This window comes from Phenylobacterium sp. (assembly GCF_030680185.1).
In the GTDB taxonomy this organism is placed as follows: Bacteria; Pseudomonadota; Alphaproteobacteria; order Caulobacterales; family Caulobacteraceae; genus Phenylobacterium.
Map to the genome: position 1 here is coordinate 55,320 of NZ_JAUXVZ010000011.1, position 57,671 is coordinate 112,990.

The following is a 57,671-nucleotide window of genomic DNA, read 5'->3' on the forward strand; positions in this document are numbered from 1 at the left end:
TGTCGCGCATCTTCCAGGACAAGGGCGTTGAGATCGACTGGGACTGCGACGAGGACCTGTACTTCCAGGGCGAGCGCCAGGACCTGCTGGAGATGGCGGGCAACGCCATGGAGAACGCCGCCCAGTGGAGCCGGGGCAAGGTGCGGGTCCGCGCCGTGGCCCTGTCTCCGGAGCGCCTGGGCCTGACCATCGAAGACAACGGGCCTGGCCTACCCGCCGCCCGCCGCCCCGAGGTGCTGCGGCGCGGCGCGAGGCTGGACGAGAGCGCGCCGGGCTCGGGCCTGGGCCTGTCCATCATCGACGAACTGGCCCGGGCCTATGGCGGCGATCTGCGCCTGGACGACGCCCGGCTCGGCGGCCTGTCGGTGGCCATCGACCTGCCCCGAGCGGAAACCTGAAGCGTCAGCTCAGGGTGGCGATCTCGCGCGTCAGATTGGCGCGGGCCTGGTCTTCGTAGCGCGCCCGATAGGCGGGATCTGGATAGAGCGGCTGAGCCTCCAGGATGCGCCGGAGCACGCCGGCTCGCCCGGGCCGGAAGAAGGCGTCGGGAACATGGGCGTATTCCTGGCGGATCGCTGAGGCATAGGCGTCATAGGCCTCGGCCGAGCGCCCCAGCACGGCCAGGTCGATGGAGACCAGCAATGCGCCGTCGGGGTCGTCCTCGCCCACCTGATGGCCGGTGGTGAGTTCGATCAGGCGCGCGACCTCGGCGCAGGTCGAATCGGCTTCGCCCAGGGCGGCGAGGTCGTCTCGGGCCAGGGCGGCGCTGGCGGCTTCGTTGTCGCTGCGGGTCGGGTCGTAGATCACGTCGTGCCACCAGATGGCGTAGGCTAGGCGAAGTCTGCGCTCATCGGCCAGGCCTTCGACCCTGGCCAGTTCGCCCAGGCAATCGGCGATGTGGGTCATGTCGTGATAGCGGCGATGGGGCTCGCCATAGGCGGCGCGCAGGCGAGCCTTGGTCTCGCCGGCCAGCCCGTCGCCGGGGGAGGGCGGGCCTGAGTCCAGCCAGAAGGCGCAGGCCTGGGCGCGATCCATGGAAACCTCCTTTGGCGACGCCAGCAGCGCCAGACTTTCACAGGCCGGCGGCGACGTCACGTCGCAGCTCTTCCTCAGGCTGGCGACCGGTAGGGTTAAGGGAAGCCTTAACCGCGCCTGGGGCAGGGTCGCGCCTGCGCCGTCGGATCGGTCGAGGAATTTACATGGGCGGACTGCCCGAACAGAAACTTGCGATCCTTCGCCAGATGGTCGAGTCCGCGCCTGACCGGGTGGTCGGCGACCTGCGCAGCGCCCTGTCCGGCGCCAGCGGGGATTCCGGCCTGGTGGACGTCCGGCTGCTGGTTGAGACCGAGGCCCGCGACCGTCAGCTGCGCAACGCCGTGCTGCATCCGATCGTCCCGCTCTGCGTCGGGGACGGCCGAACCGAACGCCTGACCTTTCCCGCCCGCGCCCTGGCGCTGGCCTGGCGCGCCCTTCGCGATCAGGCCACCCACGAGGTCGGCCGCGCCGCTGCGCTCTATGAGGAATTCCAGCCAGGCCAGAGTTCGCCGGAGCCGTACGATGTCCTGGCCCGTCGTGCGGCCAAGGGCCTCCGGGAGCGCAATCACCCCAAGTTCGCCGCCGCCGCCGACCTGGCCGAGGCTGCGCGCCCCGACGGCGCCCGCCTTCTGGCCGACTGTCTGGACATGATCCCGATCCTGCGCACCGCCGTGGGGCGGCTGCCGGAATGGATCCAGCGGGTGACCGACGAGGACGCCGCCGTCGCCCGGATCGCCTACAAGGATACGGTCGCCATATCCGAGGACGCCGGCCCCCGGTTCTTCGAGATGCTGGGCGCCCATCTGCCCCAGCCCTGGATGGTGCTGCGGCTCATCTCGGCGATCATGGATCGGCCGCCGGAGACCTATCTGGCGGGTTCGGAACTGGCGGACTTTGGCCTGCGCGTGCTGGATTCGATCGATGACGGCCTGGCCAAGGTCGAAGCCTTCGACACCAGCGGCGGCATGGCGGCGGTGCGCACGGCGGCGGCGGCCATCGACAGCGTCACGGCCCAGATCGCCGAGCTGGAAGGCAATGTGGAGCTGACCCGCCAGGGACCGTGGGGCGGGCGGATCGCGCGCCAGAAGGCGACGCTGGCCCGCGTGGTCGAGGCCCGGCTGCGCGAAATCGACAAGGCCGTCCGTCGGGTTCTGCCCACGACGCAGATGCGGATCGGCCGCACCACCCGCGACGCCGCCCTGCTGACCCAGGCTCCCGACGCCGCCCATGTGCAGACGGCCAAGACCCTGGTGGCCTTCGCCCAGGAAATCCGCGGCGCCGCCAACCACGGGGGCTTTGCGGCCGCCCGGACCAAGGTGATGGAGGCGCTGGAGGCTCACCTCGACGCCTTCGCCGAAGACGCGCTGGATCACCTGAAACAGGGGGATGCGCCCGATCCCGCGATCGCCCGCGCCCTGCTGGCTGAGACGGCCGACCTGCTGGCGATCGCCCGGGACCGGCAGTCGGCCGAGACCCTGCGGCGGCGTCTCGCCGCGGTCTGACGCCGCGGTCGGCCTCTGCCCTCTCGCGCGCGCCAAGCCTTTGGTCTAAAGGGCGCGCATGATCGTTTTCTGGATTGCGGTCGGGGTGATCTCGGCGGCTGTCGCGGGGCTCATCCTCCGTCGCGCCGCCCGGGCGGCCGCAGCGCCGCAGGGGGCCGATTCCACCCTGCCGCTCTATCGTCGGCAACTGGCCGAGATCGACGAACTGGCCGATCGGGGGCTCATCGCCGCCGATGAACGGCGCAGCGCCCACGCCGAAGCGGCGCGTCGCCTGCTGTCGGCCGCCGAGGCCGCGGAGGCCGGCTGGGCGCCAGGGCGGGATCGCCGCCGTGGTCTTGTCCTGCTGGCGGGCGCGGCGCCCCTGGCGGCTCTGGCCCTTTATCTCGTCATCGGCTCACCGGGCTACGGCGACCAGCCCCAGGCGCAGCGTCTGGCCCAGTGGCGCGCCATGCCGCCCACTCAGCTGGACGCGCCCCGGATGGCGGCCGTTCTGCGCGAGGTCACCAAGGAACGTCCTGGCGATCCCGAGCCCTACCGGTTTCTGTCCATCGCCGAGATGGCGTCGGGCGACGCCGCCGCCGCCGCCCGCGCCCTGCGCGAAGCGATCCGCCTGGCGCCGGAGCGGGCCGACCTCTGGGAGTCCCTGGGCGAGGCCCTGATGATGCAGGCCGAGGGCGAGGTCACCCCGCAGGCGGCCGCCGCCTTCCAACGGGCGCTGGAGCAGGACCCTAAGGCTGGCGCTGCGCGCTTCCACCTGGCCCGGGGCCAGATCGAGGCCGGCGAGGTCGAGGCGGGGCTGGCCCAATGGCGCGCCCTGCTGGCCGACCTGCCCGCCGACGATCCGCGACGCCCCGTCCTTCAGGCGGCGATCGCCGATGTGGCGCAGGGGCCCCGACCTCAAACTGCTCCCGAGACCGCCCCCCAGATCGGCGCGCCGGAGATCCAGGCCATGGTGGACGGCCTGGCTGCGCGCCTGGCTGCGGAGCCTGACGATCCCGAGGGCTGGGTGCGGCTGGTGCGATCCTACGCCGTGCTCGGCGACGCCGCCTCGCGGGATTCCGCCCTGGCGGTGGCCCGCGCCCGCTACGCCGGCGATCCCCAGATCCTGTCCCAACTCGCCCAGGCGGCGGCTACGGAGCCCATGCGATGACTGGTTGGCTGCCGAAATCCCGCAAGGCGCGTCGCCGGCTGGTGGTGCTGTCGGCCGTGGCGCCGGTCCTGGCCCTGGCGGTCGGCCTGACACTGTGGGGCCTCTCGGACTCCATCTCCTATTTCTACACCCCGGCCCAGGCGGCGGAGACGCAGCCGGAGCCCGGACGCACCATCCAGCTGGGCGGCCTGGTGGCCGGCGGCAGCGTGGTCAAGCATCCCGATGGGCGACTGGAGTTCGTGGTCGCCGACCAGATCGCCATGACGCCGGTCACCTTCAAGGGCGACCCGCCGGACCTGTTCCGCGAGGGGCAGGGGGTGGTGGCCACCGGCGCCTTCCGCGAGGACGGCGTGTTCGAGGCCCGGCGCCTGCTGGCCAAGCACGACGAGACCTACATGCCCCGCGATCTTCAGAACGCCCTGAAGGAACAGGGCGAATGGCGCGGCGACGGCGCGCCCAGAGTTCCGGACGCCGCTGACCCAGCCGCAGCGCCCTATGGCGGGGCCGGCGGCCAATGATCGTCGAGATTGGCGCCTTCGCCCTCGTCCTGTCCCTGGTGCTGTCGCTGCTGCAGGCCGGCGCGTCCACGGCTGCCCGTCTGCGTCGCGCCCCGGTGCTGGCGGCGATCGGCGAGGGGGCCGCCATCGGCGCCTTCGGGGCCTTGGCGGTATCCTTCGCCACCCTGATCTACGCCTTTGTGGTCTCGGATTTCAGCGTCGCCAACGTGGCGGCCAACTCTCACAGCGCCAAGCCGATGCTGTACAAGGTGGGCGGCGCCTGGGGCAGCCATGAGGGCTCGATGCTCATGTGGTGCCTGGCCCTGACCGGCTTCGGCGCTCTCCTGGCCGGCTATGGGAGAGGCCTGTCGGCAGGGCTCAAGAGCGTCGCGGTGGCGACGCAAGGCGCCATCGGCGCGATCTTCCTGGCCTATACGGTGTTCGCCTCGAACCCGTTCTGGCGGCTGATCGATCCGCCGGTGGAGGGCCGCTCTCTGAACCCGCTGTTGCAGGACCCGGCCCTGATCCTGCATCCGCCCTTCCTCTATGCTGGCTATGTGGGCCTGTCGGTGGTGTTCTCCCTGGCGATCGCCGCCCTGGTCGAAGGCCGTGCCGACGCCGCCTGGGCCCGCTGGGTGCGGCCCTGGACCCTGGCGGCCTGGAGCGCGCTGACGGTCGGCATCACGCTGGGCGCGTTCTGGGCCTATTACGAACTGGGCTGGGGCGGCTGGTGGTTCTGGGACCCGGTGGAGAACGCCAGCTTCATGCCCTGGCTGATCGCCACGGCCCTCTTGCACTCGGCGGTGGTGACCGAGCGCCGCGGCGCCTTGCCGGGCTGGACCATCTTCCTGGCGCTCGGCGGTTTCACCTTCTCGATGCTGGGGGCCTTCCTGGTGCGTTCAGGCGTGCTCACCTCGGTGCACGCCTTCGCCGTCGACCCCACCCGCGGGGTGCTGCTGCTCACCATCCTGGGGGTCACGGCGGGCCTGGGCTTTGCGCTGTTCGCCTGGCGGGCGCCGGCCATGGCCCGGGGCGGCCTTTTCGCGCCGATCAGCCGAGAGAGCGCGCTCGTCCTCAACAACATCCTGCTGGCGGCGGCCACGGCCACCGTCCTGCTGGGCACCCTCTATCCCCTGATCCGCGAGGCCATCGCCGGCGAGGCGATCTCGGTGGGGCCGCCCTATTTCAATCTCACCTTCACGCCGCTGATGTTCATCCTGCTGCTGCTGGTCCCGGCCGGTCCGCTGCTGGCCTGGAAGCGGGCCGACGCCGGGGCGGTGGCCCAACGGCTGTGGCTCGCCGCCATCCTCGCCGTTCTCGTCGGCGCGGTCACACTGGCCTTCGTCGCCCCGCGCAGCCTGTTTGGCGCCGCGGGGCTGGCCCTGGGGGCCTGGCTCATGCTCGGATCCCTGGTCGAGGTGGCTGAGCGCATCCGGCTGTTCCGGGCGCCCGGATCAGAAAGCCTGCGTCGACTGCGCGGCCTGCCGCGGGGCGCCTGGGGCATGACGCTCGCCCATGCGGGCCTGGGCGTCTTCGTCCTGGGCGCGGTCTTCGAGACCACCTGGAAGGACGAGACCGCCGAGGTGTTGTCCCTGGGTCAGCGTCTGGACGTCGGCGGCTATGTCCTGACCCTTGAAGACGTCAGGCCGGTCCAGGGGCCGAACTATGAGGCCGAGCGCGGCGTGCTGCGGGCTGTGGCCCCCAATGGAACCCTGGCCTGCACGGCGACGCCGGAGCGCAGACTCTATCCCGCCGGCGGTCAGACCACGTCGGAGGTCGCCATCTGCACCCGGGGCCTCAGCCATCTCTATGTGGTCCTGGGCGAGCGGCGCCAGGGGGTCGAGGGCCAGGCCGCCTGGCTGGTTTCGGGCTACTGGAATCCCTGGGCCCTGCTGATCTTCCTGGGGCCTGGCCTCATGGCCCTTGGCGGGGTGGTCTCGTTGTCCGATCGCCGCCTTCGCCTGGCGGCCGGCCGGAGCGCCGCGCCCGCCAAGGTCCAGCCGGTCCCTGAACCGGTCTCGGCGGGCGGTGAAGCATGAGGACGCTCGCCCGCCTGCTGGCGGCGGCCTGCGCCGTGCTCTGCATGGCCGCAGCCTCCGACCCCGCCGAACGTTTGCCCGATCCGGCGCAGGAGGCCCGGGCGCGCGCCCTGTTCCAGGAGGTCCGCTGCCTCGTCTGCCAGAACGAATCGATCGACGATTCCGACGCCGAGCTGGCCGCCGACCTGCGGGCCATCGTCCGCCAGGAGGTGGACGCGGGGCGGAGCGACGCCGATGTGCGACGCTTCCTGACCGACCGCTACGGCGAGTATGTGCTGCTCAAGCCGCAGTTCACCTGGGCCAATGCGGCGCTGTGGTTTGCGCCATTTCTGATCGTTCTGGGCGGCGCCGTCCTCTTGGTGGGGCGATGGCGCAACCGACCGGTCGAGGGCGAGTTAAGCCAGGCTGAGTCCGACGCCCTGGCCCGCCTCGCCAGGGATGACGGTCAAGTTTAGGCCGCAAGAGCGCCCTCAAGCGGCGCCAAGCCTGACCTAAAGTTAAGTTGAGGGCGGTTGCGCTCTCGTGCATCGAGCCTAGCTTGAGGACGGCGGGCATGTGCTATGACCCCAAGAGCTCGCAAGGAACTGAATCCCTATGACCTCTAAGAAGACCGGATATCTTCTCGGCGCCGTGGCCGGCGTCGCCGTGGCTGCCGGCGCCCTGGCCGCCACAGACATGCGCCTGCCGACGGCCGAACGGTCGTCGCCGAGCATGCCGCTCATTCGTACCTCGACAGCTCCGGTCTTTGCGCCGCCTCCGGGCGCGCCCCTGTCCTTCGCCGACATCTTCGAACAGGTCTCGCCGGCGGTGGTCTCGGTGAACGTCACCTCGCGCGCCAGCACCAGCGCCCTGCGCCAGATCCCCGGCTTCGAGGGCCTGCCCTTCGGCATCATCCCCCGCGGCCCTGGCGGCCCGGGCCAGGAGGACGGCGAGGAAGAACCGCAGGGTCCGACGCGGATGTCGGCCGGCTCGGGCTTCTTCATCTCGGCCGATGGCTACATCGTCACCAACAACCACGTCGTCGAGAACGCCGAGGAGATCAAGGTCGTCCTGAGGGATGAGCGCGAGCTGGTCGCCGAGATCGTCGGCCGCGACGAGGCCACCGACCTGGCGGTGCTCAAGGTCAAGGGCGCCAACTTCCCCTATGTGAGCTTCGAGAACAACGCCGAGCCGCGGGTGGGCGACTGGGTTATCGCCGTCGGCAATCCCTTCGGCCTGACCGCGACGGCCACATCGGGCATCGTCTCGGCCTTTGGCCGCGACATCGGCGAGACCTTCGTCGACTTCATCCAGATCGACGCGCCGATCAACCAGGGCAATTCCGGCGGCCCGACCTTCGACATCTATGGCCGGGTGATCGGCGTCAACACCGCCATCTTCTCGCCGTCCGGCGGCTCGGTGGGCATCGGCTTCGCTATTCCCGCGGCCACCGCCGACACCATCACCAAGCAACTGATCGCCAGCGGCAGCGTGACCCGTGGCTATATCGGCGCGACCATTCAGAACTACACCCGCGAAATGGCCGAGGCCCAGGGCCTGGGCGACCAGCGCGGGGCCATCGTGTCCGACACCGTGCCTGGCGGCCCGTCGGCCCGCGCCGGGCTTCAGGCCGGCGACGTGGTCATTTCGGTCAACGGCGTGGGGGTGAAGACCTCGTCGGAACTGACCCGCGAAGTGGCCAAGGCCACCGCCGGGGACACCCTGCGGCTGGAAATCATTCGGGGCGGCGACCGCCGCACCATCCAGGTCCGCTCCGGCGTGCGTCCCAATGAGCGCGAGTTGGCGGCCAACGACAACAGCGGCGGCCCCACGGCTCCCCGCGGCCAGACCCCCGCCCAACCGACCTATCCCGAGGTGCTGGGCATGAGCCTGGCGCCCATCGACGAGGCGGCCCGGCGGACCTTCAGCCTTCCCGCCGAGGTTCGCGGTGTGGTCGTCGCAGCCCTGACGCCGAACTCTGACGCGGCCCGCAAGGGCCTGCGCCGGGGCGATGTGATCGTCCGGGCCAACAACCGCGCGGTCACCGCGGCCGGCGATCTCTCGGCCGAGGTCGAGGCCGCCCGCACCGCCGGCCGTCCCAGCGTGCTGATCGGCGTCAACCGCGACGGTCGCACCCTCTTCCTTCCCCTGGATATCGGGCGCTAGTCTCCGATTCGTTCAGAGGGGCGGGCCATGCGGATACTGATCGTCGAGGATGACCTGGAGGCCGCCGCCGTCATGGTGCGCGGCCTGACCGAAAGCGGCCATGACTGCGCCTCGGCGCCCGATGGCGTGGCGGGCCTCGATCAGGCGCGGGCCGGCGAGTTCGACGTGATGATCGTCGATCGCATGATGCCCAGGATGGACGGGGTCACTCTGGTGGAGACCCTCCGGCGGGAGGGGGACCAGACCCCGGTCCTCTTTCTGTCGGCGCTGGGCGAGATCAACGACAGGGTCGACGGTCTGAAGGCCGGCGGCGACGACTATCTGGTCAAGCCCTACGCCTTCGCCGAGCTGAGCGCCCGGGTCGAGGCCCTGGCCCGGCGGCGGGAGACCGGGTCGGTCCAGACCCTGCTGCGCGTCGGCGATCTTGAGATGGACCTGATCGGCCGCACGGTTCATCGGCAGGGCCAGGAGATCGACCTCCAGCCCCGGGAGTTCCAGCTGCTGGAATTCATGATGCGCCATGCCGGCCAGGCCGTGACCCGCACCATGCTGCTGGAAAAGGTCTGGGAGTATCACTTCGACCCGCAGACCAATGTGATCGACGTGCATATCTCCCGCCTGCGGTCGAAGATCGACAAGGGCTTTGACCGGCCCATGCTGCAGACGGTGCGCGGCGCGGGTTACCGGCTCGACGCATAGAGGGCGGTCCACGACATGCGCCTGCCGCGCATCTTCCGCACCACGCCCTTTCGGCTGACCCTGCTGTTCCTGGCCCTGTTCGCGGCCTCCGCCAGCGCGTTCCTGGCCTATATCTATGTGGCGACCGCGGGCGAGGCGACGCGGCGGGTGGATCAGCTGATCACCCGCGAAATGCGCACCCTTCAGAGCGCCTATGGCCGGGCCGGCGCCGACGCGCTCAACCAGGCCCTGATCGAGCGCGCGGCCAGCGAACGGCCCTATCTCTATCTGCTGATGCGCCCCGACGGCACGCGCATCTCCGGCTCCATCGAGGAGTCGCCCCTCGACGAGTTCAATGGCGATCCGGCCTGGACCAGCTTCCGGGTCACCGAGTTCGACGTGCAGGGCCGGGAGATCAACCGCCCGGCCCGCGGCCTGCAGGAGCGCCTGTCAGGCGGCGAGATCCTGTTTGTCGGCGCCGACGTGGCCGAGGACGAGGCCTATGTGGTCAAGATCGTCCGGGCGCTTTGGGGGGCTGGCGCCCTGGTCATCGTCCTGGGCCTAGCCGGCGGCGTGGTGGTCAGCCGCAATGTCAGCCGCTCCATGACCGGCCTGAACACCGTGGTCGACGCCGTGCGCAATGGCGACCTCACCGCCCGGGCGCCGGTGCGCGGGACCCGCGACGAACTGGACGAACTGGCCGTCGGCCTCAACGAGATGCTCGACCGCCTGGAGCGCTCCATGGCCGGCCACAAGCATGCCGGCGACGCCATCGCCCACGACCTGCGCTCGCCGCTGACCCGTCTGCGCGCCAGGCTGGAGGCCTCGTACCTGGACCTGGAAGCCGGCCGCGGCGATCCCGAGGCGGCCTTCGCCCAGGCGATCGAAGACACCGACGGGGTTCTGAAGACCTTCGGCGCGGTGCTGGCCATCGCCCGCCTGCAGGCGGCCGGCACAGCGCCAGACCCGACCCTGTTCGACCCCGCCGACCTGGCCGCCGACATCTGCGAGCTCTACGAGCCGCTGTGCGAGGACAATGGTCTGGACTTCAAGGCCGAGCGGGTGCGCGGCCTCTCCATCCGCGCCAACCGGGAGTTCATGGCCCAGGCCCTGGCCAACCTGATGGACAACGCCATCAAGTACACGCCCCAGGGCGGCGCCATCATGCTGCGGGTCCGCCGCCGGTCGTCCGGCGAGGTTGAGTTCTCGGTCACCGACACCGGACCTGGCGTGCCGGAAGCCGACCGGAGCCGGGTGGTGGAGCGCTTCGTGCGCCTGGAAAACAGCCGCAACCAGCCGGGCGCGGGCCTTGGCCTGTCTCTGGTCGTCGCCGTCGCCGAGGCGCACGGCGGGCGGGTGGAGCTGTCTGAGGGGCCGGGCAAGGTCGGCGAGATCGGGCCCGGCCTTCGCGTCGCCGTGATTGTGCCCCAGGCGGCTTGAAGCCGCCGCGGTTTGCCAGAGGCCCGTCACCCCAGCCACACTGGCCCCATGACCCTGCTCGCTGACTCGCTTCGTCCCTGTGGCCCGGTGGCCGATCCCAAGGCCGCCGAGCGCACCCTTGAGATGCTGATCCAGGCGGCCGACAAGGGCGGTTGGCGCGGGCGTCTGGACGCGGCCTGGCCGGCCTTGGCGCCGGTCTTCGGGGCCTCGCCCTATCTCGCAGGCCTCGCCCGTCGGCGCCCAGGGATGCTGGCCGATCTGCTGGCGGCCGAGCCCGACGCCCGGTTCGCCGACATCCTGGTCCGCACGGCGGCCGCGGGCGTCCTGGAGAGCGTTGAGGCCGGCGCGGAACTGCGGCGGCTGAAGGCCGAGACCCATCTGCTGACGGCCCTGGCCGACCTGGGCGGCGTGTGGGACCTCGACGCCGTCACCGGCGCCCTGACCCGGTTCGCTGACGCCGCCCTGGCTGCGGCGCTGGAAGCGGTCGCCCGGGCCGAGGTGGCCGCCGGCCGGCTGAGCGCCGTCGGGCAGGGCGATGCGGGGCCCGTGCCGGGCTGGTTCTGCCTGGCCATGGGCAAGCAGGGCGCCTTCGAACTCAACTATTCCAGCGATATCGACATCTCGGTCTTCTATGACCCCGACGCCCTGCCGGTCGCTGAAGGCGTAGAGCCGCGGGCCTTCGCCGTCCGCCTGACCCAAGGCCTGGCGTCGCTGATGCAGGATCGCACGGACGAGGGCTACGTCTTCAGGGTCGATCTGCGCCTGCGGCCAGATCCCTCCTCGACGCCGCCGGCCGTGACCCTGGCGGCGGCCTTCGAATATTACGAGACCGTCGGCCAGAACTGGGAGCGGGCGGCCTTCATCCAGGCGCGGCCCTGCGCCGGCGACCTGCCGCGGGCCGAGGCCTTTCTGGAGGAGCTGTCGCCCTTCATCTGGCGCAAGAATCTCGACTTCGCCGCCATCGCCGACATCCATTCGATCAAGCGCCAGATTCACGTCCACAAGGTCGATGACCGGCTGACGGCCAAGGGGGCCGATCTCAAGCTCGGTCGCGGCGGCATTCGCGAGATCGAATTCTACGTCCAGACCCAGCAATTGATCCTAGGGGGCCGCCATCCGGAACTTCGGGGCCGGCGCACCCTGGAGACCCTGGCGGCGCTCACCGCGGCCGGTCATGTGGAGCCCGCGACCGCCGATGAGCTGAACGCGGCCTATGATGTGCTGCGCGCCGTCGAGCATCGCGTCCAGATGATCGCCGACGAACAGACCCACCGCCTTCCCGAGGGCGATGGAGATCGCGCCCGCGTGGCGGCCCTGTTCGGCCACGACAAGGTTCGTGACTTCGACGCCGCCATCACCGAGGTGCTGAAAACGGTGAACCGCCGCTATGGCGAGCTTTTCCCGGACGAGGAGGCGCTCTCTTCGACGTTCGGCAGCCTGATCTTCACCGGGGTCGATGACGACCCGGCCACCCTGAAGACCCTGGCGCGCATGGGGTTCGACAACCCCCTGCAGGTCTCCCAGACCATCCGGGCCTGGCACCACGGGCGGATCCCCGCCACCCGCACCGAGCGGGGTCGCGAGCTGTTCACCCGGCTGGCGCCGCGTCTGCTGGAGGCGGCCCACGCCACCGGCGCGCCCAATGCGGCCTTCAACCGGTTCAGCGACTTCTTCGCCAGCCTGTCGTCGGGCGTGCAGCTCCAGTCCCTGTTCCTGGCCAATCCCAAGCTGTTCGAACTGCTGGTCCAGGTGCTGGCCTTCGCGCCGAAGCTGGCGGCGACGCTCGCTCGCAGGCCTGCAGCCATCGACGCCCTGATCGACGGGGACTTCTTCGCCGAGATCGATCCGGCTGAGGATGAGGCGGTGATGGCCGTCGCCATCTCCCGGGCCGAGGGGTTCGAGGAGGTGATGGACGCGGTGCGCCGGGTGCACCGCGAACAGGCCTTCCGCCTGGGCGTCCAGGTGATGAGCGGGGTGGCCAGCGCCGAGCGGGTGGGCCGGGGCTTCGCCGATCTCGCCTATCTCTGCATCCGCACCCTGGCGCCGGCCGCCCTGGCCGAGGCCGAGCGGATCGGGGGCGCCTTTCCAGGCGAGGTCGCGGTCGTGGCGCTGGGCAAGTGCGGCTCGCGGGAGATGACCGCCTCGTCGGACCTGGACCTGATGACCCTCTACCGGGCCGATGATCCCCGGGCCATGTCCAGCCTGAAGAGCTGGGGCGCCGAGACCTTCTATGGCCGCTTCACCCAGCGGCTGATCGCGGCCCTGTCCCTGCCGACGGCCGAGGGCGGCCTCTACGAGGTCGACATGCAACTGCGGCCCTCGGGCACGCAAGGACCCGTGGCGGTCAGCCAGTCGGCCTTCGAGGCCTACTACGCCAGCGAGGCGGAGACCTGGGAGTTTCTGGCCCTGACCCGCGCCCGTGTCGTCTGGGCCAGCACGCCGGCCTTCGCCGAGACCGCCGAGGGCCTGATCGAGGCCGCCCTGCGGCAGCCGAGGGATCGCGCCAGGCTGGCCAAGGACGTCTGGTCCATGCGGTCCCTGATGGAGGCCGAACGGCCGGCCAAGGACTTCTGGGACATGAAGCTGTCGCGGGGCGGCCTGGTGGATGTGGAGTTCGCCGCCCAGTTCCTGCAACTGGCCCATGCGGCCGACGGCGGGCCCTTGCGCCAGCATACGGCCCGCGCCCTGGAAGCCTTCCGGGAATCTGGCCTGGAAGCCGAAGCGCCCTTGCAGCAGCTGGAGGACGCCTGGCGTCTGCAGCAGAATCTCAGCCAGCTGATCAAGCTCGCCCTGGAAGACGACGCCGATCCCGCCCTTGAGCCGACGGCCTTCCGTCGCCTGCTGGCGCGGGCGGCCGGCGAGGGCGATTTCAAGAAGGTCCGCCCGCGGCTGGAGGCGGCGCGAAAGGCGGCAAGGGCGGCTTTCGAGAAACTGGCGCCGGCATGAGCGACGGAAAGCGGCGCCCGGCGCCGTTAAACTCCTCGAACGACCTGCTGGAGGACGTCGCCCATGTTCTACGCGCCCGATGGACGACCGTGATCGCCGCGCCTGTTTCCGCCTTGATGCGGGCGAGGTGAGGATTGGCCACGGCGCCCGATCCGGACGAGGAGCTGCTGACCCGCGTGGCCCGGGGGGACCCGGCCGCCGTGCGCGCGCTGATGGCGCGCAAGCTCTCAAGGATCAACGGCCTTGCGGTGCGGATGCTGGGCGATGCGACCGAGGCCGAGGATGTGACTCAGGAGGTCTTCGTGCGCGCCTGGCGTCAGGCCGAGCACTGGAAGCCCGGGGTGGCGAAGTTCGACACCTGGCTGCACCGGGTGGCCTTGAACCTCTGCTACGACCGGCTGCGGCGACGGCGGGAAATCCCCACCGAGGCGCCGCCGGAACAGATCGACGAAGGGCCGGCGCCCGATCGCAACCTCGAGGCCGCCGATGTGGGCGACCGGGTGGCTGCGGCCCTGGCGCGTCTCCCCGACCGGCAGAGAGAGGCCATCGTGCTCTGCCACTATCAGGAGTTGGGGAATATCGAGGCCGCCGCCCTGATGGGCGTCAGCGTCGAGGCCCTGGAAAGTCTGCTGTCCCGAGGCCGTCGCGCCCTGCGCGCGGGCCTGTCGGACATGCGTTGAGGCGGCGAGTATGAAGAAGGGACCCATCATGGATCTGGAGCGGTTCGCCGGGCTCGCCGAGGCCTATGGGGGCGACGTCGGCCGTTGGCCCATCGTCGAACGTGAGGCCGCAGCCCTGCTGATGGCCGAGTATCCCGAGGCCACGGCTCCCGTGCTGGCGGCCCAGAGCGATCTGGACTGGGCGTTGGACGCCTGGCGCGCCCCGGCGGCGAGCCCGGCCCTGCAGGCCGCCGTGCTGGCCGCCGCCCCGACCGAACGCCGCGTCGCGCCCTGGCGCGGCTGGATCTGGCGTACGGGGCTGGGCGCTGGACTGATGGCCGCCGGCGCCGCGGGCGTCATGGCTGGCGTGGTGGCCTCGTCCGCCATGGCGCCGGTCTCGGCCGAATTCGATGTGATCACCGCGGCGGTCAGCGCCTCGGACGCCCTGGACGCTGAAGTGGTGGGAGACGTCTGATGTCGCAACGCAATCTGACCATCGCCCTGTTCGTCTCCCTGGCGGTGAACCTGTTCGCCATCGGCGCGGTGGTGGGGGGCCTGGTGATCGGGACCCGCATGGCGGAGGGCCGCGAAAGCGCCATGCGACCCGGACCGCCGCCCTTCTTCCAGGCGGCGGAATCGCTGTCGCCGGAGCGCCAGGACGCTTATCGCCAGACCATCCGCGGCGAGGCCGGCCAGGTGCGTCGAAAGCTGACTGAGGCGGGCCGGGTGCGTCGGGAGGCCTGGAGCAATCTGGGCGACGAACCCTTCGATCCCGCAGCCGTGCGCCGCGATCTGGCCCGGGCCCAGGCCATCGAGGCCGAAGCCCGCAGCGCGGTCGAAGGTCGTGTGGTGGATTTCGCTGGCGAGCTGAGCCTTCAGGAACGCCAGGCCTTCGCCGAGGCCCTGGCCCGCCCGCCGTCCCGCGACGGCCGCCGCAGCCGCGGTCCCCGTGACGAGCGCCGGACTGGCCCGCCCGAAGAGCCGACCCCGGCGCCTTAGGCGGCGGTTCCGGTCCGTCGCGCCGCCGTTTCAACGCTGACCGTCTGGCGCACCGGCAGGGAGAAGCCCACCGTGGTGCCTTCGCCAGGGGCGCTGCGGATGTCCAGCGAGCCGCCGTGCATCTCAACCAACGACTTGGTCAGCGCGAGGCCGAGGCCTGTGCCCTGCTGGGTCTTGGAATGCTGGCTTTCGATCTGTTCGAAGGGCTTGGCCAGCCGCGCCAGATCCTCTGGGGCGATGCCGATGCCGGTGTCCTTGACGCTGATGCGGACCCGCTCGCCGGTGGGGTCGGGGCGGGCGTCGGCGCGGACCGTGATGCGGCCGCCCCGCGGCGTGAACTTGATGGCGTTGGAGAGCAGGTTGAGCAGCACCTGTTTGACGGCCCGGTAGTCGGCTTCGACCTCCGGCAGGTCGCGGGGGAATTCCAGATCCACCGCGAGGCCCGCGCTCTCGGCCCGGTTGCGGACCAGGCGCGCGGCGTCCTCGACCACGTCCTCGAGCGTCAGGGGCTCGAACTTCAGGTTCATCTTGCCGGCCTCGATCTTGGACATGTCGAGGATGTCGTTGATCAGGGCCAGCAGATGCTGGCCCGACGAGAGGATGTCGCCGCAGTATTCCTTGTAGCGCGGGTCGCCCAGGGGCCCGAACATCTCGCCGACCATGATCTCGGAGAAGCCGTTGATGGCGTTGAGCGGGGTCCGAAGCTCGTGACTCATATTGGCCAGGAACTCGCTCTTGGCCTTGTTGGCCCCCTCGGCGCGGACCTTTTCGGCCTCATATTTGCGGGCCAGTTCCGACAGCTGTTCCTGGCTGCGCTCCAGGCTGACGACGACCTTCTGCAGGGCCTCTTCGTTCAGCCGGCGGGCCTCTTCCTGGGTCTTGATGGCGGTGATGTCGGCCGCCGTCATCACCAGGCCGCCCTCGGCCGTGCGACGCTCTGAAATCTGAATCCAGCGGCCGTCGTTCAGCTCGGCTTCGCGCACCCCACGCCGGCCGTCGGCGGCGGGCTGTTCCTGGCGGATCGCCAGCTGGGCGAAGCGGTTGACCTGGTCGCGCGACGCGCCGGGCTTGAGCAGGCGGGCCTCCAGCGAGAAGACGCTGCGATAGTTGCGATTGCACATCAGCAGGCGGCCGTGGCGGTCCCACAGAACGAACGCCTCGGACACGCTCTCGATGGCGTCGCGCAGGCGGTTTTCGGCCGCCTGGGCGCGGGCCTGGGCCATGCGTTCCTCGGTGACGTCCAGGGCGACGCCGATGATCCTGACGAAGCCGCCCTCGTCGGATCGGCCGAAGGCCTGGCCGCGGGCGTCGACCCACAGCGGCCGCTCCCCCGGCGCGCCGGGCACCCGGAACGACACGTCGAACGCGCCATAGAGGGCTGCGGTGGCCAGGGCCTGACGCACCCGCTCGCGATGATCCGGGGAGACGCGCTCCAGCACCTCCTGGCCGCCGACCACGCCGCCGCCGCCCCAGCCCAGCATCCCGCCGGTGACGTCGGAGAGGAACACCTCGTCGGTGACCAGGTCCCATTCCCAGATACCGCAACGGGCGGCCTCGACGGCCATCCGGAAGCGCTGCTCGCTGTCATAGAAGGCCTGCTGGGCGTCCTCGACCTTCCGGCTTTGGACGAACAACAGCAGGCCCAGCATGAAGGCGACGCCCAGGGGGATCAGCACCCAGCCAAGCTGCTCCTGCGCCGACAGCAATTCCATGGGATCGGCGTCTGCGCCGGCGATCGCCAGAAGGGCGCCCCCCAGCGCCGGCTGGCTGGCGATCTGCAGGTTCGAGCCATCCGGCGCCTTGGCCCGCGCCAGACGTCCGGCGCGAAGCGCCCCTGGCGTCATGCCAAAGCCCGACAACAGGCTGTCGGCCTGGGCGACGCCGCCGTCGCCGACCGCGCTCAGCACGAGGCCCTTGTCCGAGACGATCGCAGCTGGCGACTGGCCGGCAAGGTGGTTGGCAAGGCGCGCAGGATCGCCGGCGATCAGAATCCAGCGGCGGCCCAGCGGCGTGGCCGCGGCCGTCGCCCCGATTAGGGTTGGGCGCTCGGCGGCGGCGACCCCAAACCAGACCGCCTGTCGGGCGGCGTCGGCCTGGGCGGCCAGTTCGGGCCAGTCGGCGCCAGAGGCTGATCCCGTGAGGGCGAGCACGCCGGTGGTGTCCACCACCGCAACGGCCGCCCCGGCGCCCGAGGTGACCCGGAGCGCAGTCTCGGCCGCCGCCAGGGGCGCGTCCGGACGGGCTTCGAGGGCGTCGCGGGCCGCCAGCAGGCCGCCCTGCAGCGCGGCGGCCTCGGCGTCCAGTCGCGCAGCAAGCGCCTCGGCGCGGCTGGGCAGCACGACGCCCAGTTGGCTGACGCTGGTGGGTTCGCTCTCAATGCGGGCGACGGCGAAGGCGGTGTAGACGGCCATCAGCAATAGGGTGGTCAGGATCGCCACCCGCGCGAACGCGAACGTCGGCGGCGGCCGGGAGCCTGGGGTCACATCCCCGCCGCGACGCCGGCCCTGTGTCCGAGCCGCGCTCTTGCGTCCGCGTCCGGCCAAGCCCGCCGCTCCTTGCCCTCAAAAAATCGAGTCACCCCGCGAAGCAGAGTCTAGGCGCGCGGACTCATCACGTCACGAGTCATACCGTCGCGCTTGTGGGCGGATCGTCTCTTAACGTCCTGATCGCCGGCCGCGCGCAGAGATCGGCGCCGGCGACCAGGGCGAGGATCAGTCTTCGGCCAGGGCGCGGGAGGCCAGTTCGTAGACGTTCTTGGACAGGCTGGGCTGGGCCACGATCCGCTCCAGTTGCCCGCGCATGAGGGCGCCCAGATCGGGCCTATATCGCCGCCAGCCTCCCAGCGGCTCCAGCAGGCGGGCCGCCGTCATGGGGTTGTACCCATCGACCATCAGGATCTGGTCGGCGAGGAACTGGTAGCCGGCCCCGCTGGGATCGTGGAACCGGGCTGGATTGCCGGCGGCGAAGGTCCCGACCAGGGCCCGCAGGCGGTTGGGGTTCTTGGCGTCGAAGGCGGGATGGGCGGTGAGGCCCAGGACACGGCCCAGCGCGCCCTCGTCCGGCGCGCGGGCCTGCAGGGCGAACCACTTGTCGATGACCAGGGGCTCCCCCTTCCAGCGCTCATAGAAGTCGGCCAGGGCCTTTTCGAACGGCTCGCCGCCGATCTGCATCAGGGCCGAGAGGCCGCCCATGGCGTCGGTCATGTTGCCGGCCGCCTCATAGTGGCCATAGGCGCGCTCGGCGTTCTCGGCATGGGGGTCGGTGGCCAGGATCTCCAGGGCCATGTTGCGCAGGGCGCGACGGCCTGCGCCGGCGGCGTCGGGAGAGAATTCCCCCAGGTCCTGCAGGCCGGTGTGCAGCCGGCCCAGCTCCTCGGCCAGGTGCACGGCCAGCCGGGCGCGCAGGGCGTTGCGAGCCAGATGGATGGCGGCCGGGTCGGCGGGCTGCTGAGCCAGCGCCAGCTCCGTCTCGCTGGGCAGGGACAGCAGCAGGGCCTTGAAGGCCGGGTCAGCGGCCTGGTCCGACAGGGCGCGGCCGACCGCCTCGGCATAGCGTTCCTCGCCCACCTCGTCGGGGGTCCCGGCGCTGCGGGCCAGCATCAGGTCGCGGGCCAGGTCCTGGCCGGCTTCCCAGCGGTTGAACAGGTCCGGATCGGCGGCCAGCTGGACATAGCGGTCCTTGGGCGCAGCGTCCGTGGTCAGCACCACGGGCGCCGAGAAGCCACGCAGGGCGGAGAGCACGGGTTCGCGGTCAACGCCGGTCAGGGTGACGCTGGTCTTGGCGGCGTTCAGCACGACGACGGTCTCGTCGGTGGCCTGGCCATCGCGTTCGAAGGCCAGCGTGCGGCCTTCGCCATCGAGCAGGCCCAGCCGCACCGGAATGGGCAGGGGCTTCTTGCTGGCCTGGCCAGGCGTCGGCGGCGTGGTCTGGCTCAGGTCGAGCCTGAGGGTCTGGGCGTCGGCGTCATAGGTGCGACGAACGTCCAGGCGGGGCGTGCCGGCCTGTTCGTACCAGGCGAAGAAGTCGGTCAGATCCTGGCCAGACGCCTCGGCGAAGCATTCGATGAAGGCCTCGACCGTGGTGGCGTGGCCATCCCAGCGGTCGAAATAGAGATCCATGCCCTTTCGGAAGGCCTCGGCCCCGATCAGGGTCTTGAGCATGCCGATGACCTCGGAGCCCTTCTCGTAGATGGTCGCAGTGTAGAAGTTGTCGATCTTCAGATAGCTCGACGGCCGCACCGGATGGGCCAGCGGCCCCTGATCCTCGGAAAACTGCCGGGCGCGCAGGGCCCTCACGTCCTTGATCCGCTGGACGGCGGCGCCGCGCATGTCGGCCGAGAAGCTCTGGTCGCGGAAGACGGTCAGGCCTTCCTTCAGGCACAGCTGGAACCAGTCGCGGCAGGTGATGCGGTCGCCGGTCCAGTTGTGGAAATATTCGTGGGCGACGACGCTCTCGATCCGCTCATAGTCGAAGTCGGTGGCCGTCGCCTGGTCGGCCAGCAGGAGCGAGGAGTTGAAGATGTTCAGCCCCTTGTTCTCCATGGCGCCGAAGTTGAAGTCCCGCACGGCGACGATCATGAAGAGGTCGAGGTCGTATTCGCGGCCGAACGCCTCTTCGTCCCACTTCATCGAGCGCTTCAGGGCGTCCATGGCGTAGACCGCGCGGTCGGCCATGCCCGGATCGACATAGATGCGCAGGTCCACCTTGCGGCCGCTCATGGTGACGAGGCTGTCCTCCAGCACGTCGAGCTCGCCGGCCACCAGGGCGAACAGATAGCAGGGCTTGGGGAAGGGGTCGTTCCACACGGCGTAGTGACGGCCATCCGGCGTCTGGCCCGACTCCATCAGGTTGCCGTTGGACAACAGGCGCTGGAAGGCCTTGTCGGCGGTCATCCGCACGGTGAATTTCGACAACACGTCGGGGCGGTCGGGATACCAGGTGATCTTGCGGAAGCCCTCGGCCTCGCACTGGGTGCAGAACCGGCCGCCGGACATGTAGAGGCCGTCCAGCGAGGTGTTGGCGGCCGGATCGATCTCGACCTCGGTCTCCAGCACGAAGACATCGGGGACGTCGGCGACGGTCAGATATTCGGCGTCGATGACCCGGTCGGCCTCGGCCAGGACGCGGCCGTCGATGGCCACCGAGATCGGGGTCAGCCGCTCGCCGTTCAGGACCAGGGGATCGGCGTGGTCGCCATTGCGGCGCAGGCTGAGCCTGGCCTTCACCCGGGTGGCGCTGGGCTGCAGGTCGAAGTCCAGATGGATCTCGTCCACCAGGAAGGCCGGCGGGCGATAGTCGGACAGGCGGATCGGCTGGGGCGTTTCGGTGCGCATCCCAACGATGTAAACCTGCAGGGCGGCCCTCGCCAGAGGCGGCGAGGCGCCAGGGCCTCAGGCGGCGTCTTCTGCGGCTTCCGGCGGCGCCTCGGCGGCGGCGGGAATCTGCTGCAGGAACCGGTCCACCTTGCGGGCCTCCTCGGCCAGGCGGCGGATTTCCGGCGGGGCGTCCTCCGGCGCCTCGTCCACCAGGGCCGCCAGGTGCCGCGAGATCGACAGCAGTCGGCGGGTCGAGGCGATCAGCCGGGCCTGGAACTCGATCTTCAGGGGATCGCGGTCGTACTCCGCGCCAGGCACCCGCCAGCCGCCCCAGTCATTGGCGTCGGTGACCACCACCGGATAGGTGCCGGGATAGGGGTGATGGGCGCAATCGTCAGGCTGCTGCCACTTGTTGCGGGCCCGCAGGAGCCGCCAGCTGGGCTCATCGTCGTTGATCAGATCCTGGCTCGATTGCTCGGGGCGAAGCTCATGGGCGTGGAAATCGCGGCCCAGGCCCACGTCATAGGTCACGCGCACGGGCTCATCGAAGCCGCGGGCCCAGACCGGCACGATCTTTTCGATCACCGCCCAGGCGCCGACGCTTTCGACCCAGACCTTTTGATTACGTTGGAAGACAGCCTTGGCCATACGCACCACCACACAGAATTTCGTCCATAAGACCCTGAAATCCTTGACGCGAGGTCAATCTTTCCACGCCGGCTGCGATGCGTATGGTGGGGGTTCAGGGAAACGCAGACGCCGCAAACCGGCGGGATAGACGGGCATGAATTTCGATTTTTCCGACGACCAGAAGTTTCTGAAGGGCGAGGCGCGCAAGTTCCTCGACGCCCAGTGCCCCACCAGCCGGGTGCGAAAGGTCCTCGACGAGGACGGCCGGGCCTATGACGAGGATCTGTGGAAGGCCGTGGTCGGTCAGGGCTGGCTCGGCGCGGCCATTCCCGAGGAGTACAACGGCCTGGGCCTCGGTCGGCTGGAGCTGTGCGTGATCGCCGAGGAGTTGGGCCGCGCGGTGGCCCCGATCCCGTTCGCCTCCACCGTCTACTTCCTGGCCGAGGCGATCATGCTGGCGGGTTCGGACGAGCAGAAGGCTGATCTGCTGCCGCGCATCGCCGCCGGCGAAGTCATCGGCGCCATGGCGGTGTCCGAGGGCCCCGGCGTCACCACCGCTTCGACCCTGCAGTCCACCGTAGAGGGCGGCAAGCTCAATGGCGTCAAGCTGCCGGTCACCGATGGCGACATCGCCACTGTCGCCCTGGTGCTGGCCAAGGAGAATGGCCGGCCTAGCCTGTTCATCGCCGACCTCACTGATGGTTCGGTGACGCGGGACTCGCTCAAGACCCTGGACCCGACCCGGGATGCGGCGCGCCTGACCTTCAAGGACGCGCCCGTCAAACGCCTCGGCGAGGCTGGCCAGGGCCTGGAACTGCTGGAGCAGATCAATGACCGCGCCGCGGTCCTGCTGGCCTTCGAACAGTGCGGCGGCGCCGACCGCTGCCTGGAGATGGCCAAGGGCTACGCCCTGGAACGCTACGCCTTCGGCCGGGTGATCGGCTCCTACCAGGCCATCAAGCACAAGCTGGCCGACATCTATGTGAAGAACGAGCTGGCCCGCTCCAACGCCTATTACGGCGCCTGGGCGCTCAACACCGGGGCGGCCGAACTGCCCGTGGCCGCCAGCGCCGCGCGGATCGCTGGCTCCGAGGCCTATTGGTTCGCATCCAAGGAAAACATCCAGACCCATGGGGGCATCGGCTTCACCTGGGAGATGGACTGCCATCTGCACTACCGGCGTTCGCGCCAGCTTTCCCTCGTGGCCGGGGCGCCGCGGGTCTGGAAGGAACGGCTGGTCAGCCAGCTCGAACGCCGCAACGCCGCCGCCTGATAGGGATCAAGATCATGGACTTCAAAGACACCCCCGAAGAGGCCGCCTACCGCCAGCAGGTGCGCGAGTGGCTGAACGCCAACGCCCCCAAGAAGCGTGAGGGCGAGCCTGATCCGCTGGGCGAATCCAACGACGGCCTGGCCGCCTCCAAGGCCTGGCAGGCTAAGAAGGCCGCCGCGGGCTACGCCTGCATCACCTGGCCCAAGGAGTGGGGCGGGCAGGGCGGCAACCCGATCCAGCAGGTGATCTTCGGCCAGGAAGAATCCGCCTTCCCGACGCCGGGCAATCCGTTCCAGATCGGCCTGGGCATGTGCGTGCCCACCGTCATGACCTTCGCCGACGAAGAGACCAAGAAGCGCTTCGTCGGTCCCGCCATGCGCGGCGAGGAGATCTGGTGCCAGCTGTTCTCCGAGCCATCGGGCGGCTCTGACGTGGCTGGCGCCCGCACCCGGGCCGAGCGCGCCCCGGACGGGTCTGGCGACTGGATCATCAACGGCCAGAAGGTGTGGACCACCGGGGCCCAGTTCTCGGACTTCGGCATCGTCATCTGCCGCACCAATCCGGACGCGCCCAAGCACAAGGGCATGACCATGTTCTGGATCGACATGAAGGATCCGGGCGTCGAGGTGCGGCCGATCCACCAGATGTCGGGCGGCTCGGGCTTCAACGAGGTCTTCTTCACCGACCTGCGGGTCAAGGACAGCCAGCGTCTGGGCGCGGTGGACGACGGCTGGCGGGTCTCCCTGGTCACCCTGATGAACGAACGCCTGGCCGTGGGCGGGTCGTCCGGCGCCGGCTGGAGCGCCTTCATGGAGGCGGCCCGCGAGACGCCGGGCCTCGACGGCGGCGCGGCCATCAAGGACCAGGCCCTGCGGGAAAAGCTGGCCGACTGGTACGTCCAGGCCGAAGGCCTCAAGCACACCCGCAACCGCACCATGACGGCGTTGTCCAAGGGCGAAACCCCTGGCCCGGAAAGCTCCATCGGCAAGATCATCTCGGCCGTGCAGATGCAGGAGCTGGCCAATTCGGCCGTGGAGATGCTCGATCAGTACGGGATCATCAATGACCCGGCCCTGGCGCCGCTGCGCGGGGCCTTCCACGCCTCGCTGATGTCGGCCCCGGGCATGCGGATCGCTGGCGGCACCGACGAGATCCTGCGCAACATCATCGCCGAGCGCGTGCTCGGCCTGCCCGGCGACATCCGGGTGGACAAGGACGTGGCGTTCAAGGACCTGCCGACCGGGCGTTAGACCTAGAGCGCGTTCCGATAAGTGGGAGCCGGTTATCGGAACAAGACGCGCTCAAGACTTAGAGTTTAGAGCCTCATTCAACGATCAGACGGTTCCGTCTGATCGCATCAGGCTCTAGGCGCTCATGGCCAGGGGGCGGGCCGGTTCCGTCCCCTGGACCATCTCGCCATAGAGGCGCATCAGGCCCTGGAAGGTGGCGGCCCAGCCATGCCGCGTCTCGGCCCGGCGCCGTGCGGCGGCGGAGACGGCGTCCAGGTCGCGGGCGAACAGGGCCTCGATCGCTTCGGCCAGCGCGACCGGCGTGACGCCCTCGGCCGGCTGCCCCACCCTCTCGTCAATCAGCTCGCCGACCCCGCCATTGCGAGGCCCGACCACCGGCGTGCCCGAGGCCAGGGCCTCCAGCACGGCCAGGCCGAAGGGCTCGTTCTCGTTGGCGTGCAGGAAGGCGTCGGCGCTGGCCACCAGGCGCGCCAGGGCGGGAGCGTCGGCCTCATAGTCGAGGGAGATCACCCGATCAGAGGCGCGCGCATCCTTGCCGGCGCCCACCAGGAGCAATCGATAGGAACCGCCCAGGCGCTCCACGGCGGTGATCATGGCCTCGATATTCTTTTCCCGCGCCGGCCGGCCGATGAAGGTCAGCAGTCGGGTGTCGGCGGCAAGCCCCAGCTGGCGGAGGAGGCCAGCGCGGTCGCCGCGGTCCGGATGGAAGAGTTCGATATCCACACCCAGGGGCTGAACCGCCACATCGTCGACGCCGGCCGCGGCCAGGCGCCCGGCCATGTGCCGGCTGGGGGCGATCACCCGGTCGAAGCGGGCGAAGGTCTCGGCCCACTGACGTCTGGCCGGCGCCCTGGCCCATTCCCCCAGATGAAGCGCCGCCAGGGCTGCGGCGTCGGTGTGGCAGAAGCCGACCACGGGCCGGCCGGCTCTCTGGCCCGCCTCAAGGGCGGCCAGGCCCGGCACGAAGACATCCCCAGCCTCGATCACATCGGGCTCGAGCAGCGTGATCATGTCGGCCCACCTGGTCACGCTGGCCGGCATCCGATAGCCGTCGCCGAAGGGCAGGCGGGCCGCAGCGATGGTCACGAGCCCTGGGCCGGCCTGACCGGTGCGGCGACCGGGCGCGACGATGGTGTGGCCGACGTCAGGTCTGTGCGAGCGCAGCCAGTCACGCTTGGCCAGCAGGTAGCGCTTCACGCCGCCGGAGCGGGGCGCATACATCATGGTGGCGTCGACCAGATGGAGGCTGTCTGGCCCAGCCGCCGGGCGAGGAGGGCTGGCGTCCTGGCTTAGTCGCGCCAGGACCACCTTCCTCGAGGTCGGGTTTTGCAACACAGCCGCGCCCTTTCCACCCGCCGATTGATCCTTGATCCATCAACGGGGCGCAGGCGATTTTGATCCGCAGACCTAACGACCTGAAGACGCCGCCCGGCCATCTTCGGCGGCCCGCACCAGGGTGATGAATTCGGCCCGGTCGCCGTCGACGTCTTGGCCTCGCGCGCCCTGGGCCAGGGTCTCGATCTCATCCCAGTCGAAGCTGTCGGCCACCCAGGGATCGCCCCGCAGCTTCTGGCCAAAGGCGGCCACGGCGATGGCCCAGCGCGTCGCCTCCGGCGCGCGGGTGAGGCTCGCGGCCCGATCGGCCTTGGTCACCGGCCGGGTCATGAGCTGGGACTCCGATCCGCCGGGCGCCTTGTAGCGGACCTTGAGAAAGGCGAGCTCCTGGCCGCCGCCCGCGCCGCGGGGGCTGGGCTGATAGCGCAGCGGATCGCTGGAGGGCCGGGCGCCGACGGGGGTGATCTCGTAGAGGGCGGTGACCGACGCGCCTGAGCCGACCTCGCCCGCATCGACCTGGTCGTTGTTGAAGTCCTCGCGGTTCAGCAGCCGCGTCTCGTAGCCGATGAGCCGGTACTCGGCGACGGTGGCCGGATTGAACTCCACCTGGATCTTCACGTCGTCGGCGATGGGGAACAGGCTGGCCGGCAGGTCGTCGCGGAACAGCCGGCGGGCCTCGGCCAGGGTGTCGATATAGGCCGCCGTGCCGTTGCCGTTCTGGGCCAGGCTCTGCATCATCACGTCGTTATAGTTGCCGCGGCCAAAGCCGTAGACCGAGAGATAGACCCCGGTCCGACGCTTCTCGGTCACCAGGTCCTTCATGCGTTCCGGATCGGAAATCCCGACATTGAAATCCCCGTCGGTCATCAGGATCACGCGGTTGACGGCCTTCGGATCAAAGTTCTGGGCCGCCAGATCATAGGCCAGCGCCAGGCCCTGGCCGCCGGCGGTGGAGCCGCCGGCCTCCAGCACGCCCAGGGCGCAGCGCATCGTCAGCTTGTGGGTTCCGGCGGTGGGCGCGAGGACCGCGCCGGCCGAGCCGGCATAGGCGACCATCGAGACCCGGTCCTCAGGGCCCAACTGGTCGATCAGCACATTCATCGCCTTCTTGGCCAGGGGCAGGCGATCTTCGCTCCACATGGATCCGGAGGTGTCGATCAGAAAGACCAGGTTGAGCGGCGGCTGCGCGCTGGCGGCCAGCTCATAGCCCTGCAGGCCGATATGCAGAATCTCTCGCTCCGCCGACCAGGGCGAGGGGGCGAGGCTGATGCTGGCGGCGAAGGGCGCCTCCCCCCGGCGCGGCGCGGCGTAGCCATAGTCGAAATAGTTGATCAGCTCCTCGACCCGCACGGCGTCGGACGGTGGCCGCACGCCATCGTTGAGGAACCGGCGGACATTTGCGTAGCTGGCGGTGTCCACATCGATCGAGAAGGTCGAGACCGGCTCCTCGGCCGTGCGCTTGACCGGGTTGGGCGTGGCGTTGGGATAGCGCTCGGTGTCGCGCTGCGGAACGGGAGAACCCGGCTGGGGCACGATGCGCGAGCCGGTGACCGAGACGCTTTCCTGGGCCGCGGGGGAGGCCGTCCTGGGCTGCACCGGGGGCACGGGCAGCGGCGGGATGGGCGCTCGTCCCGGCGCGACGGCCATGGCGGGCGGCGGCGGCGCGCCCATCATCTGGCCGGCGCGATAACGCCTGTCGTCCCGCGGCGGAGCGAAGCCCAGGGCCGCGCAGGCTTCGGCGGTCGGCTCGCCGTCCCGCACCAGGGGCGCCGCACTCGCCGACAGGGGCGAGAACGCCACGATCCCGGTGAGGCTGAGCGTGAAGGCCGAGCGTATCGCTGGAGACGCCATGTCGGTTCCGATCTTGGCTTGGGGTTCCCTCAAGCTGGAGCTTGCGTGCGTCACTGGGGCGAAAGATTGACGACCGGCCCGCCTACTGAGCCTCGAAGAAGGCGTCGGGGCCCTCGACCTCGACCAGGCGGCCCTTGCGGATTTCGACGAAGCGGGTGGCGGCCGTGCGGGTGAAGTGCCGGTCGTGGGAGACGAACAGGCAGGTGGTCTCAGCCTCTTCCAGCTGACTCTCCAGGGCCTCCTGGCCTTCGATGTCCAGGTGGTTGGTAGGCTCGTCCAGCAGGTAGAGGTTGGGCCGCGCGAGCTTCAGCCGCAGGAAGATCAGCCTGGCCCGCTCCCCGTGGCTGAGGTCCCCGATCGGGCCGCTGACCCGGGCGTGGGAGAAGCCGGCCTTGGCCAGCAGGGCGTTGGTCTGGGTCTTGGTCGCCGCCTCCGCGCCCGCCACATAGTCGAACAGGCTCATCTTCAGCGGCAGGTCGCGCATGGCCTGGTCGAAATAGACCATCCGGATGGAGGGGTTGAAGCGGATCGGCGCGCTTCCGTCATAGTGGGTCTGGGCCGGGTCGTAGGCCTTGGCCAGGGCGTTCAGCAGCATCGACTTGCCTGCGCCATTGATCCCGAGGATGGCGATGCGGTCGCCGACCGCGACATTCAGGCGCTCGATCCGATAGAGGGCGCGGCCGTCGGGCGTGGCGACCGTGACATCGGCCAGCCGCAGGGCGACCTTGGCGTCCATCTCGCCTTCGCCCAGCTCCAGGCGGCGCTCGCGGCCCACATAGGTCTCGGTCCGCTCAGCCTCGATGCGGGCGATCCGCTTCTCGGTGGCCTTGGCGCGCTTGTGGAACTTGTCGTTCAGGACGCCCCACTGGCGATAGCGGGCGGCCATGGCCTCCAGTCGGTCAATCTCCTTGGCCTCCAGCTTGCGCCGGGTGGCCTCGGCGGCGTCGCGGGCCATCAGTTCGGCGCGGGCGGCGACAAAGGGCAGGGCGAAGCTGTGCGCCCCATCGGTCCTCAGGAAGACGGTGCGGCTGGTGGTCCGCTCCAGAAAGGCGCGGTCGTGGCTGACGATCAGCATCGGCAGGCGGCGCTCGGCGGCCAGCCAGCGCTCCAGCCGGTTGATATTGGCGAGGTCCAGGTGGTTGGTCGGCTCGTCGAGGATCAGCAGGTCCGGCTCGGCCAGCCGCACGGCCGATGCGATCAGGAACAGCCGCCGCCACCCGCCGCTGAGCGCGGAAAACCGGGTTTCCGCCAGTTCGGCCGGGATTTCGAACTCGTCCAGCAGGACGTCGATCCGCCAGTCCTCCGAGCCATCCTGCGGCAGGGCCGTGGCCAGAACCTCCCGGGCGGTGAGCGCCAGCAGGTGGTCAGGCGCCTCCTGGGGCACGTAGCCGACCTTCAGGCCCCGCGAGCGGATGATCTTGCCGCTGTTCAGGTCCAGTTCGCCGGTCAGGCATTTGAGCAGGGTCGACTTGCCGGCCCCGTTCTCGCCGACCAGGGCCGTGCGCGCGCTATCCAGGGCGAAGGTCACGCCTTCGAACACCCGGGTGGCCCCGTAGTAGAAGCTGGCGTCTTCCACGCCCAATACGGCTGTCGGCCCGGCCATGTCTGCGCCCCCCACCTTCGCGCCATGCTGGGCGGCACTTAACGGCCCCGGGCGCGCCTTGCCCAGCCGGAAAGGGGCGGGCTCAGCCCCTTTGGGCGAGCGCGATCTGCGCGATCAGCACCGCGCCGTCTGGCGCCGCCTCGGTGTCTAGCCGCAATTGCGAGATCCGGCTGCTCGTCCAGTCGTCGCCCCCGCGGGCCAGATTGGCCATGTCATAGACAAGGGTGACGGGAAAGGCCGTCTCTGGCGGCCAGGTCTCGATGGGCCGGGCCATATAGGCCGCCGACTCCCCGTGCTCGTCGGTGGCGTAATAGAGGGCGCCGTCCCAGGGGCCGGCGGCGGAGGTTCGCATCAGGCGGACCAGGATCAGGTTTGCTGACGCCCCCGACAGGCCAAGACCGGACGGCGATCGCAGTTTCGGGTCGCCCGACTGGCTGATCAGTTCGGCGCCGACGCCCGGCTGATGGCGAAGCTCGCCGCCATCGGCCATGAACCCGTGCAGCCCGTTCGCAAAGTTCCAGCTGTGGACCACCAGCAGACCGGGGCCTTCGAACTGGCGAAGGTCATCGCGCCAACGGATCTGATCGACCCAGCTATGGTCCGGCCGGGGGTCGGCCTTGTCGCAGGCGGCCAGGGTGAGGGCGCCCAGCTGCGCCAGGGCGGCGCGTCGAGACATCATGGGACGGCTCCCTCTCGCTGATAGATGCGCAGGGCCTCGCCGGCATAGGTGACACGCCAGGGGGGCGGCAGCGGCTCGCCGCCAATGGCGATCACCTGGCTCCCCCCCTCCAGAAGGTCGGGCGGCACAGGACCTGGCGGACGGACCAGGATCTGCGCCTCGCCGTCATAGGCCATGAAGGCCATATGGCTGGCGTTATGATCATAGGCGAGCACGACCGGCAGGCTGTCGGTTGGCTTTGAACCTCGTGCGACGTGCAGATCCTGCTGGAGGGCGGCGCGGGGCCCGGCGATCTCCCGGCCGACCCAGGCGTCGTCATAGTGGGTTGAGATCAGGCCAAGGGCGACGAAGGTCGCCGCCCAGGCGCGGAGCAGGTCGCAGCCCAGACAGAGGGCCAGGGAGAGGGCGCTCACCGCCCCGGCGGACAGGAGCAGATAGGGCGCCGGCGGCACAAAGCCCCAGCGGTCCAGATGCGGCAGATAGAAGGCCGAGAGCGCGCCGCTGTCCCAGGGGTTGAGCAGCACCCCCAGGCGCCAGGCGACCAAGAGACCCAACAGTCCCGCCATCGGCATGGCCGCGAGCAGCAGACGGCGGGGCCAGGCGGCGCCGCGCCAGAACCCCGCCAGGGATCCGCCGGCGGCGATCCAGAGCAGGGGAACATAGAATTCGAAATAGCGCCCCCACAGCCGGCCGCTCTCGCCTGGGATGGCCGAGACCTTGACGGCGAAGACCAGGATCATCGCCAGGGCGGCCAGGAAGGCGGCGGCCAGCAGGACGAAGGCCATCTCGTCCCGGCCCAAGGGTTCGCGTCGCCGCCAGCGCTGAGCCACAGCCAGGCTCCCAGCCACCAGGGGCGCGCCGGCCAGCAGCAGGGTCGCCGAGCCCAGCGACAGGAGGGTGATGGCGGCCGTGCGGACGGGCTGGTCCGGAACCCGTCCGAAATGGTCGCCATAGGCTGAGCCCATGAAGAAGGTCAGGGCGGCCTCGGGGCGGCCACCCAGGAACTCGATCCCTGCGCCTGTGACCAGGAAGACGGCGACGAACACGCCCAGTTGCGTCAGGGCGGTCAGGGGCTGGCGCACACGGACCGCGACCAGGGCGATCAGCAGGGCGGTCATGGCCGGGACCATGGTCAGGCCGTGGGGCTTGATCAGCACCAGCAGGGCGCACATGGCGCCCATCAGGACGGCATGAGCCCAGGGCCGGCTGACCGCCCAAAGCGCGCTGGCGGCGGCCATCGCCGCCAGGACGAAGACGAACACGCCCTCGGGCATGGCGGTGACCACGAAGCGATGGAACGGGTAGGCAAGCGCCGCCAGCAGGACCCAGCCGGCGACCTGGGGCGCCTGAGACGACCGTACGGCGCGATGCAGAATCCAGAGGCCGCCTACATAGCCCGCGGCGCCGATCAGCCGCAGCCACGGCAGGAGGTTGTCGGTGAGATTCTGGGTCAGGCGGATGAGCAGGAGGTAGGCGGTGTTGCCCACCGGCTGCAGCGTCGGGTGGCGCTCGGGATGGGCGGCCAGCACGTCGCCATAGAGGGCGCGGATCAGATAGGCGCCCTCATCTCCCGCATAGAGGGGCCAGGGCGTGAGGATGCGATTGAGATAGAAGAGGCCCACCAGCCCTGCGCCGATGAGGATGGCGGCATCCAGACCGCGTAGGGCGGGGCGAAGCCGAAACCGAACTGACGCCACACCGAAACCTCTCGCGCAGGCTCTGCAAGGGGACCCCATGGCCCCCATCGACGGGCCTTATGACTCAGGCTTAGCCACAAAAAAAGACGCCGCCCCGGGGGGACGGCGTCCTTGTTCGACTTGGCGGCGAAGGCCTACTTCTTGAGGGCGTCGCGGACGCCTTCCTTGACGTTGCCGACGGTCTTCTGGATCTTGCCTTCGGCCTGATCGGCATGGCCTTCGGCTTCCAGGCGCTCATTGTCAGTCATCTTGCCGACGCCTTCCTTGAGCTTGCCCTTGGCGTCCTTCATGCCGCCTTCCACTTGATCCTTATGCATTGGAATCTCCTAGCTTTTCTCGGGGCCGGGGTGGCCGTGTGTGTTGCTAGAGAAAAGCCCCGGGGGCGGTTTTCGTTCCCGCAATCCCGGCGACCCGCGGAATCTGCGCGCGACGAATCCGGCCGCCGCCGTTGCGCCGAAGCCGGGGGGCGTCTATTTCCTGCACCAATTCCGAAATCGTAATTCAAGGCGGGCGCGGCACCATCCATGGCGCAGCAACATATTTTTCAGATGCAGGGCCTGACCAAGGCCTATCCCGGCAGCAAGAAGGTGTTCGAGAACATCTGGTTGTCCTTCTATCCCGACGCCAAGATCGGGGTGGTGGGGGTCAACGGCTCGGGTAAGTCCACCCTGCTGAAGATCATGGCCGGCATCGACAAGGAGTACACCGGCGAGGCCCGCGCCGCCGACGGCGTGAAGATGGGCTATCTCGAGCAGGAGCCGCACCTGGACGAGAAGCTCGACGTCTGGGGCAATGTGATCTCCTGGTGCGAAGAGAAGAAGATCTTCGACGCCTACAACGCCGTCGCCGCCAAGATGGGCGAGGAATATACCGACGAGCTGATGGAGGAGATGACCGCCCTCCAGGAGAAGCTGGACGCCGGCGATCTCTGGGACATCGACAGCCGCATTGAAATGGCCATGGACGCCCTGCGCTGCCCGCCGAACGACTGGCCGGTGGACAAGCTGTCGGGTGGTGAGAAGCGCCGGGTGGCGCTGGCCCGCCTGCTGCTGTCCAAGCCCGACATGCTGCTGCTGGACGAACCCACCAACCACCTGGACGCCGAGAGCGTCGCCTGGCTGCAGCACCACCTGGAGGCCTTCCCCGGCTGCGTCATCCTGGTGACCCACGACCGCTACTTCCTGGACCAGGTGACCAAGTGGACCCTGGAGCTCGATCGCGGCAAGGGCGTGCCCTATGAGGGCAACTATTCGTCTTGGCTGGAGCAGAAGGCCAAGCGCTCGGCCATCGAGGACCGCGAGAGCGAGAGCCGCAAGCGGACCCTGGAGCGTGAACTGGAATGGGTGCGCTCCTCGCCCACGGCGCGCCGGACCAAGTCCAAGGCCCGTCTGGCGGCCTTCGATGAACTGGTCAACGCCTCGGAACGCGAGAAGCAGTCCTTCGCCCAGATTCAGATCCCGCCGGGCCCGCGCCTGGGCAATGTGGTCATCGAGGCCGACAACCTTGAAAAGGCCTATGGGGAGAAGCTGCTCTTCAAGGACCTGACCTTCCGCCTGCCGCCCGGCGGCATCGTCGGGGTCATCGGCCCCAACGGGGCGGGCAAGTCGACCCTGTTCAAGCTCCTCACCAAGCAGGAAGTCCCTGACGCCGGCGACATCCGCCTCGGCGAAACGGTGCAGCTGTCCTATGTGGATCAGAGCCGCGACGCGCTCGATCCCAACAAGAACGTCTGGGAGGAGATCTCCGGAGGCCTCGACATCATGAAGGTCGGCGCCCGCGAGATCATCAGCCGCGCCTATGTGGGCTCGTTCAACTTCAAGGGCGCCGACCAGCAGAAGAAGGTCGGCCTGCTCTCGGGCGGCGAGCGCAACCGCGTCCACCTGGCCAAGACCCTGGCCTCTGGCGGCAATGTCATCCTGCTCGATGAGCCCACCAACGACCTGGATGTGGAAACCCTGCAGGCCCTGGAAAGCGCGCTCGAGGACTTCCCCGGCTGCGCCGTGGTCATCAGCCACGACCGCTGGTTCCTGGACCGTCTGTGCACCCACATCCTGGCCTTCGAGGGCGACAGCCACGTGGAATGGTTCGAGGGCAACTTCGACGCCTATGAGGAAGACAAGAAGCGTCGCCTCGGCACCGACAGCATCATTCCCCACCGCCTGAAGTTCCAGAAGTTCAGCCGCTAGGAATCAAGGCCGGAATCCGCCGGATTTTCCGGAACTTCCGGCCGCCCAACCTGTTCTCCGCGGGACACTCGAACCCCAAAAGGAGAACGCCATGGCGAGCCCTCGTATTGATGGCCGCAAGGTCGCCGTGCTGGCGACCAACGGCTTTGAACAGTCCGAACTGGAACAGCCTGTCGCGGCCCTGACCGCAGCCGGCGCCACCGTCCATGTGATCGCCCCCAAGGGCCCGGAAATCCAGGGCTGGGAGCATCACGACAAGGGGCGCAAGACCGCCGTTGATCTGGAACTGGCCAAGGCCAAGGCCGGCGAGTACGACGCCCTGGTGCTGCCGGGCGGCGTGATCAACCCCGACGCCCTGCGCCTGGAGAAGAAGGCCATCGCCTTCATCGGTGAGTTCGTGAAGGCCGGGAAGCCGATCGGCGCCATCTGCCATGGTCCCTGGACCCTGATCGACGCCGGCGGGGTCGAGGGCAAGACCATGACCTCGTGGCCCTCCCTGGAGACCGACCTGAAGAACGCCGGCGCCAAGTGGGTCGACAAGGAGGTGGTGGTCGACCAGGGCCTGATCACCTCGCGTAAGCCCGACGACATCCCGGCCTTCTGCAAGAAGCTGATCGAGGAAATCGCCGAGGGTCGCCACGCCGCGGCGGCCTGAGCCCTAGCCGCTCAGGCGGTCGGCGCCCTGGTCACGGGGTCGCCGCACCGGTTATAGGGCGGGGAGCAAGCTGGAGCATCGCCCCATGTCCGCCTCCCCGCCCGTCGTCCTCCTCTCCCACGTCATGCTCGGCCCCATGCAGGCTGGCCTGGAGGCCAAGGGCTATCGCGTGGTCCGCCGCTGGGACTTGGCTGACGCTGATCGCGGCGAGGTCGCAGCCATCGCCCATGCCGGCGAGGTGGTCCTGGAGCCGGAGTTCCTGGCCACGTTGCCCAGGCTCGCCCTGATCGCCTGCATCAGCGTCGGCTATGACGGGGTGGATGTGCCTTGGTGCCGCGCGCGGGGGATCGAGGTCACCCACGCCGACGGGCTCAACGCCGAGGATGTGGCCGACCACGCGGTCGGCCTGCTGATCGCCTCCTGGCGCAATATCGTCGAGGGTGACCGCCATGTGCGTGACGGCCGCTGGGCGCCGGATGACCGGCTGGGCGCGCGGCCGGCGCTGAAGGGCCGCAAGGTCGGCGTGGTCGGCATGGGCCATATCGGCCAGGCCTGCGCTGTCCGCGTCGAGGCGTTCGGCCTGGAGGTGGCGTGGTGGGGTCCGAACCCCAAGCCCGACCTGCGCTGGCCCCGGGCCGAAAGCCTTCTGGCCTTGGCTGAAGCCAGCGACATCCTGATCGTGGCCTGCCGCGCCGATGCGTCCAACCGCGGGCTGATCTCGCAAGGTGTGATCGAAGCCCTGGGGCCGCGGGGCCTGCTGGTCAATGTGGCCCGCGGCTCGGTGGTCGACGAGGATGCGCTGATCGTCGCCCTGAAGGACAAGCGGCTGGGCCGCGCGGCGCTCGACGTCTTCTGGCAGGAGCCGACGCCGGCGGCGCGGTGGGAAGGCGTGCCCAATATCGTGCTCTCGCCCCACTCGGCCGGCGGGACGCTGGAGTCGATCCCCAAGATGATCGGCCAGGCGCAGGAAAATCTGCGCCGCCATTTCGCCGGCGAGCCGCTGCTCAGCCCGGTCCCCTGAGCGATCAGGGCGTAGCCGGCTGACATTTGCGTGAATCCTCGGCCTTGGGGTGAACCCGCGGGCGCCAGGGGCATTTTGGGGGACCAGTTGCTTCAAGGTCCCGCTCATGAACGCCTATGCCACGCCTCTGCCCAGCCCGCCGCGGGACGCGTTCATCGAACTCTGCCAGCGCTATGACGGCCTGCTGGCCGACGGCGCGCCCGCCCTCGAAGACACGGCCCGAACAGACCTCCGGGCCTTCGCCCGGCTGTTTGACATGGGGATGGAGGACGCCTCCGAGGCCGATGTCTGGGTAGCGGTTCGCCGCCGCCTCGAGGCCGATCTTGCGCCAGCCCTACAGGGGGCGGCCGAATGGGTCTATGAGGAGCAGAAGCAGGCCGCCTGATCTGTGGGCCAAGGCTTGACATAATCACATAAGGATATCTTTATGTGATCCATGGCGCTCTCCACCGTCCAGGTTGTCGATGTCTTGCGCGCGGCGGGCGAACCGACGCGATTGCGCATTCTCGCCCTGCTGGCCCACGAGGAGCTGGCGGTGCTGGAAATCTGCCGCGTCCTTGATCAGAGCCAGCCCCGGGTCTCCCGCCATCTCAAGCTCCTGGCTGAGGCCGGGCTGGTCGAACGATTCCCTGACGGCGCCTGGGTCTTCTATCGCCTGGTGACGGGCGGTGACGCGCGCCGGCTGGTGGATGAGGTGCTCGACCTGATCGAAGCCGACGATGTGGTCCTGGCCCGCGACGCCGAGCGCCTGCGCAGCGTTCAAGCCGAGCGCGAGACCGAGGCCGGCGCCTACTTCGCCCGCAACGCCGCCCGGTGGGATGAAATCCGCGCGCTCTATGTGGCCGATGAGGCGGTGGAGGCGGCGATCCGCGCGGCTGCCGGTCCCGGCCCCTTCCGCCGGCTGGTGGATCTGGGTTCGGGGACGGGCCGGATGCTGACCCTGCTGGGGCCGCAGGCCGCGCAGGCGCTGGGCCTGGATCTGTCGCAACAGATGCTCAACATCGCCCGCAGTCATGTGGGCAAGGCCGGCCTGGATCATTGCGAGCTGCGCCACGGGGACATCTTCGGCACCCGGTTGCCGGACGAGAGCGCCGATCTCGTGGTCGTCCATCAGGTGCTGCACTATCTGAACGAACCCGCCGCCGCCGTGCGGGAGGCCGGGCGCCTGGTGGAGGCGGGAGGGCGGCTGCTGATCGTCGACTTCGCCCCCCACGGCCTGGAACATCTCCGCGACGAGCATCAGCATCGCCGGCTGGGTTTTTCCGACGCCGAGATGGAGCGCTGGCTCCATGACGCAGGCCTTGGCCAAGTACAGGCGAGCGCCCTGCCGCCCACCCAGGCCGCCGGCCTGACCATCAAGATCTGGAGCGCCGAGCGCGCGCCGCTCCGCGAAAGGACCGCCGCATGACCTTTGTCGCCCCCAACGCCCTGGGCCCCGTGGCGCGCGCCGGCGCCGGAATCGGCAAGCGCCCCTCGGTGTCCTTCGAATTCTCGCCGCCCAAGGGGCCCAAGAGCGAGGCGAGCCTGTGGGAGGCGATCCGCCGCCTGGAGCCGCTGAACCCCACCTTCGTCTCGGTCACCTATGGCGCCGGGGGCTCCACCCGCGACCGCACCCACCGCACCGTGGTGCGGATGCTGCAGGAGACCACGCTCAAGCCCGCCGCTCACCTGACCTGCGTGGAGGCCAGCCGCGAGGAGGTGGACGAGGTGATCCGCGACTACTGGGCCGCCGGGATCCGCCACATCGTCGCCCTGCGCGGCGACCCGCCCGGTTCGCTCGGCGGGGCCTATTCGCCACGGCCCGACGGCTACCAGAACGCCACGGAACTGACCGCCGGCATCCGGGCCATCGCGCCCTTCGATGTCAGCGTCGGGCTCTATCCGCAGATCCACCCGGAAAGTCCGTCGGTGGACCACGACATCGACGTTCTGAAGGCCAAGATCGACGCCGGGGCGACCCGGGCGATCACCAACTTCTTCTTCGATATCGACGGCTATCTTCGCTTCATCGACAAGATTCGAAAGGCGGGCGTCACCATCCCGATCCTGCCTGGGATCATGCCCGTCTCAAGCTTCGAGGGCCTGTCGACCATGTCCCAGCGGATTGGCGTGACCATTCCGGGCTGGCTGTCCAACCTGTTCGAGGGGCTCGACCAGGACCCGGAGACCCGCAAGCTGGTCGCCGCCTCGGTGGCCACCGAGATGTGCGCCCGCCTGTCTGAGGAGGGTTTCTCGGACTTCCACTTCTACACGCTCAACCGGGCCGACCTGGTCTACGCCATCTGCCGGGTGCTCGGCGTGCGCGAGATAGACCCAGCGCCCACAGAGGCCGCCGCATGAACCTGAAAAGCCTGATCCTCGGCGCCGCCGGCGCTGTCCTTCTCGCTGGCGCAGCCCAGGCCCAGCTGCCGCCGGGCTGGAGCGCGCCAGGCGAGCCCCTGCATATCGCCGACAACCTCTATTATGTGGGGACCGAGACCATCGCGGTCTATCTGATCACCACGCCGGAAGGCCACATCCTGGTGGACGGCGCCATGCCCACCAGCGCGCCGCTGATCCTGGCCTCGATCCGCGCGCTCGGCTTCGAGCCTGCGGACGTGAAGGTGATCCTCAACACCCACGCCCATTTCGACCACACCGGGGGCCTGGCCGATCTGAAGGCCGCCACCGGGGCGACCCTGGCCGCCAGCGAAGGCGATCGGGGCGCGCTGGAAAGCGGGACCTATGTGGGTTCCGAAGAGGTCGAGATGTTCGCCTTCAAGCCGGTGGCCGTGGACCGGGTGCTCCAAGACGGCGACAAGGTTGAGCTGGGCGGCGTCGCGCTCACCGCTCACCTGACGCCGGGCCATTCGCCAGGCTGCACCACCTGGACCTTCCCCCTGGAGGTGGACGGCCAGACTCGTCAGGCGATGATCTATTGCTCCACCTCGGTGGCCGCCAATCGCCTGGTTTCGGCCGACAAGGGCCCGCAATATCCGGGCGTCGTCGCCGATTACGAGCAGACCTTCGCCCGCCTGAAGACCATGAGCGCCGACGTCTTTCTGGCGCCCCATGCCGAGCAGTTCGGCCTGGCGACGAAGCGCGCCGCCATGAAGGAGGGCGCCCCCAGTCCCTTCGTCGATCCCGCGGAATTGCAGAAGGTGGTCGCCGCGAGCGAGGCCGCCTTCCGCACAGAGCTGGCCAAACAGCAGGAAGCCGCCCAATGAGCCACGTCCATCCCGGCCGCGCCGCGCGCATTGCGGCGCTCAAGGCCGCCGCCAAAGAGCGTATCCTGATCCTCGACGGCGCCTGGGGCGTGATGATCCAGAAGCGTAAGCTGGACGAGGCCGACTATCGCGGGGACCGGTTCAAGGACCATCCCGTCGACATGAAGGGCAATAACGACATCCTCTGCCTGACGCGGCCCGACATCATCGCCGAGCTGCATGAGGCCTATTACGCCGCCGGCGCCGACATCTCCGAGACCAACACCTTTTCGGCCACGACCATCGCCCAGGCCGACTATGAGGCCGGTGAGGCGGTCTATGACATCAACTTCCAGGGCGCGAAGATCGCCCGCGAGGTGGCTGACCGCTGGACGCAGAACGAGCCGGACAAGCCGCGCTTCGTGGCCGGCTCCGTGGGGCCGCTGAACCGCATGCTGTCCATGTCTTCGGACGTGAACGATCCGGGCGCGCGGACGGTCACCTTCGACCAGGTCTATGCGGCTTACCGCCAGCAGATGATCGCCCTGCATGACGGCGGCGTGGATCTGTTTCTGATCGAGACCATCACCGATACGCTGAACTGCAAGGCGGCGATCAAGGCCATCCTGGATCTCGAAGACGAGGGCTATGAGCCCCTGCCGATCTGGATCTCGGGCACCATCACCGACCGCTCGGGCCGTACTCTGTCGGGCCAGACGGTGGAGGCGTTCTGGAATTCCGTGCGCCACGCCAAGCCGTTCGCAATCGGTCTGAACTGCGCGCTCGGGGCCGACCTGATGCGCCCGCACATCGCCGAGCTGGCGCGGATCGCCGACACGCTCGTCTCGGCCTATCCCAACGCCGGCCTGCCCAACGCCATGGGCGAGTATGACGAGAGCCCCGACCAGACCGGTCACCAGCTGCACGAATGGGCCAAGAGCGGCCTGGTCAATATCCTCGGCGGCTGCTGCGGGACGACGCCGGACCACATCCGACATGTGGCCGACGAGGTGCGCGGCATGACCCCGCGCCAGCCGCCGGCGCGGGCCACCGCCCTGCGCCTAGCCGGGCTGGAGCCGTTCGAGCTGGCCTGACCCCTTGGCTTGCCCTTCGCCATGCGGGAGAAGGGCTGTTGAAGAACCTATGACGCTGCGCCCCCGGGCTGCGGCGCGACCGTCTATCGGAGCCTCATGCGTCCCACCTTCATCAATATCGGCGAGCGGACCAACGTCACCGGATCGGCCAAGTTCAAGAAGCTGATCATCGAGGGCGACTTCAACGCCGCCCTGTCGGTGGCCCGCCAGCAGGTGGAGGCCGGCGCCTCGGTCATCGACGTGAACATGGACGAGGGCCTGCTGGATTCGCAGCAGGCCATGGTCACCTTCCTCAACCTGATGGCCGCCGAGCCCGACATCGCCCGGGTGCCGGTGATGATCGACTCATCCAAATGGGAGGTGATCGAGGCCGGCCTGCGCTGCGTGCAGGGCAAGTCCATCGTCAATTCCATCAGCCTGAAGGAAGGCGAGGCCAAGTTCGTGGAGCAGGCCAAGGCCTGCCTGCGCTATGGCGCGGCCGTGGTGGTCATGGCCTTCGACGAGCAGGGCCAGGCTGACACGGCCCAGCGCAAGGTCGAGATCTGCACCCGGGCCTACCGCAAGCTGGTCGATGATGTCGGCTTCCCACCCGAGGACATCATCTTCGACCCCAACATCTTCGCCGTAGCGACGGGGATCGAGGAGCACGACAACTACGCCGTCGACTTCATCGAGGCGACCAAGGCGATCAAGGAGAGCCTGCCCTATGCGCGGGTTTCGGGCGGGGTCTCCAACGTCTCCTTCTCGTTCCGCGGCAATGAGCCGGTGCGCCGGGCCATCCACTCGGTCTTCCTCTACCACGCCATCCAGGCGGGCATGGACATGGGCATCGTCAACGCCGGCGACCTGCCGGTCTATGACGAGATTCCGGGGGAACTGCGCGAGGCGGTGGAGGACGTGATCCTCAACCGGCCGCAGCGGACCAATATCTCCAACACCGAGCGGCTGGTGGAGCTGGCGCCCAAGTACAAGGGCGGCAAGAGCGAGGCCAAGGGTCCCGACCTCGCCTGGCGCGAGGGAAGCGTCGAAGAGCGGCTGAAGCACGCCCTGGTCAAGGGCATCACCGAGTTCATCGAGGCCGACACCGAAGAGGCCCGCCAGCAGGCCGAGCGTCCCCTGCACGTCATCGAAGGCCCGCTGATGGCCGGCATGGACGTGGTCGGCGACCTGTTCGGTTCCGGCAAGATGTTCCTGCCGCAGGTGGTGAAGTCCGCCCGGGTGATGAAGCAGGCCGTAGCCTATCTGATGCCCTTCATGGAGGCCGAGAAGGAGGGCAAGCCCCGCGAGGCCGCGGGCAAGGTGCTGATGGCGACGGTGAAGGGCGACGTCCACGACATCGGCAAGAACATCGTCGGCGTCGTCCTGCAGTGTAACAATTACGAGGTCATCGACCTCGGCGTCATGGTCCCGGCCGACCGCATCCTGGACGAGGCCAAGGCCCACGGGGTCGACATCATCGGCCTGTCGGGCCTGATCACGCCGTCCCTGGACGAGATGGTCTTCGTCGCCGCCGAGATGGAGCGCCGGGGCTTCGACATCCCCCTGCTGATCGGCGGGGCGACCACGTCGAAGACCCATACGGCCGTCAAGATCGCGCCGTCCTACAAGGCCGGCTCCACGACCTATGTGCTGGACGCCAGCCGGGCCGTGGGCGTGGTCTCGGGCCTGTTGTCGCCCAGCGAGCGCGACCGGATCCAGGCCGAAACGGCGGCCGAGTACGTGAAGGTCCGCGAGCAATATGCCCGCGGCCTGACCAACCGCGCCAGATCCACCCTGGAGGAAGCCCGCGCCAAGGCCTTCTCCATCGACTGGGCCGACTATGATCCGCCGAAGCCGAGCTTCACCGGCCTGCGCAGCTTCGAGGCCTGGGACCTGGAGGACTTGGCCGCCCATATCGACTGGACGCCCTTCTTCGCCTCCTGGCAGCTGGTGGGCCGGTTCCCGCAGATCCTGGAGGACGACGTGGTCGGCGAAGCGGCGCGCAACCTCTATGCCGACGCCCAGGCGATGCTGAAGACCATCGTCGAGGAGAAGTGGTTCACCGCCAAGGGCGTGGTCGGCTTCTGGCCGGCCAATGCCGACGGCGACGACGTGGTGGTCTATGCCGACGAGGCCCGGGTCACCGAGCTGGCCCGCTTCCACACCCTGCGCCAGCAGATCGCCAAGAGCGGCGACAAGGCCAATGTGGCGCTCGCCGACTTCATCGCGCCGATCGGAACCAAGCCCGACTGGATCGGCGGCTTCGCGGTCACCGCCGGCCACGGGGAGGCGGCCATCGCCGCCCGGTTCAAGGCCGCCGAGGACGACTACAACGCCATCCTGGCCGCAGCCCTGGCCGACCGCCTGGCCGAGGCCTTCGCCGAGGCCATGCATCGCAAGGTGCGCACCGAGCTGTGGGGCTTCGCGCCGGACGAGCCGTTCGATATCGACGCCCTGATTTCCGAAAAGTACCAGGGCATCCGCCCGGCGGCCGGCTATCCGGCCCAGCCTGACCACACGGAAAAGGAAACCCTGTTCCGCCTGCTGGACGCCACGGACAGGACGGGCATCGAGCTCACGGAGAGCTTCGCCATGACCCCGCCCTCGTCGGTTTCGGGCCTCTACTTCGCCCACCCGCAGTCGCACTATTTCGGCGTCGGCCGGATCGAGAAGGACCAGGTAGAGGACTATGCCCGTCGCAAAGGCTGGGACCTGAAGAAGGCCGAGCGGTGGCTGTCGCCGATCCTCAACTATGAGCCCTAGGGGCGGCGGGGTGTCCCGGCGGCGCGTCTTTTTGGACACCACCTTGGCCTTGGGGCGTTGAACCTCACTTGATGGCCCACGCGCCGACGGCGCAGGGGCGCGATCCTGGAGGTATGATTTGCGACGCCTGATTTATCCTGCGCTCTGCGCCAGCCTGGTGGCTCTCAGCGCCTGCTCGACCGAACGGGCCGCCAGCAACGACCCCTATGCCGGCCTGGATGAGGCCATCCGCGTCTGGCGTACCGATCTTGTGGCGAGCCCGTCCTGCCCGGCGCCTGCGCCAGAAGCCCAGGTCGAGGGGCCCGGCGCCGCCGAAGGCTGCCGATCCTTCAGCGTGGCCTGCAAGGTCGAGGCCGAACTGACGGAGGCCGAGCAGGCTGATGGCGTCGAGGCCAAGGCCCTGAGCGCCATGCGTTGGGAGGCCTGGGATCCCGAGACTATGGAGTTCCGTCAGACCTCGGCGGCGGCCGAGTTCGTGCGGATCGGCGAGGACTGGACCCGGACCGAAGCCCCGCCCGTGAACCTTTCCACCTGCAGCCCCCTGAGCCCGACCTGACCGAGAAGATCGGGCCACGAAAAAGGGGCGGCGCCAGAAGCGCCGCCCCAGTTCGTATCGCCAAAGGCTTCTGGTCTTAGAAGCGCTTGGTGACGTTCAGCTTGTAGTAGCGGCCCAGCGGGTTGGCCGTGAAGGGATCGTAGGACAGGTCCAGGCGCGCGAACGACGGGTCCTGGTCGAACACGTTGATCACCGAGGCGCTGACCGTGGTCTGCCAGGGCAGGAACACGCGATAGGCGACGTCGGTGGTCACGAAGGCGTCGATCTTCTGACCGTCCGGACCGTTGGAGAAGGTCGCCGAGCCCGCGCGGGTGTCGACCATGTTGTCGATGTAGCGGATGGTCGCCCGGATGTTGTGAATGTCACGGGTGTACTCGGTGTAGAACGACCCGCGCCATTGCGGCTGAGAGCCGTAGCCGAGGTAGTCCATCGTGCCGACATAGTCGGTGGCCGGCGCAACCTCGACACCTTCGATCACATTGGCGTCGACGGCATATTCGAGGACGTAGGTGAGATCGACGCCGAAGTTCATGTCGCCGCCCAGCACATCCCGCGCCCGGTAGGAGGCCGAGACGTCGATACCGCTGGTTTTGACGTCGGGGCCGTTCACGTAGTCGATGCGGACTCGATTAATGGCCGTAGCGCCGCACGCGCCGGTGAAGGTGATCCGAGACAGGAGCGACGCGAACGCAGGATTGGCGCAGTTGTTCGCACCCGCCGCCCCGTTGGGGAAGATGGCGTTGACGATGTCGGAGCCCGATTCATTGTCGATCGGACCTTCGAAATCGAACGCCCAGTAGTCGACCGAGGCGCGGAAGTCGCCGAAGTCGAACAGGGCGCCGAGGTTCAGGGTCACCGCTTCTTCCGGCGCCAGGTTCGGGTTGCCGAAGGTGTCGTAGGCGCGGTAGCCGCCCGCTGCGGTGGTGTAGGCCAGCGCTGTTGTCGAGGACGTCGTGATCTGGGTCATCGGCGGGGCGCGGAAGGTGGTGCCCGCCGAGGCGCGGAACGCCAGCCAGTCAGCCGCCTGCCAGCGAAGCGCCGCCTTGGGGTTGGTGGTCGACCCCACATTGCCGCCGTAGTCCTCGTGACGCACCGCCAGCGTGGCGGTGATGTCGTTGGTGATCGGAATGCTCAGTTCGCCGAAGGCCGAGACGACCGACTGATCGAGGTCATAGTCCGACAGGGCGCCGAAGAAGCTGAACGGGCCGTTCTGGGCCGCGCAGGTGGCGGCCGGATTGATCGAGGAGTCGGGGCAGGGGCTGACGGCGACGTTGGTGAAGTCGTTGTTCTGACGCTCCAGGCCGCTCCAGCGATACTGGGCGCCGGCCGCCCACCCGATCTCACCGCCGCCGAAGTCGATCGGCAGGCGGCCGTTGAACACCAGGTCGGCGGTGTAGAGCTGCGAGCGGATCGAATAGGCGTATTCTTCGAACAAATAGTCGAGGACTTCGCGGCTGTTGGCCGTGCTCGCCACATAGTTCGGGTTGGTCCGCCCATCCACCGCGTTGGCGTCGATGCCCGACGAGAAGGGGTTGAACCAGAGGCAGCCATTGGCCCCAGGGGTCGTGCCCGAGCAGTTGAAGCCGCCGAGGCCCTTCAGCGCCTGCTGCAGGCGACCGACCAGGATGTCGGGGGTGGCCACCTCGCTGGTGTCATCCATGTAGGTCATGGAGGCGTCCCAGCCGATGCCGCCGCCGAATTCGAACTCGCCCTTCAGGCTGGCCGAGATGCGGTAGGCGTCGAAGCGACGCTTGTCTTCCTTGCCCAGGCCCTCGAACAGGTCGTTGCCGGCAACGCCGATCGGGCGCCAGGCGACGGACGTGAAGAGACCGGCCGTGGCGGCCGACGCCGGGATCTGGCCGGGATTGGTGCCCAGCAGGGCCTGGAGGCCCGGATTGGCGGCCGGCACGAAGAAGCCGTTGCCCTGGATCTTGGTGGTCAGGGCCGAAGACGGGAAGTTGTTCGGCGGATAGGAGGGCGACGACGCTTCGTTCGACACGTCATGGCCGGCATAGAGGGCCTCGACATGGAAGGTCGTGGTGTCATCGATGTCGAAGTTGAACTCGCCGTACAGCTGCCATTGGTCTTCTTCCTCGATGAGGTTGTTGAAGCCGATGTACTGGAACTGGCAGAGCGTGCCGCCCGTCTGGGGGCCGGAGATCACGTTACAGGCCGGGTCGGTGACCGGGTTGGTGTAGGTGACGCCGCCGTTCGTGCTGGACAGGAACAGGCCGGGATTGCCGAAGGACGACCAGCCGCCCTGCGGGTTTTCGGCGTAGGAGCGGATCGCGAAGTCGCGCTCGGTGGTCGAGAGCGGCGAGCGGTGGCGATAGCCGGCGGTCAGCAGCATGCTGGACCGGTCGCCGGTGTGCCCATAGGCGACGCTGGTGTTGTACTCGCCGTCCGAGCCGTCGATGGCCGAGTAGCCAGCCTGGAGCTCCAGGCCGTCAAAGTTTCTGCGGGTGATGAAGTTGACCACGCCGCCGATGGCGTCGGAGCCGTAGGTGGCGGCGGCGCCGTCCTTCAGCACTTCGACGCGGCCGATGGCGGCGCTGGGGATCAGGTTGGTGTCCACATAGATGGAGCCGGGCGAGGTCGCCATGCGGCGGCCGTTGAACAGCACCAGGGTGCGCTCGGCGCCGAGGCCGCGGAGGTTGGCGCTGCTGGTGCCCGTCGTCTGACCGGCGCCGAACTGGTTGGATTCACCGACCACGCCCTGCATGGCGGGGATCGACTTCATCAGATCGACGGTGGAGGGGGAGCCTTGCTTCTGCAGTTCGTCATTACCGATGACGTTGACGGGCAGGGCGGCGTCTTCCGGCGTGCCGGCGATGAACGAACCGGTGACGACGATCTCTTCGACCACCGTGGGCGCGCCCGCGCCTCCGGCCTGGGCCGCAGCCTGACCGGCCGACAGGGCCGTGGCGACGGCGAGGACCGAAGCGGTCACCAGATAATGCGAGCTTCTCATGCGTTTCCCCGTATTGCTTAATTTAGCGGCAGAGCGATCAAATCTGACCGCCAGCGCGCTTAGTGGCGTGCCTGGCCGATAAAAATCAAGGTTCCTGAGCGAAGAGGCCAGAAAAGCGCGGGAAAAAACTGCGCTGCAGCGTCAAAAATACTGCGCCCCGCAGGTATACATACCAATGGTCCGTCAAAAGAGGCGGCTTCGCTATGCGGGGCTCACAAAAAAAGCTGCGAAAAAACAAGGCGTCATATTCATACGTTGCGTCAAAACATTGGCTGGCGCCAAACTGTCGCATTCGCGCCACACCCTGCGAGGAAATTGACGCTGCGGCGCCGAAGAGGCGGCAATCCAGCCTGCAGCCCGCCATACCGAACCCTCTATAGCGCTCTCGATCCTTGTTCTGCAAAGGAGTCGTGCCGGGGCGGAGGCCAGAACCCGTAGCCCCCTGGCATGAAGCGCCGCACCATGCGGGCAAGAAAAAGGGGGCGGCCAGACTGGCCGCCCCCGAGGGTTAGTCCGAGTAATCGGACTTAGAACTTCTTGCGCAGACCGAGCTTGAAGTTACGGCCATACACATTCCCGATCGCGGGGTCGTAGGAATACTCAATCCGCGAGGCCGACGGGTCTTCGTCGGTCACGTTGAGGATCGAGGCGGTCAGGGTGGTGTTCCAGGGCAGGAACACCCGGTAGGTCAGGTCGAGGGTCGCGAAGGGATCGACCTCCTGGCCGAAGGTGACCAGCTGGCAGCCCGTCGTCGCGGCGGCGTTCGCCACCGTGCAGGGAACCGCCGAGAAGCCGGTGTTCACCACGGTCGGGCCGCGGTTGTCGGTCACGCCATCGATGTAGTTGACCGTGGCGCGCACATTGTGCGGACCATTGTCGTACTCGGCATAGAAGGCGCCGCGCCATTCCGGGATGGTGCCGGGCAGGCGGTCATAGTTGGCGAAGCCCACGGCCTCGTAGGAGTCGGTCACCGTCACGCCGTTGAGGATGAAGGCGTCCTGCTCGTATTCGAGGACGTAGCTGACCGTGGCGTTCAGCGCGAGGCGGCCGCCGAAGACGTCGCCCGGATAGCTGTAGTCCAGGGTGACATCGACGCCCGAGGTGCGCAGTTCCGGACCATTGACCAGGTCCGACTGGATCCGCGAGATGTCCGACCCCATCGTCACGCCCTGAACGCAGGCGTTGTTGTTGGAGAAGGTCACCAGGTAGCGGAGCGGATCGGCGCAATCGACGAACTGAGCGCCGTTGCCGGGGCCGTTGGCGACCGCGTTGCCGATGACGTTGGCCGGCACGCGGACGATCTGGTCTTCCAGCTTGATGCTCCAGTAGTCGACCAGGGCGCGGAAGTCGCCGAAGTCAGCCACGGCGCCGACGCTGTAGGTGAAGGCCTTTTCCGGGCCGATCGCCGGGTTGCCGAAGGCGTCCACGGACTTGAAGGCGTTGCCCGCAGCCTGGATGCCCGCCAGACCCGTCGCGCCGCCGGGAGCCCGGTCGGTCGGGGTCGGGCCCCGGAAGGTGGTGCCCACCGAACCGCGGAAGGACAGCCAGTCGGTGGAATCCCACTTCATGGACAGCTTCGGGTTGGTCGTGGAGCCGGTCTCGCCGCCGTAGTCCTCGAACCGCACGGCCAGGGCCGCATTCAGGTTGTCGAGGATCGGCAGGTTCATTTCACCGAACACCGCGTAGATCGACTCATCCACGTAGTAGGGCTGCGACTGGCCCAGGAACATGTAGGGGCCGGTCTGGATGGCGCAGCTCGTATCGCCGGGCACGGGGCAGGGCGTGATGTTGCGATCGTAGAAGTCGCTGCCCAGACGACGGGTCTGTTCCGACGAACGCCATTGCGCGCCGGCCGCCCAGTTGACGACGCCGCCCGGCAGTTCGAAGCCGGTCGAGCCGTTGAACACCAGGTCGACGACATAGAGCTCGTTGGTCGTCTCGCCCACCTGGTCGTCATAGAGCCAGCGCGCCAGGGCCGGGCTGTTGGCCTGGGCCGGGTTGTAGGTCGGGTTCGCGCCACCCAGGATCGGGTTGCCCGGATAGGCGGTGGAGAAGGGGTTCAGCCATTCACAGCCGTTGGCGCCGGGGGTGTTGCCGGTGCAGTTCGGGCCGCCCAGGCCGCGCAGCGCCTGATCCAGACGGTTGATCAGGATGTCACGGGTGACCCCGTAGGCCTGATTGCGCGAATAGGTGAAGGCCAGGTCCCAGCCGATGCCGCCGGCGACATCGAATTCGCCCTTCAGGCCGGTGGCGATGCGGAACAGTTCATAGGACCGCTCGCCCTTCTGGCCGTCATAGCCGAAGCCCGGATTGCCGCCGCTGGCGAACGGACGCCACAGGGTCAGCTGCAGGCCCGAGGTCGGAAGCGCCGCATAGGCGCCGGCCGCCGCCGCGCTGGCGAAGACCTGCGGATTGGCCGCCAGGAACGACTGGACATAGGGGTTCGACTTGGGCGCGAAATACTGGGTGCTGCCCGGGCCGAACGGCCCCTGGGTCGGGGGATAGGACGGCGAGTAGCCGATGTTCGGCACATCGGTCTTCGAGTACATGCCCTCGAGGAAGAACTCGGTCGTCTCGGTGAGATCGAAGTTCAGCTCGCCGTACAGCTGGTAGCGGTCGGTCTCTTCGATCAGGTTGGCGAAGGGAACATAGCTGTAATAGCAGGCCGGCAGCTGGCTGGCGCCCGACTGATAGACGCCCTCATAACCGCCCACCGCGCCGCAGCTGGCTTCGCGGATCGAACCCACGGCGTCGCCGTAGATCGGATCAGGGGTGCCCGGGATGGTGGGCAGGTCGGCGCCCAGGCGCGCGACATAGAAGCCAGGGTTGGACAGGAAGGACCAGCCGCTCGGGTTGGTGGTGTAGTCCTGATAGGTCCAGTCGCGCTCCATGGTGTCGAGTTCGGAGCGGTGCTGATAGCCGGCGGCGATGAAGGCGCTGCCGCGTTCGCCCTGCCAGCCCCAGGCGGCGCTCATATTGTACTCGCCGTCGGTTCCGTCGACGTAGCGGTACTCGCCCGAGACCTCGAAGCCCGAGAAGGTCTTCTTGGTGATGAAGTTGATCACGCCGCCGATGGCGTCGGAGCCGTAGGTCGCGGCCGCGCCGTCCTTCAGCAGTTCGACCCGGCCGATGGCCGCCGTCGGGATCAGGTTGGTGTCGACGCCGGTCAGCGGGTCGGTCGACATGAAGCGACGGCCGTTGAACAGCACCAGGGTCCGCTGCGGGCCCAGGCCGCGCATGTTGATCGAACCCGCGCCGATGGAGCCCTGGGCCGAGGTCGAGAACTGGTTGGAGTCACCCAGGACCGGGCCGCTGATCGTCAGCGACTTGATGAGTTCGGTCGTGGAGGGCGAACCCTGCTTTTCGAGTTCCGCAGAGCTGATGACGTCCACCGGCAGGGCGGCGTCTTCAGGCGTACCGGCGATGAACGAGCCGGTGACGATAATTTCCTCGACCTCGGTCTGGGCTGAAGCCTGACCTGCCGCAAGGCTGAGAGCGAGGGCGACAGCCATAGTCGAGGCCGTCGATAAGTATTTTGAACTCCTCACACGTTTCCCCTTCGAGATTAAGAAGCATCTTGGATCAAAACCGATCCGATGAGGGGTAATGACGGTTCGGAGACTAATAAATCAAGACCGCGGTTTGGCGTCCTTGCTCAATTACACTGTATATAGAATGCGGGTCCGTCAGATATAAACGACCGGTTACCACATATAGCGACGATATGCCAAAACGGACGAAGCTTGCCTTCGGTGAGCTGGAGAAAATCCAATAAAATCAACGCTTGGAAATGATGCGGCCGTCAAAATCCTGGGTGAGACAGGGTGCTGTCACGTTCTCGCCACACCGGGCCCAAAAACGGCCCATCGGCTGCTTTTTTGCCCAGGATGAGCCCGAAGGAAGCTCTTGGGCGTCTTTCGCGCAGAAAAAAGCCCCGCGGCGGGACGAATCCGCGCCGGCGGGGCGACTTTTCTTGCGAGGGACGGTGTTTGTGGTCAGACGCCCGGCGTCGGCTCGGCGAGGGTCTCGCTCGCGTCGCCATTGCTCGGGGCTTCGACCGGCTCGGGTTCGGCGGAAAGGTCGAAGGCGGGACCCATCAGGGCCGCTCGCTGTTCCAGAACCGTGGCCGTGGCCTCGCACCGGGCTGGCAGCGTCCAGCTCATCCACTCTTGGGCCAGACGCGCCTTGGGCAGGTCGCTCGCCCGGCTCCAGGTGACACGGCCCCGACGGATGGCGTCGGCGCCGTGGGCGTTGATCGGCCGTGGGCTGGCCTTTTCGGCGGCTTCCATGGCGCGGCTGAACAGGGCGAGGTTCCTGGCGCTCAATTCATCGAGTTCGTCATAGACTCTGAGATCGTCGGCCAGGGACGACCCCGGCCGGCGGAAGGTGGTTTCGATGCGGGTGACTTCCGGCATCACCTGGTCGCGCAGACCCTTGTGGGCCGACAGGGCGCCGTAGCACCAGGCCACCAGGCCGTAGGGGTCCCGGGGCGCGCCGGGCGGGAATGCGGCCTCGGCTGTTTCGGTCGCCGCTTCGGGGGGCGCCGAGGCGATGGCTTCAGCGGCGTCGGTGTCTTGCGCCAGGAGCGCCAGGGCAAAAAGGAGCGGGGAAATCACGGAGAGTCACCTCGGAAGATCTTGGGTCAATCGGTCGGCGCCGGTCCGTATCCCCCGCCCCCGGGAGTCTGGATTTCGATGGCGTCGCCGGGCATGACCTGAATGGAAAAACAGCCCGGCAAGTCCTTTACCTCGCCCGCCGCAGTGATCAAAGCCTGCCGGCCAGGCTGGCCCGGGCCGCCGCCCTGGAGGCCCTGCGGCGCATTCGCCCTTCGGGTCGAGAGCAGGGCGGCCTCCATGGGACCGAGAAACCGCAGCCGCCGGACCACGCCATCCCCGCCCCGGTGGGCGCCCGCGCCCCCGGAGCCTGGGCGAAGGGCGAAGGTCTCGAGACGGACCGGATAGCGGCGCTCGAGGATTTCGGGGTCCGTCAGTCTGGAATTGGTCATGTGGGTGTGGACGCCGCTGGCCCCGTCGTGATCGGCGCTCGCCCCGGCCCCGCCGCAGATGGTCTCATAGTACTGCCGGCTCGCGTCGCCGAAGGTGAAGTTGTTCATGCTGCCCTGGGCGCAGGCCATGACGCCGAGCGCGGCATAGAGGGCGTCGACCACGTGCTGGCTGGTCTCCACATTGCCGGCCACCACCGCGGCCCCTGGCGCGGGATCGAGCATGGAGCCTCGCCGGGTGCGGATATCCAGGGGCGCCAGGCAGCCGGCGTTAAGGGGAATGTCGTCATCCACTAGGGTGCGGAAGACATAGAGGGCCGCCGCATCGACGATGGAGGCCGGGGCGTTGAAGTTGGTGCCCAGCTGGTCGGCGCTGTCGCGGAAATCCAGGGTGGCCGAGCCTGACGCAGCGTCCACCGAGGTGCGCACCACGATCCGGCCGCCGCCGTCCATGGGCAGGTCGGCATGGCCGTCGGTGAGATGGCCCAGGGCCCGGCGTACGGCGGCTGTAGCGTTCTCCTGAACGAAGCCCATATAGCGAACCACCAGGGCTGGCCCAAAGGCCTCGATCATCGCCGAGACGGCCTCGCCCCCGGCGCGACAGGCGGCGATCTGAGCCTTCAGGTCGGCGATGTTGCGGTCCGGCGCCCTTGCTGGCCAGGGGCCGGCCGCAAGCGCGGCGCGGACGTCAGCCTCGAGGAACTGGCCGTCCTGCATGATCGGCAGGGCGTCCAGCAAGACGCCTTCCTCGGCGATGGTGCGCGAGAAGGGCGGCATGGAGCCCGGCTGGATCCCGCCGATGTCCGCATGATGGCCGCGGGCCGCCACATAGAAGCTCGGCGCCTGGTCCGCACCGACGAAGATCGGCATGACCACGGTGATGTCGGGCAGATGGGTGCCCCCGGCATAGGGGTTGTTCAGGGCGAAGGCCTGGCCTGGGCGCAACACGGCATGACGGTCGCGCACGGCCCGCACGCTGGCGCCCATGGAGCCGAGATGGACGGGCATGTGCGGAGCGTTGGCCACCAGGCCGCCCTCGGGATCGAACAGGGCGCAGGAGAAGTCGAGCCGCTCCTTGATGTTCACCGAGTGCGCCGTCCGCTCCAGGGCCGCCCCCATGGCCTCGGCCACGCCCATGAAGCGGCGGTTGAACAGTTCGAGGGTGATCGGGTCGGCTTCGTCGGTCTCGGCCAGCGGTCGGCCGGCGTTCGCCCGCCCCTGCTGTTCGAGTTCGATCAGACCGTCAGCCCGCGCCATGGCCCGCCAGCCCGGCAGGACGGCGATCTGGGTGTCATCGCGCACGATCAGGGCCGGGCCGTCCTGGCGGGTGAGGGCGGCGGCCTCGATCACGGGAACCTGCTGCGGCGCGCCATCGACGACGAAGGCGGCCAGGCTCGCCGGCTCGCCGATCCTGGGGGCAAGGTCAGCCGAGGCGAGGGTGGCGGCGTCGGAGTCTCGGGCGGTCGCCTCGGCTTCGACGCTGGCGATCAGGATGGAGCGTTCGGCCTCGATGAAGCCGAACAGACGCTGGTGGGCGGCTTCGAAGGTCTGGCGCACGATCCCGGGCGGGCCGGGGGCCGCGGGCAGTTCGGCGTCCGCCCCATCATAGCGCAGGCGAAGGGTCACCCGCGTCTCGCCGTGCTCTGCGCCTTGCGCCTGAAGATCGGAGACGGCCTGGGCGCTCAGGCGTTCGGCCAAGGCCTCGGCGGCGGCAAGGCCGGCGTCGTCCAGCGGCGTCTCCAGCCCGGCCTGCCGCAGGGCGCTGACCTGGGCCTGGCCGATGCCGTAGGCCGACAGCAGGCTGCCGAAGCGGGGGCAGAGCACGCGGGTGACGCCCAGGGCCTCCGCCGTCTGGCACGCAACCTGGCCGGCGGCGCCGCCAAAGGCCACCAGCCCATGCTCACGCGGATCGAAGCCGCGCTCCGTGGAGATGCGGCGGATCGCCAGGGCCATCTGCTCGACGGCGATGGCGATGAAGCCCTCGGCGGCGGCCTCGGCGCTGGGGGCGCCCATGGCGACGGCGAGGTCTTCCAGGCGGCGGCGCGCGGCGTCCGGATCAAGCGGCGCATCGTTGTCGGGTCCGAAGACGGCGGGAAACCGCCGCGGGTCCAGGCGACCCAGCACCAGGTTGGCGTCGGTGACGGTCGCTGGCCCGCCGCGGCCATAGGCGGCCGGTCCTGGATCGGCGCCGGCGCTGTGCGGCCCCACCCGGGCGCGCAGGCCGTCAAAGGTGAGGATCGAGCCGCCGCCCGCCGCCACGGTCTCCACATCCAGCATCGGGCTGCGCAGGCGCACGCCGGCCACCTGGGCCTTGTCGCGGCGCTCCAGGCGCCCGGCATAGCGGCAGACATCGGTGGAGGTGCCGCCCATGTCGAAGCCCAGCACCGCCTTGGCCCCTGCCGCCTCCGCCGTGGCGGCCACGCCGACCACGCCGCCCGCGGGTCCCGAGGTGACGGCGTCGCGGCCGCGAAAGGCGCTGGCGGGAACCAGCGCCCCGGCCGAAGTCATGAAATAGAGCGGCGCGCCGGCCACGGCCTCGGCCACCTGGCGCACATAGGCCTGCAGCACCGGCGTCAGATAGGCGTCGGCCACGGTCGTCTCGGCCCGTGGCAGGAAGCGGGGCAGGGGCGAGACCTCATGGGAGAGGGCGACGAAGTCGAAGCCCGCCGCGGCCGCGAGTTCGCCTGCCCGGCCCTCGTGGGCGCCATTGAGGTCCGAATGCAAAAAGGCGATGGCCACGGCGGCGCAGCCCTGCGCCCGCGCCTCGGCCAGGACCTGTCGGACTTCATCCTCGTCCAGGGGGACGACGACCTCGCCCGCGGCGTCGAGGCGCTCGGTCACCTCGACGGCCAGGGCGTAGAGGGGCTCGGGCCGCACGATGTTCAGGGCGAAGAGATCGGGCCGCGTCTGGTCTCCCAGAACTAGGGCGTCGCCGAAGCCCCGCGTGGTCAGGAACAGGGTCGGCGCCCCGCGACGTTCCAGCAGGGCGTTGGTCGCCACCGTCGTGCCCATGCGGATGGCGCGGACCTGATCGGCCGGGAAGGGCGCGCCCGCCTCGGCGCCCAACACCCGGCGCATGGCCTCGACGGCGGCGTCGGCATAGGCTCCTGACGTCGACAACAGCTTGAGCGTACGGACCTCGCCATCGTCCCGGCGGGCGATCAGATCGGTGAACGTGCCGCCCCGATCGATCCAGAAGCTCCAGAGTCTGTCCAAAACTTAACCCGCCCCATGCTGGTTTGGCGTTGTCATCAGGACGCCTTCTTCCTAAGGCTTGTGGCATTAGACCAATGAGCTTCTGGCGCAAAATCGCTGGCCTTGCCGTCCGTCTCCCCGACGCGGCAGAGTGCCCCGACTGCCCTGCCGGCCTGCCGGGGCAGGATCCCGCGTTCTCGACCGCCGTCACCGCCCTGGGCGCCAAGCTGGCGCGGGCCGATGGCGAGGTGGGACGCGCGGAGTTCGACGCCTTTTCCGAAGTCTTCCAGTCCGACGAAGCCTCCCGGCCCAACATCCGGCGCCTCTATAATCTGGCCCGCCAGACCACCCGCGGTTTCGAGAGCTATGCGCGGCGTCTGTCGCGGCGCTATCGCAACTGCCCGCAGATTCTGGAGGACGTGCTGGACGGCCTCTTCCACATCGCCGCCTCCGATGGGGCGGTCAGCGATGATGAGCTCGCCTATCTCGAGCGCGTGGCTGAACTGTTTGGTTTTTCCGAACTGGTGTTCCGACGCCTGAAGGCGACGCATCTCGGCCTGGGCGCAGACGATCCCTATGCCGTGCTGGGCGCGCCGCACGACGCCAGCGACGACCAGCTGCGCGCGGCCTGGAAGATCGCCCTGATCGAGAACCACCCGGACCGCGCAAGATCCCGCGGCCTGCCCCAGGAATTCATCGAGGTCGCCGAGGCCAAGGCCAAGGCGATCAATTCGGCCTTCGAGGCGGCGATGCGCGAGCGGCGGGAAATGGCGCTGGTCGGCGCATAAGGCGTCATCCTCTCGCCACCTTCGCTTCGGAGATTGACGTTCGGGAGCGTTAGGCGAACATATTCGTTAGCTCCCCAGATGGAGCGACCAGAGGAGACCATGGCTCAGCAGGACCCCCAGGGCGGCAAGTCGGCCCTTCAACGCCTCACCGCGGCCGGCGGCGCGATCGCAGCGGCCATCGCGGTCGTGGCGGGCGTGGCCCTGGCCTTTGTTTTCGCCGCCACCGTGGTGGTCTTCGGGCTGGTCCTGAGCGCGCTGGTGGCCCTCGTGGCCCTGGCCGTCCGCGCCAGCCGTCTGGGTCGCCGCAAGTCGGGCGCCCCCGAAGACGACGGCATCATCGAAGCCCGCCATCTGGGCGGCCACAGCTGGGTCGCCTACGGCTGGAACGAGCGCGCCTAAGCCGCCTCTCTGAGCCGCTCGCACGCTATGGCGCTTGCCGGTCGTCTGACCGGCCTCTACCCTCGATTCAAACAATCGTTGGGAGACGAAGCGAATGATCGGCGTAGTGGCGACCCTCAAGGTCCAGGACGGCAAGGGCGACGAATTCGAGGCGGTCTTCAAGGACCTCATGGCTCAGGTGAAGGCCAACGAGCCGGGATGCCTGGCCTATCAGCTCACCAAGAGCCGCACCGAGCCGGGCACCTACAAGGTGCTCGAACTCTACGCCAACGAAGACGCCCTGAAGGCCCACGGCCAGAGCGAGTATTTCAAGGCGGCCGGCCCGAAGATGGGTCCCTGCCTCGCCGGCCGTCCGGAAATCGAATACCTCGACGCGGTCCAGTAGGCCGCCTCATGGCGCGATGACGGAGCCCGGGACCTTAGGCGAGGTCCCGGGCTTTCGCATGTCTGAGCCTCGATTGGGGCCGCTGACAGAATTTCTACAGTGACGGCTGGGCCGACATGTCCTTAGGGTCCGTCCGAACGAATGTTTGAATGGAGTTCCCATGGCCGTCGACGCCCTCTTCCGCCCCTTCAGCTACAAGGGCCTGCACCTCAAGAACCGCATCGTCATGGCGCCGATGACGCGGTCCTTCTCGCCGGGCGGGGTGGCGACGGACGAGGTCGCCCAGTACTACCGCCGTCGCGCCGAGGCCGATGTCGGTCTGATCATCTCCGAGGGCACGGGGGTCAACCGCCCGGCCTCGCTCAATGACAAGAACGTGCCGCGCTTCCATGGCGAGGCCGAGCTCGCCGCGTGGAAGCGGGTCATCGATTCCGTCCATGAGGTCGGCGGCAAGATGGCGCCCCAGCTCTGGCACGTGGGCGCCGTGCGCACCCGTGATCCGGAATGGACGCCGCCTGGCCCCTATGACAGCCCCTCGGGCCTGTCGCGTCCCGGCAAACAATTCGGCGAGGCGATGACCGACGAAGAGGTGGCTGACGCCATCGCCGCCTTCGCCCAGGCCGCCGCCGACGCCAAGGCGCTGGGCTTCGACGCCATCGAGCTGCACGGCGCCCACGGCTATCTGATCGACCAGTTCTTCTGGGACGGCACCAACGTCCGCGAGGACGCCTATGGCGCCAAGGACCTGCCCGGCCGCGCCCGCTTCGCCGCCGACATCCTGCGCGCCGTCCGCCAGGCGGTGGGGCCGGACTATCCGGTGATCATCCGGATCAGCCAGTGGAAGCAGCAGGACTACGACGTGAAGATGGCCGCCAATCCCAAGGAGATGGAGGCCTGGCTCGGCACGCTGACGGCGGCGGGCGCCGACATGCTGCACTGCTCGCAACGTCGCTTCTGGGAGCCGGAATTCGAAGGCTCCGACCTGAATTTCGCCGGCTGGGCCAAGAAGCTGACCGGCGTGCCGACCATCACCGTCGGCTCCGTCGGCCTTGATGGGGAATTCATCGCCGCCTTCGCCGGTGAGGGCTCGCAGCCGGCTTCGCTGGACAAGCTCATCGATCGGCTGGAACGGGACGAGTTCGATCTGGTGGGCGTCGGCCGCGCCCTGCTGCAGGACCCGGAATGGGCGAGAAAGGTCAAGGAAGGCCGCACGGCCGAACTGGCGCCCTTCGAGCGGGCCGCCATGGCCAAGCTCTACTGAGGCCACGCCTTGCTGAAGTTCGCAGACCCGGCGCTCGCCGCCGGGTCTGCAGAACCTCGATGATCAGGCGTTGTAGTTGAGCTTGAGGCCCGGCCGGGGCCAGCGGGCTTTGTAGAGCCTGCCGGTGGACGAGGCGGTGATCCAGGCGTCTCGCATGTCGGCGCCGCCGAAGCAGATGTTGGTCACGATCATGTCGGGCACTTCGAAGTGCTCCGTTTCCCCCGAGGGGTCGAAGGCGGTGACGCCGCCATTGATGATGGTCGCCACGCAGACCTTGCCGCCGGCCTCCACCGCCAGGCTGTCCAGCAACTGGTAGCCGGGCAGGTTGGCCACCACCCGGCCAGGCCCGAAGCCCGCCTGCGCCTTGAGCAGGCCCGGGGCCTCGATATCGAACGCCCAGAGCCGGCCAAGCTGGGTGTCGGCCAGATAGACCACGTCTTCGTCCGGGGAGAGGCCGACCCCGTTGGGCGAGATGAGATGGTCCCGCAGCCGGGTCACGTGGCTGCCGTCGGCCTTGGCGTAGTAGAGCGCCCCGTACTTGCGGCCCTCGGGCGTGGAGCAGCCGTGATCGCTGAACCAGAAGCCCCCCTGCCGGTCGAAAACCAGATCGTTGGGGCCGACGAACGGGCGGCCGTCACAGCTCTCATAGAGGGTGGTGAGCTCGCCGGTCTTCAGGTCGTAGCGCTGGATCATCCCGCCCTTATGGCTGGGCGGCGTCGGGCCGGGGATGGTCAGGCCGTCCTGCTGCGGCCAGGTGAAGGATCCGCCATTGTTGGTGATGTAGATCGCCCCGTCCGGGCCGATGGCCGCGCCATTGGGACCGCCGCCGGTCTCCACCAGGGTCTCGCGGCGTCCGTCAGGGGTGATGCGCGACAGGCGCTGGGCCTTGATCTCGGTCAGCACCACCGAGCCGTCGGCCATGGCGATCGGGCCTTCGGGAAATTCCAGGCCTTCGCAGACCAGTTCGATGTCCATGAGCGTCCTCCTCGTTTCTGTTTGAGGAAGAGTATGGCCGGCGCCGTGGCGTAAGGACCAGGGGGCTGCCAGGGCCTCAGCGGCGCTCGAGCACCCGCAGCACGAACGGATACTCGTCGTCCTCGCCGGCGGGATGGCGAACGGCGCTGACCTCGGTCCAGGCGGCCTCGTCGAAGGGGGCCAGGACCACGTCGCCCTCCACCTCGGCCTCCACCTCGGTCAGATAGATGCGCTGGGCGCGGGGCAGGGCCAGGGCGAACAGGGAGGCGCCGCCGATCACGCAGACCTCCTCGGCCCCGTCATCCTCGGCCATCTCCCGGCCAATCTGCACCGCCTCAGTGAAGTCTTCGCACACCAGGGCGTCCCGGGGCGCGAACGAACCGTCGCGGCTGAGCACGATGTTGGTGCGGCCGGGCAGGGGCTTCTTGGGCAGGCTGTCCCAGGTCTTGCGGCCCATGATCACCGGCTTACCGAGCGTCAGGGCGCGGAAATTGACCAGGTCGGTCTTCAGCCGCCAGGGCAGGCCCCCGTCG

Annotated in this window: 45 protein-coding genes (2 of these 45 cut by a window edge); 29 read left to right on the forward strand and 16 right to left on the reverse strand. The window is 68.7% G+C overall.

Features of this window, described 5'->3' with window-relative positions; all coding sequences use genetic code 11:
- Positions 1 to 398, forward strand: the 3' portion of a protein-coding gene (locus tag Q8L83_RS01800) for a sensor histidine kinase (protein ID WP_305284431.1). The gene continues 991 nt to the left of window position 1, outside the view; 398 of the gene's 1,389 nt are visible here — the last part of the coding sequence; its start codon lies beyond the left edge, outside the window; its stop codon occupies positions 396 to 398.
- 4 nt (positions 399 to 402) lie between these two features.
- Here Q8L83_RS01800 and Q8L83_RS01805 read toward each other — a convergent pair whose 3' ends face one another.
- On the reverse strand, positions 403 to 1,035 hold the full coding sequence (locus Q8L83_RS01805; RefSeq protein WP_305284432.1) for a phosphohydrolase: 633 nt from the start codon (positions 1,033 to 1,035) through the stop codon (positions 403 to 405).
- 164 nt (positions 1,036 to 1,199) lie between these two features.
- Here Q8L83_RS01805 and Q8L83_RS01810 point away from each other — a divergent pair, with 164 nt between their 5' ends.
- From Q8L83_RS01810 to Q8L83_RS01865, 12 genes are all read left to right on the forward strand, one after another.
- Positions 1,200 to 2,537: a hypothetical protein gene (locus Q8L83_RS01810; RefSeq protein WP_305284433.1), complete on the forward strand. Its 1,338-nt coding sequence runs from the start codon at positions 1,200 to 1,202 to the stop codon at positions 2,535 to 2,537.
- Positions 2,538 to 2,595: 58 nt separating this feature from the next.
- Complete coding sequence (ccmI, locus tag Q8L83_RS01815) at positions 2,596 to 3,687, forward strand: c-type cytochrome biogenesis protein CcmI (protein ID WP_305284434.1); 1,092 nt, start codon at positions 2,596 to 2,598, stop codon at positions 3,685 to 3,687.
- Positions 3,684 to 4,205 (forward strand): cytochrome c maturation protein CcmE, encoded by a 522-nt coding sequence (gene ccmE / locus Q8L83_RS01820; RefSeq protein ID WP_305284435.1) that lies wholly within the window; start codon positions 3,684 to 3,686, stop codon positions 4,203 to 4,205. The genes ccmI and ccmE overlap by 4 nt, the downstream gene beginning before the upstream one ends.
- Entirely contained in the window at positions 4,202 to 6,223 is a 2,022-nt protein-coding gene (locus Q8L83_RS01825) for a heme lyase CcmF/NrfE family subunit (protein WP_305284436.1), read from the forward strand. The genes ccmE and Q8L83_RS01825 overlap by 4 nt, the downstream gene beginning before the upstream one ends.
- Entirely contained in the window at positions 6,220 to 6,678 is a 459-nt protein-coding gene (locus Q8L83_RS01830; RefSeq protein WP_305284437.1) for a cytochrome c-type biogenesis protein, read from the forward strand. Before Q8L83_RS01825 ends, Q8L83_RS01830 begins: the two co-directional genes overlap by 4 nt.
- Before the next feature lie 139 nt (positions 6,679 to 6,817).
- Positions 6,818 to 8,368, forward strand: a complete 1,551-nt coding sequence (locus tag Q8L83_RS01835) for a Do family serine endopeptidase (RefSeq protein WP_305284438.1) — start codon at positions 6,818 to 6,820, stop codon at positions 8,366 to 8,368.
- Between the two features lie 27 nt (positions 8,369 to 8,395).
- Complete coding sequence (locus Q8L83_RS01840; protein WP_305284439.1) at positions 8,396 to 9,067, forward strand: response regulator transcription factor; 672 nt, start codon at positions 8,396 to 8,398, stop codon at positions 9,065 to 9,067.
- A 15-nt stretch (positions 9,068 to 9,082) separates the two neighbouring features.
- Positions 9,083 to 10,486: a HAMP domain-containing sensor histidine kinase gene (locus tag Q8L83_RS01845; protein WP_305284440.1), complete on the forward strand. Its 1,404-nt coding sequence runs from the start codon at positions 9,083 to 9,085 to the stop codon at positions 10,484 to 10,486.
- A 48-nt stretch (positions 10,487 to 10,534) separates the two neighbouring features.
- Positions 10,535 to 13,432: a bifunctional [glutamine synthetase] adenylyltransferase/[glutamine synthetase]-adenylyl-L-tyrosine phosphorylase gene (locus tag Q8L83_RS01850; protein ID WP_305284441.1), complete on the forward strand. Its 2,898-nt coding sequence runs from the start codon at positions 10,535 to 10,537 to the stop codon at positions 13,430 to 13,432.
- A 134-nt stretch (positions 13,433 to 13,566) separates the two neighbouring features.
- On the forward strand, positions 13,567 to 14,112 hold the full coding sequence (locus Q8L83_RS01855) for an RNA polymerase sigma factor (RefSeq protein ID WP_305284442.1): 546 nt from the start codon (positions 13,567 to 13,569) through the stop codon (positions 14,110 to 14,112).
- 10 nt (positions 14,113 to 14,122) lie between these two features.
- Positions 14,123 to 14,566, forward strand: a complete 444-nt coding sequence (locus Q8L83_RS01860; protein ID WP_305284443.1) for a hypothetical protein — start codon at positions 14,123 to 14,125, stop codon at positions 14,564 to 14,566.
- Complete coding sequence (locus Q8L83_RS01865) at positions 14,566 to 15,090, forward strand: periplasmic heavy metal sensor (RefSeq protein ID WP_305284444.1); 525 nt, start codon at positions 14,566 to 14,568, stop codon at positions 15,088 to 15,090. The genes Q8L83_RS01860 and Q8L83_RS01865 overlap by 1 nt, the downstream gene beginning before the upstream one ends.
- Here Q8L83_RS01865 and Q8L83_RS01870 read toward each other — a convergent pair.
- The 3 genes from Q8L83_RS01870 to Q8L83_RS01880 all read right to left on the reverse strand — a co-directional run bounded on the left by Q8L83_RS01870 (position 15,087) and on the right by Q8L83_RS01880 (position 21,053).
- A complete protein-coding gene (locus tag Q8L83_RS01870) occupies positions 15,087 to 17,633 on the reverse strand; it encodes an ATP-binding protein (RefSeq protein ID WP_305284445.1) in 2,547 nt (848 codons plus the stop codon). The genes Q8L83_RS01865 and Q8L83_RS01870 overlap by 4 nt on opposite strands.
- A gap of 168 nt (positions 17,634 to 17,801) precedes the next feature.
- On the reverse strand, positions 17,802 to 20,423 hold the full coding sequence (gene pepN / locus Q8L83_RS01875) for an aminopeptidase N (protein WP_305284446.1): 2,622 nt from the start codon (positions 20,421 to 20,423) through the stop codon (positions 17,802 to 17,804).
- A 57-nt stretch (positions 20,424 to 20,480) separates the two neighbouring features.
- The gene (locus Q8L83_RS01880) at positions 20,481 to 21,053 is read right to left on the reverse strand and encodes a hypothetical protein (RefSeq protein WP_305284447.1); all 573 of its coding nucleotides are present in this window, start codon (positions 21,051 to 21,053) and stop codon (positions 20,481 to 20,483) included.
- A gap of 136 nt (positions 21,054 to 21,189) precedes the next feature.
- Here Q8L83_RS01880 and Q8L83_RS01885 point away from each other — a divergent pair, with 136 nt between their 5' ends.
- Complete coding sequence (locus Q8L83_RS01885) at positions 21,190 to 22,308, forward strand: acyl-CoA dehydrogenase family protein (RefSeq protein WP_305284448.1); 1,119 nt, start codon at positions 21,190 to 21,192, stop codon at positions 22,306 to 22,308.
- A 14-nt stretch (positions 22,309 to 22,322) separates the two neighbouring features.
- The gene (locus tag Q8L83_RS01890) at positions 22,323 to 23,558 is read left to right on the forward strand and encodes an acyl-CoA dehydrogenase family protein (RefSeq protein WP_305284449.1); all 1,236 of its coding nucleotides are present in this window, start codon (positions 22,323 to 22,325) and stop codon (positions 23,556 to 23,558) included.
- A 114-nt stretch (positions 23,559 to 23,672) separates the two neighbouring features.
- On the opposite strand, the gene Q8L83_RS01895 is transcribed toward Q8L83_RS01890, so the two are convergent.
- The 6 genes from Q8L83_RS01895 to Q8L83_RS01920 form a co-directional block, all read right to left on the reverse strand.
- Positions 23,673 to 24,782, reverse strand: coding sequence for a glycosyltransferase (locus Q8L83_RS01895; protein ID WP_305284450.1), 1,110 nt, complete (start codon positions 24,780 to 24,782; stop codon positions 23,673 to 23,675).
- A 183-nt stretch (positions 24,783 to 24,965) separates the two neighbouring features.
- Positions 24,966 to 26,744, reverse strand: a complete 1,779-nt coding sequence (locus Q8L83_RS01900; RefSeq protein ID WP_305284452.1) for a VWA domain-containing protein — start codon at positions 26,742 to 26,744, stop codon at positions 24,966 to 24,968.
- An 82-nt stretch (positions 26,745 to 26,826) separates the two neighbouring features.
- Positions 26,827 to 28,347, reverse strand: coding sequence for an ABC-F family ATP-binding cassette domain-containing protein (locus Q8L83_RS01905; RefSeq protein WP_305284453.1), 1,521 nt, complete (start codon positions 28,345 to 28,347; stop codon positions 26,827 to 26,829).
- A gap of 82 nt (positions 28,348 to 28,429) precedes the next feature.
- Complete coding sequence (locus Q8L83_RS01910; RefSeq protein ID WP_305284454.1) at positions 28,430 to 29,026, reverse strand: hypothetical protein; 597 nt, start codon at positions 29,024 to 29,026, stop codon at positions 28,430 to 28,432.
- Positions 29,023 to 30,723, reverse strand: a complete 1,701-nt coding sequence (locus Q8L83_RS01915; RefSeq protein WP_305284455.1) for a hypothetical protein — start codon at positions 30,721 to 30,723, stop codon at positions 29,023 to 29,025. Before Q8L83_RS01915 ends, Q8L83_RS01910 begins: the two co-directional genes overlap by 4 nt.
- A 134-nt stretch (positions 30,724 to 30,857) precedes the next feature.
- The gene (locus Q8L83_RS01920) at positions 30,858 to 31,040 is read right to left on the reverse strand and encodes a CsbD family protein (RefSeq protein WP_305284456.1); all 183 of its coding nucleotides are present in this window, start codon (positions 31,038 to 31,040) and stop codon (positions 30,858 to 30,860) included.
- 207 nt (positions 31,041 to 31,247) lie between these two features.
- Between Q8L83_RS01920 and ettA the strand changes: the two genes are divergently transcribed.
- The 10 genes from ettA to Q8L83_RS01970 all read left to right on the forward strand — a co-directional run bounded on the left by ettA (position 31,248) and on the right by Q8L83_RS01970 (position 42,162).
- A complete protein-coding gene (gene ettA, locus Q8L83_RS01925; protein WP_305284457.1) occupies positions 31,248 to 32,909 on the forward strand; it encodes an energy-dependent translational throttle protein EttA in 1,662 nt (553 codons plus the stop codon).
- Positions 32,910 to 33,000: 91 nt separating this feature from the next.
- A complete protein-coding gene (locus Q8L83_RS01930) occupies positions 33,001 to 33,564 on the forward strand; it encodes a type 1 glutamine amidotransferase domain-containing protein (RefSeq protein WP_305284458.1) in 564 nt (187 codons plus the stop codon).
- An 85-nt stretch (positions 33,565 to 33,649) separates the two neighbouring features.
- Positions 33,650 to 34,585 carry a 2-hydroxyacid dehydrogenase gene (locus Q8L83_RS01935; RefSeq protein ID WP_305284459.1) on the forward strand — a complete coding sequence of 312 codons (936 nt, stop codon included), beginning with the start codon at positions 33,650 to 33,652 and terminating at the stop codon, positions 34,583 to 34,585.
- Positions 34,586 to 34,691: 106 nt separating this feature from the next.
- On the forward strand, positions 34,692 to 34,970 hold the full coding sequence (locus Q8L83_RS01940; RefSeq protein WP_305284460.1) for a hypothetical protein: 279 nt from the start codon (positions 34,692 to 34,694) through the stop codon (positions 34,968 to 34,970).
- Between the two features lie 51 nt (positions 34,971 to 35,021).
- Positions 35,022 to 35,993, forward strand: a complete 972-nt coding sequence (locus tag Q8L83_RS01945; protein WP_305284461.1) for a metalloregulator ArsR/SmtB family transcription factor — start codon at positions 35,022 to 35,024, stop codon at positions 35,991 to 35,993.
- Positions 35,990 to 36,925: a methylenetetrahydrofolate reductase [NAD(P)H] gene (gene metF / locus Q8L83_RS01950; protein WP_305284462.1), complete on the forward strand. Its 936-nt coding sequence runs from the start codon at positions 35,990 to 35,992 to the stop codon at positions 36,923 to 36,925. The genes Q8L83_RS01945 and metF overlap by 4 nt, the downstream gene beginning before the upstream one ends.
- Positions 36,922 to 37,791, forward strand: a complete 870-nt coding sequence (gene bla, locus Q8L83_RS01955) for a subclass B3 metallo-beta-lactamase (RefSeq protein ID WP_305284463.1) — start codon at positions 36,922 to 36,924, stop codon at positions 37,789 to 37,791. Before metF ends, bla begins: the two co-directional genes overlap by 4 nt.
- Positions 37,788 to 38,864 (forward strand): homocysteine S-methyltransferase family protein, encoded by a 1,077-nt coding sequence (locus Q8L83_RS01960; protein ID WP_305284464.1) that lies wholly within the window; start codon positions 37,788 to 37,790, stop codon positions 38,862 to 38,864. The genes bla and Q8L83_RS01960 overlap by 4 nt, the downstream gene beginning before the upstream one ends.
- 96 nt (positions 38,865 to 38,960) lie before the next feature.
- A complete protein-coding gene (gene metH, locus Q8L83_RS01965) occupies positions 38,961 to 41,606 on the forward strand; it encodes a methionine synthase (protein ID WP_305284465.1) in 2,646 nt (881 codons plus the stop codon).
- A gap of 118 nt (positions 41,607 to 41,724) precedes the next feature.
- The gene (locus Q8L83_RS01970; RefSeq protein WP_305284466.1) at positions 41,725 to 42,162 is read left to right on the forward strand and encodes a hypothetical protein; all 438 of its coding nucleotides are present in this window, start codon (positions 41,725 to 41,727) and stop codon (positions 42,160 to 42,162) included.
- 76 nt (positions 42,163 to 42,238) lie between these two features.
- Here the strand turns inward: Q8L83_RS01970 and Q8L83_RS01975 are convergent, their stop codons facing one another.
- The 4 genes from Q8L83_RS01975 to Q8L83_RS01990 all read right to left on the reverse strand — a co-directional run bounded on the left by Q8L83_RS01975 (position 42,239) and on the right by Q8L83_RS01990 (position 53,351).
- Complete coding sequence (locus Q8L83_RS01975; protein ID WP_305284467.1) at positions 42,239 to 45,133, reverse strand: TonB-dependent receptor; 2,895 nt, start codon at positions 45,131 to 45,133, stop codon at positions 42,239 to 42,241.
- Between the two features lie 527 nt (positions 45,134 to 45,660).
- Positions 45,661 to 48,645: a TonB-dependent receptor domain-containing protein gene (locus tag Q8L83_RS01980; protein WP_305284468.1), complete on the reverse strand. Its 2,985-nt coding sequence runs from the start codon at positions 48,643 to 48,645 to the stop codon at positions 45,661 to 45,663.
- Positions 48,646 to 49,128: 483 nt separating this feature from the next.
- The gene (locus Q8L83_RS01985; protein WP_305284469.1) at positions 49,129 to 49,749 is read right to left on the reverse strand and encodes a hypothetical protein; all 621 of its coding nucleotides are present in this window, start codon (positions 49,747 to 49,749) and stop codon (positions 49,129 to 49,131) included.
- A 26-nt stretch (positions 49,750 to 49,775) separates the two neighbouring features.
- Positions 49,776 to 53,351, reverse strand: a complete 3,576-nt coding sequence (locus Q8L83_RS01990; RefSeq protein ID WP_305284470.1) for a hydantoinase B/oxoprolinase family protein — start codon at positions 53,349 to 53,351, stop codon at positions 49,776 to 49,778.
- A gap of 74 nt (positions 53,352 to 53,425) precedes the next feature.
- Here Q8L83_RS01990 and Q8L83_RS01995 point away from each other — a divergent pair, with 74 nt between their 5' ends.
- The 4 genes from Q8L83_RS01995 (at position 53,426) to Q8L83_RS02010 (ending at position 56,163) form a co-directional block, all read left to right on the forward strand.
- The gene (locus Q8L83_RS01995; RefSeq protein ID WP_305284471.1) at positions 53,426 to 54,118 is read left to right on the forward strand and encodes a DnaJ family molecular chaperone; all 693 of its coding nucleotides are present in this window, start codon (positions 53,426 to 53,428) and stop codon (positions 54,116 to 54,118) included.
- Positions 54,119 to 54,217: 99 nt separating this feature from the next.
- Entirely contained in the window at positions 54,218 to 54,517 is a 300-nt protein-coding gene (locus tag Q8L83_RS02000; protein ID WP_305284472.1) for a hypothetical protein, read from the forward strand.
- Positions 54,518 to 54,611: 94 nt separating this feature from the next.
- Entirely contained in the window at positions 54,612 to 54,902 is a 291-nt protein-coding gene (locus Q8L83_RS02005) for a putative quinol monooxygenase (RefSeq protein ID WP_300575319.1), read from the forward strand.
- A gap of 160 nt (positions 54,903 to 55,062) precedes the next feature.
- On the forward strand, positions 55,063 to 56,163 hold the full coding sequence (locus Q8L83_RS02010) for an NADH:flavin oxidoreductase (RefSeq protein ID WP_305284473.1): 1,101 nt from the start codon (positions 55,063 to 55,065) through the stop codon (positions 56,161 to 56,163).
- 63 nt (positions 56,164 to 56,226) lie between these two features.
- On the opposite strand, the gene Q8L83_RS02015 is transcribed toward Q8L83_RS02010, so the two are convergent.
- Entirely contained in the window at positions 56,227 to 57,138 is a 912-nt protein-coding gene (locus tag Q8L83_RS02015; protein WP_305284474.1) for an SMP-30/gluconolactonase/LRE family protein, read from the reverse strand.
- A 76-nt stretch (positions 57,139 to 57,214) separates the two neighbouring features.
- Positions 57,215 to 57,671, reverse strand: the 3' portion of a protein-coding gene (locus Q8L83_RS02020; RefSeq protein WP_305284475.1) for a dihydrofolate reductase. The gene runs 62 nt beyond the window's last position; 457 of the gene's 519 nt are visible here — the last part of the coding sequence; its start codon lies beyond the right edge, outside the window; its stop codon occupies positions 57,215 to 57,217.

Excerpts from the sequence above, each read along its gene's own strand:
- Q8L83_RS01805 (WP_305284432.1), bottom strand. The coding sequence starts at position 1,035 with ATGGATCGCGCCCAGGCCTGCGCCTTCTGGCTGGACTCAGGCCCGCCC.
- Q8L83_RS01810 (WP_305284433.1), top strand. The coding sequence starts at position 1,200 with ATGGGCGGACTGCCCGAACAGAAACTTGCGATCCTTCGCCAGATGGTC.
- ccmI (WP_305284434.1), top strand. The coding sequence starts at position 2,596 with ATGATCGTTTTCTGGATTGCGGTCGGGGTGATCTCGGCGGCTGTCGCG.
- ccmE (WP_305284435.1), top strand. The coding sequence starts at position 3,684 with ATGACTGGTTGGCTGCCGAAATCCCGCAAGGCGCGTCGCCGGCTGGTG.
- Q8L83_RS01825 (WP_305284436.1), top strand. The coding sequence starts at position 4,202 with ATGATCGTCGAGATTGGCGCCTTCGCCCTCGTCCTGTCCCTGGTGCTG.
- Q8L83_RS01830 (WP_305284437.1), top strand. The coding sequence starts at position 6,220 with ATGAGGACGCTCGCCCGCCTGCTGGCGGCGGCCTGCGCCGTGCTCTGC.
- Q8L83_RS01835 (WP_305284438.1), top strand. The coding sequence starts at position 6,818 with ATGACCTCTAAGAAGACCGGATATCTTCTCGGCGCCGTGGCCGGCGTC.
- Q8L83_RS01840 (WP_305284439.1), top strand. The coding sequence starts at position 8,396 with ATGCGGATACTGATCGTCGAGGATGACCTGGAGGCCGCCGCCGTCATG.
- Q8L83_RS01845 (WP_305284440.1), top strand. The coding sequence starts at position 9,083 with ATGCGCCTGCCGCGCATCTTCCGCACCACGCCCTTTCGGCTGACCCTG.
- Q8L83_RS01850 (WP_305284441.1), top strand. The coding sequence starts at position 10,535 with ATGACCCTGCTCGCTGACTCGCTTCGTCCCTGTGGCCCGGTGGCCGAT.
- Q8L83_RS01860 (WP_305284443.1), top strand. The coding sequence starts at position 14,123 with ATGAAGAAGGGACCCATCATGGATCTGGAGCGGTTCGCCGGGCTCGCC.
- Q8L83_RS01865 (WP_305284444.1), top strand. The coding sequence starts at position 14,566 with ATGTCGCAACGCAATCTGACCATCGCCCTGTTCGTCTCCCTGGCGGTG.
- pepN (WP_305284446.1), bottom strand. The coding sequence starts at position 20,423 with ATGCGCACCGAAACGCCCCAGCCGATCCGCCTGTCCGACTATCGCCCG.
- Q8L83_RS01880 (WP_305284447.1), bottom strand. The coding sequence starts at position 21,053 with ATGGCCAAGGCTGTCTTCCAACGTAATCAAAAGGTCTGGGTCGAAAGC.
- Q8L83_RS01885 (WP_305284448.1), top strand. The coding sequence starts at position 21,190 with ATGAATTTCGATTTTTCCGACGACCAGAAGTTTCTGAAGGGCGAGGCG.
- Q8L83_RS01890 (WP_305284449.1), top strand. The coding sequence starts at position 22,323 with ATGGACTTCAAAGACACCCCCGAAGAGGCCGCCTACCGCCAGCAGGTG.
- Q8L83_RS01895 (WP_305284450.1), bottom strand. The coding sequence starts at position 24,782 with ATGATGTATGCGCCCCGCTCCGGCGGCGTGAAGCGCTACCTGCTGGCC.
- Q8L83_RS01900 (WP_305284452.1), bottom strand. The coding sequence starts at position 26,744 with ATGGCGTCTCCAGCGATACGCTCGGCCTTCACGCTCAGCCTCACCGGG.
- Q8L83_RS01905 (WP_305284453.1), bottom strand. The coding sequence starts at position 28,347 with ATGGCCGGGCCGACAGCCGTATTGGGCGTGGAAGACGCCAGCTTCTAC.
- Q8L83_RS01910 (WP_305284454.1), bottom strand. The coding sequence starts at position 29,026 with ATGATGTCTCGACGCGCCGCCCTGGCGCAGCTGGGCGCCCTCACCCTG.
- Q8L83_RS01920 (WP_305284456.1), bottom strand. The coding sequence starts at position 31,040 with ATGCATAAGGATCAAGTGGAAGGCGGCATGAAGGACGCCAAGGGCAAG.
- ettA (WP_305284457.1), top strand. The coding sequence starts at position 31,248 with ATGGCGCAGCAACATATTTTTCAGATGCAGGGCCTGACCAAGGCCTAT.
- Q8L83_RS01930 (WP_305284458.1), top strand. The coding sequence starts at position 33,001 with ATGGCGAGCCCTCGTATTGATGGCCGCAAGGTCGCCGTGCTGGCGACC.
- Q8L83_RS01935 (WP_305284459.1), top strand. The coding sequence starts at position 33,650 with ATGTCCGCCTCCCCGCCCGTCGTCCTCCTCTCCCACGTCATGCTCGGC.
- Q8L83_RS01940 (WP_305284460.1), top strand. The coding sequence starts at position 34,692 with ATGAACGCCTATGCCACGCCTCTGCCCAGCCCGCCGCGGGACGCGTTC.
- Q8L83_RS01945 (WP_305284461.1), top strand. The coding sequence starts at position 35,022 with ATGGCGCTCTCCACCGTCCAGGTTGTCGATGTCTTGCGCGCGGCGGGC.
- metF (WP_305284462.1), top strand. The coding sequence starts at position 35,990 with ATGACCTTTGTCGCCCCCAACGCCCTGGGCCCCGTGGCGCGCGCCGGC.
- bla (WP_305284463.1), top strand. The coding sequence starts at position 36,922 with ATGAACCTGAAAAGCCTGATCCTCGGCGCCGCCGGCGCTGTCCTTCTC.
- Q8L83_RS01960 (WP_305284464.1), top strand. The coding sequence starts at position 37,788 with ATGAGCCACGTCCATCCCGGCCGCGCCGCGCGCATTGCGGCGCTCAAG.
- metH (WP_305284465.1), top strand. The coding sequence starts at position 38,961 with ATGCGTCCCACCTTCATCAATATCGGCGAGCGGACCAACGTCACCGGA.
- Q8L83_RS01975 (WP_305284467.1), bottom strand. The coding sequence starts at position 45,133 with ATGAGAAGCTCGCATTATCTGGTGACCGCTTCGGTCCTCGCCGTCGCC.
- Q8L83_RS01980 (WP_305284468.1), bottom strand. The coding sequence starts at position 48,645 with ATGGCTGTCGCCCTCGCTCTCAGCCTTGCGGCAGGTCAGGCTTCAGCC.
- Q8L83_RS01995 (WP_305284471.1), top strand. The coding sequence starts at position 53,426 with ATGAGCTTCTGGCGCAAAATCGCTGGCCTTGCCGTCCGTCTCCCCGAC.
- Q8L83_RS02000 (WP_305284472.1), top strand. The coding sequence starts at position 54,218 with ATGGCTCAGCAGGACCCCCAGGGCGGCAAGTCGGCCCTTCAACGCCTC.
- Q8L83_RS02005 (WP_300575319.1), top strand. The coding sequence starts at position 54,612 with ATGATCGGCGTAGTGGCGACCCTCAAGGTCCAGGACGGCAAGGGCGAC.
- Q8L83_RS02010 (WP_305284473.1), top strand. The coding sequence starts at position 55,063 with ATGGCCGTCGACGCCCTCTTCCGCCCCTTCAGCTACAAGGGCCTGCAC.
- Q8L83_RS02015 (WP_305284474.1), bottom strand. The coding sequence starts at position 57,138 with ATGGACATCGAACTGGTCTGCGAAGGCCTGGAATTTCCCGAAGGCCCG.